This is a genomic window from Mycetocola saprophilus (assembly GCF_000718085.1).
GTDB classification, from domain to species: Bacteria; Actinomycetota; Actinomycetes; order Actinomycetales; family Microbacteriaceae; genus Mycetocola; species Mycetocola saprophilus.
Genome location: NZ_JOEC01000005.1, coordinates 57,672 through 115,342, shown reverse-complemented (window position 1 = coordinate 115,342; position 57,671 = coordinate 57,672). Strand labels below are relative to the sequence as shown.

42 protein-coding genes, 3 tRNA genes and 1 pseudogene (2 of these 46 cut by a window edge) are annotated in these 57,671 nt (G+C 65.7%); 29 read left to right on the top strand and 17 right to left on the bottom strand.

Going from position 1 to position 57,671, the window contains the following annotated elements; all coding sequences use genetic code 11:
• The 18 genes from IE92_RS0115550 to IE92_RS0115465 all read left to right on the top strand — a co-directional run.
• Positions 1–497 carry the end of a phage minor capsid protein gene (locus IE92_RS0115550; protein WP_030149419.1) on the top strand. 994 nt of this gene lie to the left of the window's left edge, so only the last 497 of its 1,491 coding nucleotides appear in the window; its start codon lies beyond the left edge, outside the window; its stop codon occupies positions 495–497.
• 68 nt (positions 498–565) lie between these two features.
• A complete protein-coding gene (locus IE92_RS17550) occupies positions 566–1,252 on the top strand; it encodes a hypothetical protein (protein WP_030149418.1) in 687 nt (228 codons plus the stop codon).
• Between the two features lie 16 nt (positions 1,253–1,268).
• Positions 1,269–2,273 carry a major capsid protein gene (locus IE92_RS0115540; protein WP_030149417.1) on the top strand — a complete coding sequence of 335 codons (1,005 nt, stop codon included), beginning with the start codon at positions 1,269–1,271 and terminating at the stop codon, positions 2,271–2,273.
• Positions 2,274–2,330: 57 nt separating this feature from the next.
• Positions 2,331–2,672, top strand: coding sequence for a hypothetical protein (locus IE92_RS16940; protein ID WP_043322363.1), 342 nt, complete (start codon positions 2,331–2,333; stop codon positions 2,670–2,672).
• A 9-nt stretch (positions 2,673–2,681) separates the two neighbouring features.
• On the top strand, positions 2,682–2,876 hold the full coding sequence (locus tag IE92_RS0115530; RefSeq protein WP_030149416.1) for a hypothetical protein: 195 nt from the start codon (positions 2,682–2,684) through the stop codon (positions 2,874–2,876).
• Complete coding sequence (locus tag IE92_RS17545; RefSeq protein WP_051702043.1) at positions 2,863–3,270, top strand: hypothetical protein; 408 nt, start codon at positions 2,863–2,865, stop codon at positions 3,268–3,270. Before IE92_RS0115530 ends, IE92_RS17545 begins: the two co-directional genes overlap by 14 nt.
• Positions 3,267–3,575: a hypothetical protein gene (locus IE92_RS0115520; protein ID WP_030149864.1), complete on the top strand. Its 309-nt coding sequence runs from the start codon at positions 3,267–3,269 to the stop codon at positions 3,573–3,575. Before IE92_RS17545 ends, IE92_RS0115520 begins: the two co-directional genes overlap by 4 nt.
• Before the next feature lie 10 nt (positions 3,576–3,585).
• Positions 3,586–3,930 carry an HK97 gp10 family phage protein gene (locus IE92_RS0115515; protein WP_030149414.1) on the top strand — a complete coding sequence of 115 codons (345 nt, stop codon included), beginning with the start codon at positions 3,586–3,588 and terminating at the stop codon, positions 3,928–3,930.
• Positions 3,927–4,358, top strand: a complete 432-nt coding sequence (locus IE92_RS17540; protein ID WP_051702042.1) for a minor capsid protein — start codon at positions 3,927–3,929, stop codon at positions 4,356–4,358. The genes IE92_RS0115515 and IE92_RS17540 overlap by 4 nt, the downstream gene beginning before the upstream one ends.
• The gene (locus tag IE92_RS17535; protein ID WP_051702041.1) at positions 4,355–4,861 is read left to right on the top strand and encodes a phage tail tube protein; all 507 of its coding nucleotides are present in this window, start codon (positions 4,355–4,357) and stop codon (positions 4,859–4,861) included. The genes IE92_RS17540 and IE92_RS17535 overlap by 4 nt, the downstream gene beginning before the upstream one ends.
• Before the next feature lie 90 nt (positions 4,862–4,951).
• A complete protein-coding gene (locus IE92_RS0115505; RefSeq protein ID WP_030149413.1) occupies positions 4,952–5,392 on the top strand; it encodes a hypothetical protein in 441 nt (146 codons plus the stop codon).
• 95 nt (positions 5,393–5,487) lie between these two features.
• The gene (locus IE92_RS0115500) at positions 5,488–5,688 is read left to right on the top strand and encodes a hypothetical protein (protein ID WP_030149412.1); all 201 of its coding nucleotides are present in this window, start codon (positions 5,488–5,490) and stop codon (positions 5,686–5,688) included.
• Positions 5,688–9,278, top strand: a complete 3,591-nt coding sequence (locus IE92_RS0115495) for a tape measure protein (RefSeq protein ID WP_030149411.1) — start codon at positions 5,688–5,690, stop codon at positions 9,276–9,278. The genes IE92_RS0115500 and IE92_RS0115495 overlap by 1 nt, the downstream gene beginning before the upstream one ends.
• A gap of 832 nt (positions 9,279–10,110) precedes the next feature.
• Complete coding sequence (locus IE92_RS0115485; RefSeq protein WP_030149409.1) at positions 10,111–11,217, top strand: hypothetical protein; 1,107 nt, start codon at positions 10,111–10,113, stop codon at positions 11,215–11,217.
• A 910-nt stretch (positions 11,218–12,127) separates the two neighbouring features.
• Complete coding sequence (locus IE92_RS0115480) at positions 12,128–12,775, top strand: hypothetical protein (protein WP_030149408.1); 648 nt, start codon at positions 12,128–12,130, stop codon at positions 12,773–12,775.
• Positions 12,775–13,407, top strand: coding sequence for a M23 family metallopeptidase (locus tag IE92_RS17530; RefSeq protein WP_051702040.1), 633 nt, complete (start codon positions 12,775–12,777; stop codon positions 13,405–13,407). The genes IE92_RS0115480 and IE92_RS17530 overlap by 1 nt, the downstream gene beginning before the upstream one ends.
• Positions 13,408–13,671 (top strand): hypothetical protein, encoded by a 264-nt coding sequence (locus IE92_RS0115470; RefSeq protein ID WP_030149406.1) that lies wholly within the window; start codon positions 13,408–13,410, stop codon positions 13,669–13,671.
• Positions 13,671–13,979: a hypothetical protein gene (locus IE92_RS0115465; protein WP_030149405.1), complete on the top strand. Its 309-nt coding sequence runs from the start codon at positions 13,671–13,673 to the stop codon at positions 13,977–13,979. Before IE92_RS0115470 ends, IE92_RS0115465 begins: the two co-directional genes overlap by 1 nt.
• A 53-nt stretch (positions 13,980–14,032) precedes the next feature.
• Here the strand turns inward: IE92_RS0115465 and IE92_RS0115460 are convergent, their stop codons facing one another.
• From IE92_RS0115460 to serS, 9 genes are all read right to left on the bottom strand, one after another.
• The gene (locus tag IE92_RS0115460) at positions 14,033–14,449 is read right to left on the bottom strand and encodes a hypothetical protein (RefSeq protein WP_156027625.1); all 417 of its coding nucleotides are present in this window, start codon (positions 14,447–14,449) and stop codon (positions 14,033–14,035) included.
• Positions 14,450–14,515: 66 nt separating this feature from the next.
• Positions 14,516–15,637: a tyrosine-type recombinase/integrase gene (locus IE92_RS16920; RefSeq protein WP_162178521.1), complete on the bottom strand. Its 1,122-nt coding sequence runs from the start codon at positions 15,635–15,637 to the stop codon at positions 14,516–14,518.
• A 75-nt stretch (positions 15,638–15,712) separates the two neighbouring features.
• Positions 15,713–15,802, bottom strand: a tRNA-Ser gene (locus tag IE92_RS0115450).
• 107 nt (positions 15,803–15,909) lie between these two features.
• A complete protein-coding gene (locus IE92_RS0115445; RefSeq protein ID WP_030149402.1) occupies positions 15,910–17,235 on the bottom strand; it encodes an LCP family protein in 1,326 nt (441 codons plus the stop codon).
• A 225-nt stretch (positions 17,236–17,460) separates the two neighbouring features.
• On the bottom strand, positions 17,461–24,915 hold the full coding sequence (locus IE92_RS0115440; protein WP_030149401.1) for a DUF5979 domain-containing protein: 7,455 nt from the start codon (positions 24,913–24,915) through the stop codon (positions 17,461–17,463).
• Positions 24,916–25,239: 324 nt separating this feature from the next.
• Positions 25,240–25,327 (bottom strand) — tRNA-Ser (locus tag IE92_RS0115435).
• 1,133 nt (positions 25,328–26,460) lie between these two features.
• A tRNA-Ser gene (locus IE92_RS0115430) sits at positions 26,461–26,548 on the bottom strand.
• A 70-nt stretch (positions 26,549–26,618) separates the two neighbouring features.
• The gene (locus IE92_RS0115425) at positions 26,619–27,476 is read right to left on the bottom strand and encodes an HAD family hydrolase (protein ID WP_245601323.1); all 858 of its coding nucleotides are present in this window, start codon (positions 27,474–27,476) and stop codon (positions 26,619–26,621) included.
• 60 nt (positions 27,477–27,536) lie between these two features.
• On the bottom strand, positions 27,537–28,796 hold the full coding sequence (serS, locus tag IE92_RS0115420; protein ID WP_030149399.1) for a serine--tRNA ligase: 1,260 nt from the start codon (positions 28,794–28,796) through the stop codon (positions 27,537–27,539).
• Between the two features lie 68 nt (positions 28,797–28,864).
• Here serS and IE92_RS0115415 point away from each other — a divergent pair, with 68 nt between their 5' ends.
• Complete coding sequence (locus IE92_RS0115415) at positions 28,865–29,872, top strand: diacylglycerol/lipid kinase family protein (protein ID WP_030149398.1); 1,008 nt, start codon at positions 28,865–28,867, stop codon at positions 29,870–29,872.
• On the opposite strand, the gene IE92_RS18465 is transcribed toward IE92_RS0115415, so the two are convergent.
• Positions 29,869–30,024, bottom strand: coding sequence for a hypothetical protein (locus IE92_RS18465; protein WP_156027623.1), 156 nt, complete (start codon positions 30,022–30,024; stop codon positions 29,869–29,871). The genes IE92_RS0115415 and IE92_RS18465 overlap by 4 nt on opposite strands.
• A gap of 25 nt (positions 30,025–30,049) precedes the next feature.
• Complete coding sequence (locus IE92_RS0115405) at positions 30,050–31,447, bottom strand: SIR2 family protein (protein WP_051702038.1); 1,398 nt, start codon at positions 31,445–31,447, stop codon at positions 30,050–30,052.
• 394 nt (positions 31,448–31,841) lie between these two features.
• Between IE92_RS0115405 and IE92_RS0115400 the strand changes: the two genes are divergently transcribed.
• Both IE92_RS0115400 and IE92_RS0115395 read left to right on the top strand, forming a co-directional pair.
• Complete coding sequence (locus tag IE92_RS0115400) at positions 31,842–32,639, top strand: cohesin domain-containing protein (RefSeq protein WP_051702037.1); 798 nt, start codon at positions 31,842–31,844, stop codon at positions 32,637–32,639.
• Complete coding sequence (locus tag IE92_RS0115395) at positions 32,636–34,516, top strand: amidase family protein (protein WP_245601322.1); 1,881 nt, start codon at positions 32,636–32,638, stop codon at positions 34,514–34,516. Before IE92_RS0115400 ends, IE92_RS0115395 begins: the two co-directional genes overlap by 4 nt.
• A gap of 63 nt (positions 34,517–34,579) precedes the next feature.
• Here the strand turns inward: IE92_RS0115395 and IE92_RS0115390 are convergent, their stop codons facing one another.
• The 3 genes from IE92_RS0115390 to pheA all read right to left on the bottom strand — a co-directional run bounded on the left by IE92_RS0115390 (position 34,580) and on the right by pheA (position 38,696).
• Entirely contained in the window at positions 34,580–35,923 is a 1,344-nt protein-coding gene (locus tag IE92_RS0115390) for a Fic family protein (RefSeq protein WP_030149394.1), read from the bottom strand.
• A gap of 139 nt (positions 35,924–36,062) precedes the next feature.
• Positions 36,063–37,412 carry an NADP-specific glutamate dehydrogenase gene (gdhA, locus tag IE92_RS0115385; protein ID WP_030149393.1) on the bottom strand — a complete coding sequence of 450 codons (1,350 nt, stop codon included), beginning with the start codon at positions 37,410–37,412 and terminating at the stop codon, positions 36,063–36,065.
• A 327-nt stretch (positions 37,413–37,739) separates the two neighbouring features.
• Complete coding sequence (gene pheA, locus IE92_RS0115380) at positions 37,740–38,696, bottom strand: prephenate dehydratase (RefSeq protein ID WP_030149392.1); 957 nt, start codon at positions 38,694–38,696, stop codon at positions 37,740–37,742.
• Between the two features lie 77 nt (positions 38,697–38,773).
• Between pheA and pgm the strand changes: the two genes are divergently transcribed.
• From pgm to IE92_RS19075, 3 genes are all read left to right on the top strand, one after another.
• Entirely contained in the window at positions 38,774–40,420 is a 1,647-nt protein-coding gene (gene pgm, locus IE92_RS0115375; RefSeq protein WP_030149391.1) for a phosphoglucomutase (alpha-D-glucose-1,6-bisphosphate-dependent), read from the top strand.
• Between the two features lie 475 nt (positions 40,421–40,895).
• Positions 40,896–42,197, top strand: a complete 1,302-nt coding sequence (locus IE92_RS0115370) for a sigma-70 family RNA polymerase sigma factor (protein ID WP_162178520.1) — start codon at positions 40,896–40,898, stop codon at positions 42,195–42,197.
• A gap of 92 nt (positions 42,198–42,289) precedes the next feature.
• Positions 42,290–44,233 carry an RCC1 domain-containing protein gene (locus IE92_RS19075; RefSeq protein WP_030149389.1) on the top strand — a complete coding sequence of 648 codons (1,944 nt, stop codon included), beginning with the start codon at positions 42,290–42,292 and terminating at the stop codon, positions 44,231–44,233.
• 133 nt (positions 44,234–44,366) lie between these two features.
• On the opposite strand, the gene IE92_RS17525 is transcribed toward IE92_RS19075, so the two are convergent.
• Entirely contained in the window at positions 44,367–50,303 is a 5,937-nt protein-coding gene (locus IE92_RS17525) for a GH92 family glycosyl hydrolase (RefSeq protein ID WP_051702036.1), read from the bottom strand.
• A 280-nt stretch (positions 50,304–50,583) separates the two neighbouring features.
• On the opposite strand from IE92_RS17525, the gene IE92_RS0115355 reads away from it, so the two are divergent.
• A complete protein-coding gene (locus tag IE92_RS0115355; protein WP_030149387.1) occupies positions 50,584–51,603 on the top strand; it encodes a LacI family DNA-binding transcriptional regulator in 1,020 nt (339 codons plus the stop codon).
• A 152-nt stretch (positions 51,604–51,755) separates the two neighbouring features.
• Here the strand turns inward: IE92_RS0115355 and thrC are convergent, their stop codons facing one another.
• Together thrC and IE92_RS0115345 are read right to left on the bottom strand one after the other, a co-directional pair.
• Positions 51,756–53,174: a threonine synthase gene (thrC, locus tag IE92_RS0115350; protein WP_030149386.1), complete on the bottom strand. Its 1,419-nt coding sequence runs from the start codon at positions 53,172–53,174 to the stop codon at positions 51,756–51,758.
• Positions 53,175–53,296: 122 nt separating this feature from the next.
• Positions 53,297–54,571 carry an MFS transporter gene (locus IE92_RS0115345; protein WP_051702035.1) on the bottom strand — a complete coding sequence of 425 codons (1,275 nt, stop codon included), beginning with the start codon at positions 54,569–54,571 and terminating at the stop codon, positions 53,297–53,299.
• Between the two features lie 155 nt (positions 54,572–54,726).
• On the opposite strand from IE92_RS0115345, the gene IE92_RS0115340 reads away from it, so the two are divergent.
• The 4 genes and pseudogenes from IE92_RS0115340 to IE92_RS0115325 all read left to right on the top strand — a co-directional run.
• Entirely contained in the window at positions 54,727–55,371 is a 645-nt protein-coding gene (locus IE92_RS0115340) for a TetR/AcrR family transcriptional regulator (protein ID WP_245601321.1), read from the top strand.
• Positions 55,368–56,399 (top strand): LLM class flavin-dependent oxidoreductase, encoded by a 1,032-nt coding sequence (locus IE92_RS0115335; RefSeq protein ID WP_030149383.1) that lies wholly within the window; start codon positions 55,368–55,370, stop codon positions 56,397–56,399. Before IE92_RS0115340 ends, IE92_RS0115335 begins: the two co-directional genes overlap by 4 nt.
• A gap of 7 nt (positions 56,400–56,406) precedes the next feature.
• Positions 56,407–57,108 (top strand): annotated as a pseudogene (locus tag IE92_RS0115330) (dihydrolipoamide acetyltransferase family protein); the annotation flags it as partial.
• A 261-nt stretch (positions 57,109–57,369) separates the two neighbouring features.
• Positions 57,370–57,671, top strand: the beginning of a protein-coding gene (locus IE92_RS0115325; protein ID WP_030149381.1) for a SpaA isopeptide-forming pilin-related protein. It continues 1,486 nt past the right edge of the window; only the first 302 of its 1,788 coding nucleotides appear in the window; the start codon lies at positions 57,370–57,372; the stop codon falls past the right edge of the window.

Genomic DNA, 57,671 nt, shown 5'->3' with positions numbered 1-57,671 from the left:
ACGTCGCCGACGCGAAACAGGACCTCAAAGACGCCCAGGCCGCGCTCCGGGAGCACACGAAAGCCACCGGGGTACGGCGCAAGTCGTACCGGGAGCAGCTGTGGTTCGCCGACGGCCCGCCGAACCCTCCGAAACGCGGTGTCATCGCCGAGGGTAAGGGCTACCTGCTGGACCTCCACAACCCCTACACGCGCCTCGCAGACGCCGGGCTAGACATCACCCCACTCGACGGCTACAACGCCCGCATATCCGGTGCCCGCTGGACCACTAGACGCGCCAAGGGCGACGGCCGCGACCTCACCACGCTACTCGGCGACGCCGGCCGCAACTCAAACCGTGCCGTCATCGACATCAGCGCCTCCACACTTCCGACCGGGCAGGCCCTGGAACGGATCACCGAATACGCCGAACAGTCCGGCCTCACCGAGGTCATGCTGATCACCCCGAAACGGGTCGCGCGATTCGACCTTCAACGCGGCTGGCTCCCAGTCGCCTAAGCCTCCACACACGTGGGGGCTTTTTTCGTACCCATCGAGCCCGCCGGGAGCGGGACGAAAGGAACATCATGCTGCACATCATCGCTCGCCCGTACCTCGCCCCCATGGATCGTCTGTCGCTGCGCGGCATCCGGTTTATCGAGGGCGGTGGAGAAGGCGCGGCCGGTACCACTCCGGACCCCGCTGCTGCACCCACCCCGGGGCAGGCCCCCGCAGGTGACAGCGCACCCACCGAGCCCGGCAACCTCGACGTCGAAACGGCGAACAAGGAAACAGCAAAGGCTCGCGCCGAGGCCGCCAAGTACCGCACCGCGAAGACCGCGGCGGAAGCCGAAGCCGCGAAGGCCGCAAAGGCCCTGGCCGACATCACCAAGCTGCTCGGCGGAGGCGACGAAGCTCCCACCCTCGAACAGCTAACCCAGACCGTGCAGGAGCGCGACAGTGCCATCGCCACCGCCACCGAGGCCCAGGCGGCCCTGGCTCGCGAGAACGCCGTGCTGCGCGCCGCCCCCGGCCTGAACGCCAACGGCGACAGCCTGCTCGACTCCCGCGCCTTCACAACCACGCTCGCCGGCATCGACCCGGCCGACGCGGACGCGGTAAAGGCCGCGATCACCGCAGCACTGACCGCAAACCCCGCCCACGCACTCACCCAGGTCGCCGGATCCTCCGGCCCCGGCGCGGGCGGCGGCCAGCAGACCACCAAGACCAAGCCCACCCTCCAGAGCGCCGTAGCCGCGGTTCTGGGCGGATAACCGAAAGGAGCACACTGTGCCCGTTTCCCTGCTCGAAGCAAAGAACAACACCTCCGACGACATCAACCACCTCGTCATCGACGAGTTCCGCAAGTCGAACGCGATCCTCGACTCGATCGAGTTCGACGACATCGTGAACCCCAACGGTGGCGGCGGCACCCTCACCACCGGATACCGTCGTCTCAAGACCCAGGCCACCGCGAACACTCGTGAGATCAACACCGAGTACACCCCGCAGAACGTCGAAACGTCGATGCACTACGTTTCGCTCGCGGTGCTCGGTGGCACCTTCCAGGTAGACCGCGTCGTCGCCAAGCTCGGTGCCGCCGCGTCCGGTGCGGTCGCGCTGAACCTGGCGCAGAAGGCGAAGTCCACCGCCGCACTGTTCAGCGACCTCGTCATCAACGGCGACACCGCGACCAACGCCGCCGCGTTCGACGGTCTGGACAAGGCCCTCGTGGGCTCGTCCACCGAGTTCCGTCCGGGACAGGTGACCAACTGGTCCGACTTTGACAGCGACAGCCGTGCCGAGCACAAGGCCCTGGACGCGATCGACGAGTTCCTTTCCACCCTCGACGGCACCCCGACCGTCATCGTGGGCAACGCCGCGTCCCTCGCGCGGGTGCGCGCTGCGGCACGTCGCGCCAACATGTACACCAAGAGCCCCGTTGAGGGCCTGGCCGGTCCCGACGGCCGACCGATCGAGCGTGAGACCTACGGCGGCCTGATCCTCGTCGACGCGGGCGCTAAGTCCGGGTCGAATGACCTGATCATCCCCGTCGAGGAGCGCACCATCGGCGGCAACACCGTGACCGGCCTGACCGACCTGTACGCATACCGCGCAGGCCTCGACGGATTCCACGGTGTCTCCACCACCGGCGGCAGCCTCATCGACTACTACCTCCCCGACTTCACCAACGTGAAGGCGGTACAGGAGGGCGGTGTCGAGCTCGGCCCCGTCGCCGTCGCACTCAAGGCCACCAAGGCCGCCGCGGTCTTCCGCAACATCAAGGTTCGGTAACACCCCGGGCGGGCGTACACACGTGCGCCCGCCCGGCCTCACAGAAAGGGCCCCCATATGCCCAAGATCACCACCCCCGTAACGGGATTCACCGGTGAGGTTGCCGGAGTGCGCTTCACCGACGGCGAAGGCGAGACCACTAACCCGGCCGCGATCGCCTACTTCCACCGTCAGGGCTACAAGGTAATCCTGACCGCCGCTGAGACCAAGGCCGCCGCGAAGGCCGCCGAGGAGGCCGAACAGGCCCGCGTTGCAGCCGAGGCAGCGGGCAAGCCCGGCGTCGTTGACGCCGTGACCAAGGATGAGCTCGTCGCCGCGGTCCTGGAAGCTCTCCCGAAGGCCGAGGTCGCCCCGCTCGATCCCCCCACCGAGCCCGAACCGGCCCCCAAGGCCAAGTAGGAGGAGACGATGACCGTAACGATCAAGCTCCCCGGGGATCACCCGGGCGAGGAACTGCACGCGGGCATCATCTTCACCGACGGCAAGGTCCGCGTAGACGAGGTGTCGCCCAACGCGGAACGGTACCTGGTGTGGAACGGCGCGAAGGTGTCCAGCACCAAGCCGCGCCCGGCCCCCGAGGTGGCCCCAGATGGGGAAGCCTAAGCCGTACGCGACGCCGGAAGACTACGCCACATGGACCGGCGAGACCATCCAAGTCTCGCCGGTCCTGTTGCGTCGCGCGGAGATTCGCGTGCGCAGCATGCTCACCGGCGTCGTCTACCCCGTGGACGCTGACGGCAACGCGACCGACCCGGAGCATATCCAGGCCCTCATGGAAGCGACCTGTGCGCAGGCCGCGTTCTTCGAGGACACCGGCGACATTTCCGGGTCGCTCGCGGTGCTCGGCGGCGCATCCATCGGCACGGTGAAGCTCGGCACACCCACCACCGCGGCGGGCGGCAAGGGCTCGGCGGTCGATCTGCGCTACAGCAGCGAAGTCGCCGACATCCTCGCTGCCGCCGGCCTCGACAAGCGAACGGTGGTGTTCAGGACGTGAAGATCCCGAAACGGCTGATGCGCCACCAGGTCACCATTCGACGGGTCGTCGGGGAAGGGTCCACCGGGCCTATCCTCGGCGACCCCGAGACGGTCCGCGCCCACGTCGAGGACGGCGTCACCCGGGTCATCACCGGGGTGGACGGGCAGCAGGAAACCTCCACCGGTCTCGTCATCCTCGATCCCGGTCTACCGCCGGGCCCGCGGTCCACGATCATCACCCCCACCAGGGAGGCGATCGTGCTCGCGGTCGAGGTGAAAGACCATCCCGACGCCCCGTCGCACCTCGTGGTGCGCATCCAGTAAGGAGGCCCAATTGGCCGATTTCAAGTGGAACGGGCCCGACGTTATCGCCGCGATCCAGGCGGCCTCAGTCGTCGGGTTGAACCGGGCCGGGGAACGCCTCAAAGCCGTCGCGGTATCCAACGCCCCGATCGAAGACGGGCCGCTGCGGCAGTCCGGGGCCGTCACCCCGGCATCCGACGGCGATCTCGAGGTCACGGTGTCGTTCAACACCCCGTATGCGGTGAGGCAGCACGAGGAACTGGGCTGGTCCCACCCTCGCGGCGGCCGCGCCAAGTACCTCGAGGGGCCGTTGAAGGAAAACGAGGCCGAACTGGTCGCGATCATGCAGAAACCGATCCGTCAGGCCCTCAAATGAGCGCCCCGACGGCGCTGCTGACCGGCATAGCACGGCGCATCGCCGCCGAAGGCACCCTCACCTACCGGCCCGCCGGCCAGGCGTTCCAGCCGGGCGAGAACCCGATCACGTTCGGCAGTCAACACCCGACCGCGCCGATCACCGCATGCCTCACCGACTACACCCCCGCCGACAGCCTCACCCGCGCCCGCGAGGCCCGCATCCAGGTGCGCATCCGCCACCCCGACTATCTCGCCGGCGGCGACCTCGGCGAAACCCTCCGCGGGCTACTCCACGACGCCCGGTATCTCGACTTCGACGGGATCCCGGTGTCACACATCACACGCCTCTCCACGGCACCGCTCGGGCTCGACTCCAAGGGCCGGCACGAGTGGACCCACAACTACCGGGTGCTTTACGCCCAACCGACCTCCAAGGAGACCCCATGACCAAGTACGAAGACGTGAAGCCCACCGAGGGTTCCATCGCCAACACCTTCGAGTACATCTTCGACATCAACACCGGCACCTTCGATGCGCCGGTGTGGACGAACGTGCCCGACATCACCGCGCTGAACCCGCAGTTCACCCCGAAGCTCAAGGACATCGCCACCTACGCCCACAAGGGCAGCTCGGCCCAGGCCAAGACCGGCAACGACTTCGTTCTCGACTTCAACATCATGAAGATCCGGGACAACACCGGCGAGTTCCAGGCCGAGTGGCTCAAGCTCAAGGCCGCCTCGGACGCTCTCGGCGCGGCCAACAACATCGGCTTCCGCTTCTACGACGCTCTAGGCGCATCCGACGCCTACCAGGGCGTCGCGGCCGTGTCCCGCGGCAACCGCCCCGACACCAGCAACGACGGCGTCGCCTACGACCAGTTCGTCCTCACCGGCAACGGTCAGGTCAAGCCGATCGCCAACCCCGTCAAGGCTCCCGGTAGCGGCGACTAGCCCACCGGCATCAACCCCGGGGCGCGGATTCGTGGATGGTCCGCGCCCCGGCTTCACATCCACTCACCCACCACAATCTTTAGGAGCATCATGCGCACCGACATCACCGCAGAGCAGCGCGGCCGCCACCTGTACATCACCGTTGCCGCCGGCAGCGAGGACGCGATCGAGTACAAGGTCGCCCCGGTCAAAGGCATCGACGCCGGCGCGGCCCTGCTCGGACAGGCGCTGACGATCTACACCGGAAACGCCGACGACGTCCAGGCTGCCTCGGAAGCTCTCGCAACGGCCGGTCTCGGCGCGGAAGTGCACGCCAAAGCATCCGGCGAACTCCGCCCCGATGAGTTCGAGGCCGTGGCATTCGCCGGAGTCCTCTGGAACGCCCACGGCGGCGGGTTCAAGCTCGTGGAGACCCTTTTCCAGGACGGCCTCCCAAAAGCACTGACCGATCTATTCGAAAGCGCTGGGGCGCAGATGGTCCTAGCACCGACGACATCGCCGAGTACGGAATCGGAGAACCCGACCCCGTAACCGGTCGGTACCCCCGCTACGAGTACCCCAAATGGCTCCGAGACGAGATCCAGGGACTCGGAAGGCCCACCCAGCAGGCGCAACCCAGCGCCGGGGTGGGCCTTCGCGATTTCTGGGGCCACGTCTTCGAGGTCTTGTGGACCGACGTCGCGTGCGATTTCCAACAGGTCTACGGCATCGACCTCGATGACGTAGCCGACCGCTCCTGGCACTGGATCCACGCACGAATCATGGGCCTGCTCTCGACCGAATCCCGGCTATCCGCATGGGTCGCCGCCCAATCTAAGGAGGCCTGATGGAAGTAGGCACGCTTACCGCCCGCCTCACCCTCGACGGCAAACGCGAATTCGATTCCGGGGTCGCTGACTCCGGTCGAAAGATGAGCGAAACCGCCCGTGAGGCGAGCTCGGCTGGGGCGACGATAGCCAACGCGTTCAAGGCCGCCGCCGGCACTGCGGTCATGCTCACCGCCGGCGTCGCCGCGACCGGCGTGGCCGTGTTCAAAACCGGCGCCGCATACAACTCCATGCAGCAGAACGCCCGCCAGGGCCTCTCCACCGTCATGGGCTCCGCAAAGGCCGCGGCCGAGCAGATGGACCGCCTGGACGCTTTCGCGAAAAACTCGCCATTCTCCAAGGCCGTGTTCATCAACGCGCAGCAGCAGCTCCTCGGCTTCGGTGTGGAGGCGAAAAAGGTCATCCCGACCCTGGACGCCGTTCAGAACGCGGTCGCCGGTATCGGCGGCTCGAACCAGGAAATCAGCGAGGTCGTCTCGATCCTCGCGAAGATCCGATCTGGCGCGAGCTTCGGCCAAGAGGACATGAACCAGCTGGCCGACCGCGGTATCAACGCAGCCGACCTCATGGCCAAGGCCTTCGGGAAGTCCGAAATGGAATTCCGCGATTCGATCTTCGGCAACCCGCTCAAGGGGAAGGACGCACTCAAGGCGTTCGACGCCCTGGTCGAGGGTATGGGCACGAAGTTCGCCGGAACCACCGACAAAATCAAGGAACAGTGGACCGGTGCGGCAGACCGCATCAAGGCCGCCACCCGAGACATCGGCTCCGCTATGGCTGAGCCGTTCATCTCGAAGTCCGGCGGCGGGCTCGCGGTCCGCTGGGGCAACGACTTCGCCGACGTACTGCGCGGCGTAGAGCGGCAAACGAAGTCCCTCGTGCCTGTGATGATGAGCGGGCTCGCCCCGGCCGTAACCGCGGTCGATGGGGCGTTCATGCGCGCCAAGATCGCCGTCAACAACTTCACCGTTGACGACATCACCCGGAGCGTGCGCGAGCTCACCCAGTACACGCCGGGTATTGCCGCGGTAGGTGGCGCGGTGGCCGCGATGGGGCTGCAGAACATCCCTATCTTGGGGAAGTTCCTGCCCGCGATCAACCCGATTGCCGCTGCGCTCCTCGCGGTTGCCGCGACCTCGCCCCCGATCCGACAGGCCGGTGCCGAACTCATGGGGGCGCTCAAGCCGCTCGCCCCGGTGGGCATCGAGGTGGCCAAGGCGTTCTCGAATACCCTTGCCGCAGCTCTCCCGATCGTGGCGGGCGCGATCATCGCGGTCACCCGCGTCGCCGAACCTCTGGTTGGGGTCGTCTCGGCGATCCCCGCTCCGGTGCTCGCGGCCACCATCGCCGCCATTGGGCTCAGCAAGGGGCTCAGCGACGTGGTGAAGCCCACCGCAGCGTTCGGACAGGTGCTGCAGCGCCTCGGTGAGCAAATGGCTGTGCAGAGCGCACTCGGCGCGATGGAAGGCAACACCAGCAAGCTCGCCGGCACATTCGGCGTAGCAGGCAGAGCCGCGACCGGGCTGGGTCTATCGCTCAAGGCTGCGTTTATCTCGAACCCTGTCGGCCTGGCAATCACTGCCGTAGCGATCGCCGCGGGCGCGCTCGTCGCGGGCTTGTCTGCTGCCGGTGAGGCGGCCGCCAACGCCACCCGGAAGGTCGAGGACTACCGGCAGACCCTCTCTGAGACCGGGAACACGACCGCGCGCACGGCCGAGCTCATAAAGAAGAACCTCGATGAGGCGTTCTCATCCTCGGATGCGTGGACTGGTGCCGAAGACATCTCCGAAAAGATCGAGGGTGTCGGCGTCAGCTCTGCGTGGGCCGCGGACGCGATCAAGAGCGGCGGGCCTGCCTATGATGCGCTGATCGCTCAGCTTGAGCAGACGTCCAAGCAGACCGAGCGCACCACCGATATCCATGGGCGTGCATCCGAGCAGATGACCGAGAATGCGCGCATCGCCCTCCGAGTCAAGGAAGCGGTTGAGGCAGAGCGCGGGGCCGTCGAGAAGTCCACCGAGGACTATAAGAAGGCTCTCGAGCAGTACAAGCAGAACTACATCGCGATGAGCGATGCAGAGCGCAAGTCTCACGATCTCGCGATCGCTTTCGAGGCCGCGGGCAACGAGAGCAACAGTGCAGCCGACCGGATCCGGGCAATGCGCACCGCGCTGGACCTGCTCAACGGCGGGGTGAAGTCCGCCGCGGACCTCACCCAGGATCTCAACAAGGTCGGGCGCGATCTGGTCACGGTGTTCTCCGAAACGGACGAGAGCGGGAAAAACCTCGCGAAGTCCCTGATCATCACCGGCGGCGAGTTCGACACCACCTCGGCAGCCGGGGCCAAACTCCGAGACGCGATGAAGGCTGTCCAGGGCGAATCGGACGAGGCGCTGCGGTCGGCGACGGACCTGTCGCTCAAGAACAAGGGTGTAGGTCTCTCGGCGAAAGAAGCTGCCGAGGTGATGATCCCGTACGCGCAGAAGATCCGCGAAGCAGGCGCTGCCGCTGGCCTGTCGGAACAGGATATTCAGTCGCTGATCGATACGTGGACGGGCGACCCTGTCACTCGTGCATTCATCCTGACCGGCTCGGAGAAGATCCCCGAGATGCGAGTGCGAGTCGCTGAGCTTGCGAAGGAACTGGGGACAGTTCCGGAGGAGGTCGAGTTCCTCGTCTCCGACGACGGCACTATCACCGCGATGAACCGGAGCATCATCGAGCTCTCCAAGTCATCGGGGGAGATCCCCAGGCACGTCGCCTTTGCGATCACGGATAACGGCACCCTCGATGCGACCCGGCTTGCCGCAATCAAGCTGGCCGACCAGATCACCGCCACACCTGACAAGCACATTGAGATCGACAGCCCGGCCGATGCGATCACCGAATCGCTAAAGGTCCTCGGGTTCACCGTGACCAGCCTGCCGGATGGGCGGGTCAGGCTCACGGCACCGGACATCCCGCTCATCGATCGACAGCTCGATGATCTGACCAAGAAGCGCCGCGATGCCACGATCAACGCGGTGCAGGGCCGGGACGAGGCTTCGAACTGGCTGACTCAGCTGACTCAGGCGCGCACTGTGAAGATCGGGGTCACCTATGACCAGGCCAAGGGCCCGGTGCCGATTCCGAACGCTAACGGTGGCATGTACAGCTACGGCGGCGGGAACGTGCAGGCGTTTGCAAACGGCGGGTTCCCCAGCGGGATCTACGCCGGCATGGGCGCGGGGATCCACAAGTTCGCGGAGAAGGAAACGATCTGGGAAGCCTACGTGTCCGGGAAACCCGGGCAGGAAAAGCGGAACCAGGCGATCCTCTCGGAGGCCGCGCGCCGCCTCGGCGGGGTCGCAGCATTCGCGAACGGCGCGATCGCCAACTCCCGGGTGACGACCTCGGGTGCTGGCACCCCACCGACCCCCGTCGGACCGCTGGCAACGCAGGTCGTCGTCCACCCCGAAGTGTCCCTCGCGGGCGCGGTCCTGTCAGCAACCATTGACGGCCGCCCCATCGAAGTGATGATTCATGACCAGATCGTCCAGGCCGACGCCGCAGCGTCATCTCAGATCCGACGAGGAAGGGCACGGTTCTAATGCCATACGCACCAACAATCACCCCCTACCTGGACAAAAACCCGTGCCCGCGCGTGGAAGTGCTTTTCCGCACCTTCGCGCCGGGCACGGCCACTGTCACGGTATGGCGCACCGCAGGCCGCGACCGGCGAGAGCTACGCGGCGCAGTCCGCGCACCCGTTGCTGGGGCACTCGCCCGAATCGACTTCGAAGTCCCATTCGGTATCGATGTCACCTACCGTGCAGAGCAATTCGATTCACGCGGAGTTTCACTGGGCTGGACCGACACGGCCTCGGTCCAGCTCGATATCGCCGAAACATGGCTCCACAACCCTCTGGACCCACGCGGAGCAGTCCTTGTGGAGTTCCGCCCCGACGCTGCCAACAGTATTTCCCGCCCTGCAATGGGCTCACTGGTTCGAGTCCAGGGCCGAACCGCTGGCGTCTGGATGGGAAGTGGACGATCCGGGGTCACAGAAGTCCGACTCGACGTCATGACCCGAACGCTCGAAGACGCAGACAAGATCGCGGCAATGCTCGGGGACCAGAACACTCCCCTCACCCCGGTCCTGTGCTTTCGCATCGGAACGCGTGACCGTATCCGACTCCCGAAACCGTTTTACGCCGCGGTGCCCGACATCCAAGAGCAATACATCGACCCCGAAGTTGCTGGCGCCCATATTGCCCACCTCATGACGGGGTCGGAAGCGGACCCGCCAGTCCCCGGGCTGTTTGTGCCGCTACTGACCAGAGCGGATCTCGATCGGGCATACCCCACTCGCGCAGCAATGGACGCAGACAACGCCACCCGAATTGGGCTGGACCGTCGATACGAATTCGCAGGAGGTGGACGATGAGACAGACTTCCCCGGCGCTGGCCGACGCGCTGCTTGCCTCGATCTCTCACCGGCTTGTCGCCGATGTCTACCACGGTGCTGACCGTGTGATGCAAGACCTAGACCTCACCGAGTGGGATTATCAGTGGGATCTCAGTGCCGACATCAAATCCGGCGGGTCTGCGGTGGTGGTTTATCAGCCGCCTGCCGGCGCGAGTTTTGCCCCCCAAGGCATGCGCGGGGCCCTATCGCCCTACCGCGGGGCACGGATACAAGCATCGCTCCTCGTGCAAGTGGGCGCGCTCGAGGAGCGGGTTGTGCTCGGGTGGGGACGAATCATGCAGGTACCCGAAGCAAAAGATGAATATGCGATGGTGGGCGGCGTGGAACGATGCGTGTCGTCCCGCGTGAAGATCGTTTGGGACGGCCTCGATACCGATATTCAGTCGCGTGGCTTCCGGTACCCCACCGAAGCGCGCGGGCGGTCGTGCTGGTCTGAGCTGCGAGCAATCACCGGGTTCCCTGTCATCGAAAACGTCGCCGACGCGAATCTCCCCGCGGGGACGGTTTGGGAAGCAAAGCAAGGCGGCCGGCTCGAGGCGGTGCAAGCAATCGGGTCCGCCCTCGGCGGGCGCATCGTCGTGACCCCGGCAGGGGAGCTTTCACTGGCCCCGAATACCCTCGGACCAGTCGTTGCTACATTGCGCACGGGCGCTCTCGGAACGATTACCGATATCACCTCTCCGATCAGCCTGGACGGCGTTTACACAGCCGTGGTCGGCGTGTACGAGACCGAGGACCGTGCGCCGATCTACTCGGTCGCCGAAGTTCCTGCTGGAACATTCCCTGGGCTGCCTGAGCGAACTCGATACCACGCGTCAGACCTCGTCAAACATCAAGAAGCTGCAGACAAGGCCACGAAGTCCGTGCTCATGCAGTCCCTCGGGTCGTTGACTTACCGGGTGGCTGTGCAATGCCTGGTGGACCCACGCATAGAAATCAACGATCATGTCCGTGTCGAGGCCCCTGGACGTACTGTGCAAGGCCGGGTAGTCGCGGTGAAGCTCGGGGCTTCCGAGCTCATGAACCTCGCTCTCGATGTTCCGATGGAGGTGCCTCTGTGACCCTTCAGGCCGAAGCAATCGCTGAAATCGCTGCTCGTATTCCCACGGTCCGTCGAATGACGGGGAGATTCGTGCGCATGGACGGGTTGCTCGCAGTAGTTGAAGTAGGGCCCGGGGTGTATGCCCGGGCCCGCTGTGTCGGGTGGTCAACCTTTATCCCCGGGATGGTGCTGCAGCTGCAGCATGATGCCGGGCAGTTGATCGCTACTGGACCCGCGAAACCACTAAACCCGATCGGGACAGTCAAGGTCGCAGGCACCCCGATCTCAACAGTGACCGTCGATGGGGTCGATTACCCTATGTCGCGTTTGGCCACCTACACTCCTCGCCCCGGCGATGTCGTGGTTTTGGACTGGTCCTCAGCCACGATAAACGGTCTGCGCACGACCTCACCTGAACCGCCCCCGCCAGTGCCCCCCGAAGGCGGCGGGGCGGAACCCTTAGATCTCACAGTTCAGGCCGCCAGCTCGGGAAATTACTGGCGCGGCGGTGGGATCTGGAACAGCACTGACCCCCGAGCCTCCACGAACAACACCGGCGCATGGTTCTACGGTTCCAAGATATCCGACTCGCTCGTTGGTGCTGCGCTCTCAGGGGCCTCGGTCTTTCTTCCGGCTGCCCGGCAGCCAGGGACCGTGCTGTTGGGTCTCCACCCGCATCTCACCCAGCCCGGGGGGCAGCCCACTGTTTCCTCCGCGACCGCGATCCCTTCCGCGACAGGCTGGGTGCCCCTTCCTAGCGGGTTTGCCGCGGCTCTTCAGTCCGGAGCTGCCCGTGGGCTCACCGTCCAGTCCAGCAACGGCGACAACCTTTGGCGCGGAGTCCCCGCTGACCCACTCTCAGGAGCAATCCGCTTCACCGGAACGCGATAAACCTTGCCCCGTATGGGGCTTTACTTTTTGGAGGCCTAATGGCTGTAGATAGATACAACTCCGTCACCGGGGCGGAAGAATTCTTAGACCAGGGAGCCCCCGCGGGAGCATCCGATCTGAGCGCTTTGGGCGCATCAATCGCCAGGAAGGGCACCCGCATTTACGGCCCCACCCTGGGCGATGACGGCCGTGAAGCATTCCGGTTCCATCGGAACGGAATCCTCTGGTACGACACCACAGAAGGACGACTTTACGAAAGCTGGGGAGGTGCATGGCGGCCGTACTTTGCAGTTGAGGAATTCACCAACAACGTTGCAGGTATCCCTGACAGGCAAGTTTTCAACTTCGGCGCGATGGTCCGTGATGCTGCCGCGTCCACTGCAAGCCTCGCTGATATCAACGGCGGCGGAGAGGTGAAAATCCTACGGGCGGGGCTTTACTCCATCAGCTACTACGGCGCATTCAGCGTGCCGGTCACGGGGCGCACATACTTCGAGATCAAAACCGCAGGTGCGGCTCGTGCCCGCAACAGTGTTCAGGCCGAAGACAACACGGCAAGCGTCTCGGTGCCCTCAGTTAGGCTCGCCGCGGGAGCTATTATCCGTGGTGAGTTTTTCAAGACTAGCGGGTCGGCTTCTGCGAATCTCAACGGGCGAATTACTATCGCGCGGCTCGGGGACATCTGATGCCATTTCTTCGACTCACCTCCCAGCCGCTCACCTCCCCGTACGGGTGGCGGGTCTTGCCCAGCGCCGGCCGCACTTTCCACAAGGGTGCCGACTTCGGTTTCTCCTACCGCATGCCGATCTCCGTGTGTGGCGACGGGGTCGTGACTGAGGCGGGCGTGCACCGCGAGTACGGCAAGTACGTGCGCGTGGACCACGGTGCCGGTGTCACGACCTCTTACCATTCCGCCGATGAGCTGTGTGTGAAGGTCGGCGACCGCGTCCGCCTGGGCGACACCATCGCCCTGGCGGGCCGTTCCGCGATGGGCGCGACCGGACCTCACCTCCACCTCGGCCTGTGGCTCGACGGCCAACACACGGATCCCCTGCAGTACCTCACCCCGGGCGAGACCCGCCCCATCCGCGAACCCGAGGCCGCCACTGCCTCCATCACGAAAGCAGACATCATGAACAAGATTATCCGCATCCAGTCAACGAACCGCGGTATCGCGCTACTTGGCCCCTGGGGCTACCGTCATCTGAAAACCGATCGCGAGGTCGCCGCATCGAACGCAATCATCGACCTGCACCTGAACGGCAGCGATGCCGAGTTCGATGCTTGGAAGTCACTCGTTTCGGGGTGGCAGAAGTAGGTGCCGGAGGTAGAAGTCCCCGCCTGGCTCGCGCCCATCGTGATCGCCGCGATCGCGGCATCCGGGGCGTGGGCCGGGGCTTGGCTCAACTCCCGCGGCGGCCGCCGCAACACCGACCACACCCGCATCACCACGCTCGAGGCCCGCGTTGACGCGCTGTCGCGCCGCAACACGATCCTGTGGAACTACAACCGAGCGCTGATCGACCACATCTACCGCGGCTCCCCGCCGCCCCCGCCCCCTATCCCAGAAGGAGCCTTGTAATGGCCCGTCACGCAGTAGAAACCCCGTCCGGGGAAATCTGGTTCAAGAACCAGCGAGCACTCCGCACCGCCCTTGCGGTCGGTATCCCGGCCCTGATCGGCCTGGTCGCGATCCTGCCCGAGATCATCCAGGCGGTCCTCGCCGAGGCCGGCGAGAGCTTGCCGGCAGGGCTGCGGTTGTGGCTCGCGGGCGTGGCCGCGCTCATCACCACGGTAGCCGCGACCATTTCCCGGGTCATGGCCATTCCCGCGGTAGACGAGTGGCTGCGCCGCTGGACCCCGTTCGGGTCCACCCCGCGCGGCGAATAACAAAGGTGGGGCGGCTCTCGAAAGAGTCGCCCCACCTTTTCTGCGTTTAACGCCTACTTACGACCAAGCTCAACGGCCAGGTCGTGGAGGTCTTCGTTCGCTGCCACGAGCCCCGGAGTAATCTCGCCTTCGGTTGGCAGGTCCAGAACGTCCATGGAAATGCGCATGCCGCGAATACGAACATCAGACATCTCGGCCGTGGTCAGCTTGTTCTCCAAGTCCTTCCGTGCCCAATCGACTAGCGTCATGGCGCGCACTGAAACGTCGGAGCGCGACGAAGCATCTTTGAGCTCGAGGCTGGTCGCCCAGGTGACAGCGTCTTCCAGGCTGGCGACATCGGTAGAGGCTGAAATCTCACGCACGGTCTCGGTTGGCGAAGGGGCTGCCTGTTCAGGCGATTCGCCGCTTGCGCAGCCGGTGAGCGCGAGCGCGCCGACGATCGCCAGCACGGGAAGAATCTTCGAAGTCATGCCCACAGTGTAGCGGCGGCCGGCGACCATTAAAACCCCTCGTCTGGGCACCGGGCTCGAGAGCCCCTAGCTAGCGTCCCCTCGCATGAGCGAATTGGTGACGGTCGCAGCCTCTTGGAAGGCGGCCGGCATGATGTGCCCGTACACTGACGTGGTTATCCCGATATCGGCATGCCCCAGTCGCCTGGAAACAACATAGATTGAGACGCCGGCGTTGAGTAGCCAAGATGCGTGAGTGTGCCGGAGGTCATGGGGGCGGGGCTTCTTTGTGAGGCCGGCCTTTCCTGCGTCACGGACTGCGTGTTGCCAGCCGTGTTGATGGAATGTCGAAGTGCGCAGCTGATGTCCGCTCTGGTTGGGGAAAACGAGAGCGTGCGGGCGCGGGGCTTTTGCGAGCTTCTCCACGAGGTCCAGCGGTAGGGATACTTCTCGGTCGCTGGGCGAGCTCTTGGTTGACCCGAGGAAGAACCCGCGACGCTCGTCGCGCTTCCATGCCTTGTCCACTCGGACGAGCGGGACTCGTCCGGTGAGGTCCAGGTCTTCCCAAGTTAGCGCGGTCGCCTCGCTGAATCGGAGGCCAGTGGACACCAGGAACTCGGCTAGCAGCCTGTGTCTTTCCGGAAGGTGTTCGGCCAGCAGGGTGTATTCATCGCGAGTAAGGAAAGTCGCCCGGCGGCCACCGCGCTGCTCATTCGGGAGCGAAACCAGCTCGCACGGGTTGTCGCCGCGCCAGTTCTTGCGTACGGCCATTTTGAAGGCACTGGACAGCAAACCGATCGCATTCGCGATGGTCTTACGAGACATGCCAGCAGCTACCTCGGCTTTGATCCACGACGCGAGATGTTCTTCGTTGACCACGTCAACGGGAAGTGCCCCGAGGGAGTCTTTCAGGTGGTGCTCGATAATAGACCGGTATCCAGCGATCGTCCCAGCGCTTGGCTTCGTGAGGAGCTGCAGGTGCTTGTCGAGCATGTCTATGACGAGCGGGGTTTTTCGCGCGTTGCTTTCGAGGATGCGTTCAGCGGCGGAAAAACTCTGCCCATTTGCGTCCAGGAGGCGTTTTAGCGTCTCGGCGGCGTCCATTGTGGCTACGGTGACGCTGGTTTGCTTACCCGTCTCGGGGTCACGCCACAGGACCGCCAGGGATACCGCGCCGTTCTTTTGGACGCGCTTTCGAATGCTTGCCATGCCAAAAGAATAGCCGCCCATGTCAACGGATTTTGACTCCGTGTCAACATGTGGGCGGCTATTCCTTGTGTTTACTGGCGGAGACGGCGGGATTTGAACCCGCGGTCCCCTTAGGGGGACTCCACCTTAGCAGGGTGGTGCACTAGGCCACTATGCGACGTCTCCTTACCTCGCGAGCGAGGTACGTTGCAAGCATATCGGAACCTTGCCGCCGCGCCGAATCCACGCGCGAAAAAGGCGGGGAAAATTTCCGATTGCCCCTCGGGAAGGGACTACTTGCGCTTATTTCCGGCCGAGCAGGTCTGCTCGCCGGCGCTCTGACCGGTCACCGTAGACGGCAGTTCCACCACGGCGGGCGGGGCCGACGGATCGGTCGGGGTTGTGGAGGAACCACCGGCGGGCGGGGCTGCCGGGGTCTGAGATCCACCGGCCGGGGGCGCGGCCGGAGTCTGGGATCCACCGGCAGGCGGGGCCGCCGGGGTTTCCGTTCCGCCCGCGGGAGGCTCGGTCACCGATCCCAGGCCGGTTCCACCGGTCAGGCTGATGTGCTGGTCGGCCTTGATCGCGTCGAACAGGGTCTTGGCCGGACCCGGCAGCGGCTCAACACCGTTATGGCCGGGCTTGTCAACGATCGCGTTGGGGTACTGCACAAACACGATCTGGTCCAGCGGAATGTTCTTCAGCGCCAGGGCGATCTGCACCATCGTGTTGACGTCGTTCAGGCTGGTGGAGAGCGTCATATTGCTCACCGCGGCCTTGGCGATCGAGAACAGCTTGGTGGGGTCGGAAAGCGTGTTGCTGGACTGCAGGGTGCGCACCAGCGAGGACAGGAACACCTGCTGATTGCTGATCCGGCCGAGGTCGGACCCATCACCCACGCCGTGTCGGGTGCGCAGGAACTGCAGCGCCGCCAGACCCTGCAGGGTGTGGTTGCCCGCATCCAGGAAGGTGCCGGTATAGGGATCGGAAATGCCCTTGGCCACACACACTTCCACGCCACCCACGGCGTTCGAGAGCTCGATCACACCGCTGAACTGCACCTCGGCCGCGTAGGGAATGTCGAGTCCGGTCAGGGCCTCCACGGTCTTGACCGTGCACGCCAGGCCGCCATAGCCCAGGGTCGTGTTGATCTTCTGCGAGGACATCGCCGGGTAGGTGCCACCCTCGGGCTTGGGGCACGAGGGAATCGGCACAAACATGTCCCGGGGGAAGCTCACCACGGTCGCGGCGCTGTGGTCCTCGGAAATATGCAGCAGCATGGTCACATCGTTGAGCACGCCGGTTTCCTTGGTGGGGTCACCAAAGAGCGCGGGATCCTGCCCCTGACGCGAATCGCTTCCCACCAACAGGAGGTTGACACCGCCCTCGATCGAATCGATCGACTTGGGTGGGGGTGACTCCTTACCGAGGTCCACCGAGGGCTTGATCGAGGACACCACGTCCCACACCGCGTAGGCTCCCACGCTCGCCCCGCTCACCAACACCACGGCGAGCGCGCCGGCCACGATCTTGGCCGCGGAAATCCACGGGGTTGATCGACGCAACTGACCGTGCCTGACCGCGGGCACGCGGGAGGGGCGTTGACGGGAGCTACTCAAAGCGGGCCTTTCGGGAGGACTGGGTGACGGAACGTGTGTGAGGATTCCGGATGCCGGGCGACCGGGGCCCGCGCGCGACGTATCCGCATCGAGAACCCACGACACTGCGGCACGTAAGAATCACATCATGCTGCCAGGCTTCTTTGTACATTTACTGGGAGAAAACCCCCGAAAGACCGCACGGACGGATGGGGAAACCCCGTCCGCCCGTGCGTCGTTGCCTGGCTAGGCCGCGTTCGAGTTGCGTTCGCGACGTGCCAACCAGATTACCGCGGCGCCGGCCAACAGCAGCAGCAACGTGCCGCCCAGGATCCCTCGAAGATCGGATCCGGTGTCCGGCAGCCCCGGAATCACGGTGTTACCGCCGCTCGGCGGGGTGTTCGGGTTCCCCGGAACCACGGTCACACTCACGCAGGACTCGTTCTTGTCCGTACCGGGGTTGTGTACGATCGTGTCCGCCCAGGGCCCGGTCGGGGTGACCAGGCTGGCACAGTTCTCGAACGTTCCGGGCTGGGCAAACGCGACGGTCACGCTCAGGCTCACGCTCGCCCCCGACGCCAGCTTCTCCAGGCTCCAGCGCACCTCACCGTTGGCGAAGGTGCCCTGCGGGGCCCGCAGGAAGGTGGCCCCGGCGGGCAGCACGTCGGTAACCGGAACGTCGGTGGCCTCGATCTCGCCGGTGTTGGTGACATCGATCGTGTAGGTCACCTCACCGTTGGTTACCGCCAGCGGCGCCTGCACGCTCTTGCGAATCTCCAGGGACCCGGTGGTGAACGTGTTGGTGATAACCACCCGCGCGGTGTCCTGCTCGGAATCGGGATCGGTAATGGTCACCGTTCCATCCTCGGGCGCGTAGGCCACGGCGGTTGCCAGGCCCGCGTCGGTTTCGGTCACGGTGCAGTGGGCACCGATCAGGATCCCGGTGAGCTCGGCCCGGTAGTTGTTGTCCGGACCCAGGGTCACGATGCCACCGTCCGCCAGCGGGGCGGTGAGGGTGTCACCGTCGCGCTGCCAGGTGCAGACCACCGCCGCGGTGTAGGTCCCCTGGCCGAAGGCGTCCACGCCGCTGCCGGTGCGCTCCTTCACGATCTCCAGGGATCCCACGTCGAAGTGGTTGGTGATGTCCGCGGTGACCGCGTTACCCGTGATGATGACCGACCCGGCCTCGGGGTTGTCCGTGTGGGTCGCCCCACCGGTGTTCACCTCGGTGATCTCGCACGCGGTTCCCAGCGGGAAGTCACGCTCGATCTCGGTGGCCTCGCCCGCGGTGATCGCAACCGTCTCCTCGAACAGGGTCTGCACCGGGTTGGTTCCGTAGGTGCAGGTGACCGCGGCGGTGAGGTGGGTTCCCTCGGCCTGGCCGTAGGTGTCCTTTCCGGCACCGGCCAGGGCCTTGAAGATCGAGAGCCTTCCGGTGTCGAAGCGGTTGGTTACCTCGATGTTGTTGGCAACCTCGAGCTCGTTCTGCGAATCCGCCGCCGCCGCGGTGAACACCGCGCGCGGGGTGGCGACGGGCTCGGTCGGTGCCGCGGCATCGGTCTCGGAGATCGTTCGCCCGTTCTGCGTGATGGTGGTGTGCTGGGCACCTCGAGGATCGGTCTCGGTCAGCTCACACTTGGCGCCCACCGGGATTCCGGTGACCTCATGGGAGAGCTCGGTGTGCTCGGCATCCCCCGGAGTGAGGGAGAACCTGACGGTCTCCTCTCCATTCCAGGTCACCGGGATCTTGCTCACGGCCGCGGTGCAGCTGAGGGCAAAGTCGAACGAGAAGTTGGTGAAGATCGCCGGATCGGCCAGGGTGTCAATCTTCTTGGTGACCTTCAGGCTGGTCATGTCGTAGCGGTTTTCCAGGGCCACGGTGGGCCGGACCGAGGCCGCACCGGCGAGGATCTGAATGTCCTTCACCCCACCCGAGCGATCGGTCTCTCCGAAGAGACCCCGGTCACCGGATTCGCTCACGTCACACAGGGCACCCAGCGGCAGCCCGGTGAACACGGTGGCGAAACGGTTGGTGTTGGTGAAGAGCACCTTGCCGGTATCGGCCAGCTTCAGCGACATCATCTGGGCGCGACCGGCGGCGTCGGTGCGTCCGCTGGGTACCCGGCAGGACACGTCCGCCGAGGCCAGACCGGGCGCATACTTCGCCGCATCACCGGTGAAGTTCTTGGCCAGCGGCAGCACGCCGGTGGCGATTCGAACTCCCACCGACTTGGACGCCCGCGACTGGGTCTGACCACCCGCGAAGACACCCTGGGCGGCCGGCTGGTTGATCGCCACGTCGGCCACACGGCTCGCGGTACTCAGGTCCACGTGGGCACCACCGACGTGGTCGGCGGAGTCGGGCACGTTGATGGTCTGGAAGTTCACGCCGGCCTCCTTACCGGGGGCAAGCCCGCCGGTCACCCGGGAGAAGTCCAGGGTCACCCGGATCGCCGACACCGCGGTGGCCTCGGCGTCGGTGAGGACGGTACCCGGAGCAATCACCCGCCAGGTGGCCGACTTACAGGTGGGATCATCCTTCCACCCGGTTCCATCGCCCACACACACCCGCGCACGCGGATCGGTGGTGATCTCCCAGCGCATGGTGGTGCCCGCGGGGGCACCCTCACGCAGCTTCACACCGAAGGCTCCATCAAACATCGGGCGGTAGGTCGAGCCACGGCTGTCGCCGGCGACGAGGTTCTTGTCCCCGGCGAACGGCAGGATGTCCAGGATCGTCGCCGTGGTCAGCGAGGTGTCACCGGTGTTGATCATCCGCAGCTTCCAGCCGTCGGTGGCACCCACCACGGTGTTGGCCACGCAGTCGGCACCGTAGTAGCCCTCGGCATCCGGGGTGCACACGCGGTCGGCGGACACCCGGTTGGTTGCCCCGGAGGTCAGCTTCTTCTCGGGGTCGGCCAGCTCGCCCTTGACGCTCTTGCTGATCTGGAACAGCGCACCCGCCTGCTGCTTGACGAAGTTGGTGGTACCGCACTGGTTGGGTGCCAGCCCATCAACGGCGCCCTGGTTGGCACCGCGCGAGCAGGAATCCAGGTCCTGAACGGTGGTGACCACGAGCGCGTTGGTGGCCTGGCCTCCCTGCGGAAGTCCCGCCTGCAGGGCGAGGTTCAGCGTGATCGTGAACTTCTCCCCCGGGGCCATCCGGTTCTTATCGCTCGGCCAGGTGAAGGTGATCTTACGGGTCTCGGGATCAAACGCGGTCTTGACCTGGGTCGAGAGCAGCCCGTTGGCCGAGGTCGCGAAGGTCGGGTTCTCCTCGTCCCACTTGAGGAATTCGGGCAGCCGATCCTCGACCTGGGTGATGTTGAGGAACGACTCATTCGAGTTGGTGAAGCTCAGCGTCCACAGGTTCGCGTCGTCCACCCGCACAATCTGCTGGGCCGGGGTCTTGCTCAGGCTCAGCGAGCGGCGACCGGGTCCGGTCTCGATCGGGGCCTGGGCCTTGTCCGTGGCCGGGTTGTACACCACGGGAGTCCCCGGGGCGTAGTTGTAGCTGGACTCGACGCTCGCCGTATTGGTGATGGTGTTCTTCTTGGCGAAGTCGATTGTCTGACCATCCAGCGTCTGCGTGCGCAGGCCGAGGTTCAGCACCGCACTCGCGCTCCAGATGGCCGGAGGCGCGGTGGTCGAGAAGGACCGTCCAGCGGAGTTGGTGAACGTAAATCGGATCCCCGATGCCGTCTGCGGATCGCTCACATCGGCGGGCAGCGTGGCGGCCGCGGCCGGGGTGCCCAGGTGCCAGACGGCGTCCGCACCCAGACCGGTTCGGATATCCACCTGCACGCGGTCGGCCCCGTTGGGCTTGACGATCTGGTTCGGGACCAGGCGCTGCAGCGCATAGGCGTTCCAGAACGCGTCCGTGGTGTCCTCAATCACAACCTTGCGGCTGGACACGGTCGACTCGACGCCTGCCTTGTCCTTCGAGGCGGCACCCAGGGTCAGGGTCACCGGGTCGCCCTTTTTCACCTCGGTCAGCGCGGCCGGGGCGATCCTCTTGGTGGCGCTCACCCGAAGCTCACCATCCAGCAGCTTGACCTCGGCCGAGGCCGCGTCGGTTCCGGCTCGGCTCGGGTAGAGCACCGGATCGTAGCTCTGCGCGGTGCTGGTGTTGGCCACCACCGAACGCTCCACCGACGCCGGGGTCACCAGCGCACCGGTGCTGCGATCGTGGGCCCGAACCTGGGTCTCCACGCTCATCAGCATCACGTTCTTGGACCCGGGAATGTTCTTGGGGTCCAGGGTTCCGGTGAGCAGCGACCCACCATCCTGCTTGGGGTTGGTCCCCTGGTAGAGCACGCTCACACCCACCACGTCGGCCAGGGCGGCGGCGCTCAGCGCACCCGCCTGGGCCACACTCACGGTGTCGATGCTCAGCGTGCCGGCGGCATCCCGCTTCCACAGCTGCACGGTCGAGGCGTTGGGGTCCGCCTGCCCGACGGGCAGCGTGAAGGTGAGCTTACGCAGGTTCATCAGCTCAAACGGGTTGGTCGCCGGATCGTAGTCCGACGCCTTCGTGCCAAACATCACCGAGTCCGGTCGCTGGGAATCGGTAATGCAGTTGTCCAGCGTACACATCGTGGGGTCGGTGACCCGGATGAAGGATGCGGCGGCGGTGGAGTTGTTGATCGCCGCGACCCGGTAGGTCACCACGGGGAACTTGCCCTCGGGCACCTCGGCCAGGTTCGGCAGCACCACGTTGGCGGCGCTGGCGTCCTTGAAGACCTTGACTCCCGGCGGCTGGTTCGCGAGCGAGATATCGGCGAAGGCCGAGCCGGAGATGTTCTGGCCGTCATACACGCCGGTCACGCCGAGGGTGTTCCGGATCGATCCGGTCGCGGGCAGGTTGAACGGGGCCCGCTGATCCACCCAGCGCTTGTCCGGGTTGTCGGCGGGAATCACCCGCAGCACGTTGCGCAGCTTCCACTCCACCGGAATGATCCGGCTCGCGGTGACGCCACCCGAGGTCGTGATGCCGCTGTTCACCGGCGGGGCCAACGGATCCGTGCTCTTGGTCCGGGCATCGACATCCGGCACCACGGTGATCCGCAGACCGGTGGTGCCGGCGCGCTCGGCATCGGTCAGCTGATAGCCGATGAATCCGGCAGCGTTCATCCAGCTGCCACCGGCCGGCTTCACCTCGGTCCAGGCGGTGCCGTCGAACAGCTCAACCTTGCTCACGCGGTCCCAGCGCAAGGCCGGGTCGGTGGCACGCGAGACGGCTCCGATCCCCACCAGGTCAAACGCCTGGAAAACCGTGGACTCCGGGGTGTTTTCCCCGCCATTGGGCTCGTTCAGGGCGACCGAGCTAAATCCGGTGCGGGTCACACCCCAGCCCAGCTTGGTCAGCACGTGGTCTGAGGACTGTGCGTTCAGGATTCCAACCTTGTTGTTGGTCTTGGTGATGTCGAACCACCCCTTGCTCACCAGCGGTCCGGGGATACCCGAGCCGTCATCGGTCCGAATCTGAATCTGGGCGGTCGCCTGCGACTTCTTGGTATCGCTGGTGATCGTCGGCAGCCCGGGACGCTCGGCGGTGGCCTGCGTGGTCGCGGTGTTGGTATAGGTCGTGGGCTTGGGGTTTTGGGCCGGGACCGCGGTGGGGGTGTTTTCGGTGCCGCGCAGGGTCTGGCGCGCCTCAAACGTGGTGTACGGCTTCAGGATGACACCCTGGGCGAACCCGTCGGGGTTGGTGAAGGTGTAGCGAACACCCACGGCATCCCGGGGCAGATCGGCACTGAAGTTGTTAGCCGAGGGCACGGCCGCGGTCGGGGTTCCGGTCAGGGTCCTCCACACACCCGAGGCATCCTTATACTCCACGGTGAGCGACGTGTTCGCCGGGATCAGCGTCGGAGCCACCCGCACCGGGTTGTGTGCCTCCCAGAAGTTGGTGGTCTTGTCCCCCGTGGTCCACTCGTCGGTGATGACGATCTTGGTGGACGGAACCAGCTCGGTGCCGGTTCGGGTGGTGGCCTCTAGCGCGGTGGTCACCAGCGCGCCCGGTTCAACCGGATAGCCCGGGGTGACGGTCTTCTTCAGGTCAAGATCGACCTTGGGGAAGTGAATGTCCAGCGGTGCCGAGGCGTTCTGGCTGGCCTCCCCGGCGGCGTTCTTTCCGGTGACCTTCAGGTTGTTCTTGGTCGAGACCTTGCCGGTCTCGGCGTTGACAAAGTCCACGGCCGGCTTGATCAGGTAATCGGCGGCAGTCTGCGCGTCCTTGGCGATGGTACCGGTGAAGGTGAGGATAAAGCCGGTCACAACCTTGCCCGCGGGGACGGCCGGGCTCGCACCCGAGGCAAAGGGAACCACCTCGGTGGACCTGTCGTCATAGACCCAGGTCACGGTTCCGGCCGTCGCACCCTGCGGATAGGTAATACCCTCGCTAAAGCCGCCAAAGGCCAGGCTCTGCGAGAAGTAGTCGAGGTCGCTCAGCACCAGGGTGCTCAGCGGACCGTTGGAGGTGTTTGCGCCGGTCACGTGCGCACGCGCGGTGCCGCCCGCGGGAATCTTGCTCGGGTCGATGGTTTTCCCGGCACCCACGCTGACGTTGAGGCCGCCGATTTCAAACGGCGCGGTCGCGGTGGTGGTGACCGGGTCCAGGTCCGGATAGGTCACGGTTCCCGAGGCCTTATTGGTGAGCTTGGCACCACCCACCAGGCTGGTGGGGGTTGCCGTGCGCGTGGTCTCGCGCTGGGCAACCTGGAGCGCGATCGATCCGGCGGACCCACCCGCGACGATCGATCCGTCGGCACCGATCTGGCGGATCCGAATTCCGCCCACATCCGCGGCGCTTACCCCCGTGGGCAGCGCGATGGCCGATGCCGGACCGGGGACACCGGTGACCCACTTCCAGCTTGTTCCGTCAAACACATAGGCGTCCACGGCGACCTGGGTGGCACCCTGCGCGAGGGTGACCGGGCCAAAGCCCTGGAAGTCCACGATCGAGAACGGGTTGTCCGCGGCCAGCGCCGGGGCACCGTCCACGGCACCGCTCGGGTCCTGCAGGCTCAGCTGGTTCGCCCCGACGTTGCCGGTGTTGCCCGCGCCCAGGGTGACCGTCGAGGTGTCTCCGGGCTTGAACTGCTGGTTCGCCGGTGCCCACGTCTTGGTGGTGGCGATCCCGGTCTTCTTCTCGATGCCCACGGTGATACTCGCGCTGCTGTTCACATCGCGCGCGGTGGTCGAGGTGGCACGCGCGGTGTTCTGAATCGCGGTGCCGTTGAATGCCCAGTCCGGGCTGAGGTTTGCGGGAACCCGGAGCTTGAGCGAGATGATCACGCTGCCCTGATCGGGCAGACCCGTGCCGCCCGAAGGGATCGGGAAGCCAAAGGTTCCGGTGAGGGTCTCGGCCGTACCGAGAACCTGGCCCGGCTTCACGCCGGTCAGCGACACCTTCGCATCGGTCGCGCCCACCTCGAGCACCTCAAAACCGGCGAGGCCCGCCGGGAGGTTGTCGGTGAGGACTGCATCGGTGCAGTCACCCTCATCACAGGTCACCCGAATCTGGTAGGTGAACTCATCTCCGGGCTTCAGGGTGACCGATTTCTGGTCACCGGCACCGGCACTGACGCTCTTTTCCACACCCAGATACTGGGGCTTCTGATCGCCCGCGGCGAGGGCCGGGAGGGTACCGAGCGAACCGGCTACCAGCAGTGCGCTGACTCCGGTGGCCACGATAGCCATGGTGCGAGACCAGGGGGTAAAGCCTCGCGATTGAACGGTTTTGTGGCGCGCCAAATAGCGGCGTTTTCTGCCGAGCATGAAATTATTCTCCGTACTGAGTTCGGGTCACAGTGTGAGGCCGCCGCGGTGTTCCGTTGGGTATGGCGCTGGGTGGGCGCACGCGGAACGATGCAACGTGTTGTCTGCGGCAGGGTAACCGACAGGCAACGTTCCCACGCTACCCGGTGACACGCCCCGTGTCTCGGGCGACTCGAATAATCACCCCCATACTGGGGGTCATTCGGGGGCAACAAAAAACTCCCCCGAGTAATCTCGGGGGAGTCATGGCGGAGAGTGTGGGATTCGAACCCACGAGACATTTCTGCCCACTGGTTTTCAAGACCAGCTCCATCGGCCGCTCGGACAACCCTCCAGCTCGCGGGATTCCCACGAACGTTCCCAGTCTGTAGATAGGTGGAGATGTACCGTTGGCAGTCCACCTCGATGGCCCCGTCATAGCTGCCATCGCCTTCTCTGCTCGGGGCACCTGGATCCGACTGGTGCGGAGCATTCGCCTCTACATGAGATTCGGTAGCTTGTACCAGGCTAAAGGCTTCTGCTTACATCCTGGTGACTAATGTCTCACTCTGCCCTACAGCAACTTCCGAATACTACATTCGGGCATTAAAAACGAATGAGGTCCGCCCTTCTCCCCATTACTTCAATTTGGCTCAGCTGCGTGGCGGCTTCTTCGCCCGACGCGTCTCGACGCCCTTGTATTTTCCACTGGACTTCTTGGAACGCAAGTAGTTGCCATCACCGTCAAAGAGATCGAAAAGTTTTGTAAGTAGATTTCTCTGTTGATATCGGTTTTTTTGCTGCCCGACTCGATGACCCCTGCCAGTGTTCTTCGCCATTGCTTGCCCTTCCTAATGTCAGATCGAACGATTCTACGCATCACTCAATTGCCCGGGTAGCCCCAAAAATGGCTTCATACAACTGGTGCATTGGCTTCTGAATACCAATCCACCCACCCCGACTCACCCACGGGCAATTGCCCTGTCAGAGCGGACGGCTATACAAAATCAAGAACGCAATTCGCCTCAATTGAAACTGCCCATTGACGATAATCACGCAACGCCAGCATGTAAAAGCGCTATACATAAAGCGCTCTACAGTTCAGAGCTGAGCCGAAGGGCTCTCCTGCGCCAAACCGTCGTCAAACGGCTACGGAACTCCTAGTCCACCAGCACGTAAAGCTGTAGATGTTCGACTGAAACGGATTGAAAACCCCTAACAACGATTAGGCACACAGTGTTCACATAATTTTTCGGCGAGCGAAAAACCGAGGTAGGAATGCTGCTCACGAAGCTACATCTCACCGGGAGGTTCGATGTTATCGACTGACAAACCGAGCCGAGCCGTTAACTTTTAACTTTGTTGAAAAGTGATTGGCGGTGAAAACCAGCGCACAATCGGCTAGCAAATTGGCCATTGCGAAGGCAAAAGGCAAAGACGAAACTCCCGGTAAGCGCACGCTTACCGGGAGTTCAACTGCCCAAATATTGGCGGAGAGTGTGGGATTCGAACCCACGAGACATTTCTGCCCACTGGTTTTCAAGACCAGCTCCATCGGCCGCTCGGACAACCCTCCATTTCGCGGGTTTCCCCACGAACGTTCCCAGTCTAGCGGACGCTCAGCGCCCCGCTAGGACCGGGGAAACCTACGGCAGCGTATCGAGAACCCGGACCAGACCGTCCTCGGCCACACCCGCGGTAATCTCACCCGCAGCCGCCAGCACGGCCTCGGGTGCCTGGCCCATAGCGACCGCGCGACCGTGCTCGCGCGCCCACTCAAACATCTCCACATCGTTGCGGCCATCGCCGGCAACCAGGATCCGCTCGGGCGGCGCGTTCAGGTGTTCGCGTACGATTTCCAGCGCGGTGGACTTGTTCACCCCGAGCGGGGCGATGTCCATCCACGCCGTCCAGCCGATCGCATACGCCACCTGGTGCAGCCCCATCTCGGACACCACCTGGCTGAACTCGGCCTCATCATGCTCGGGAGAAACCACCACCACTCGGATGACCGGGGTGCCCAGCAGCTCCTCAAACTCCACCTGCTCGGCGTTGTTGAGGTCCCACTCGTACATGCCCTCGGTGTAGCGACGGAAGCCGCCCGGATACTCGATCAGGTAGCGGCCGTCGCTGAGGTGCGGACGGATCGTCTTCAGCACATCGTCGGGGAGGAAGGTTTCCACGTGATCGATGACGTAGCCCTGCGGATCCGCCTCCGGGGAGGACGGATCGTGGCGCATGATCATCGCACCGTTGGCGCACACCACGTACTTCGGCGTGATCCCCAGCTCGGACATGATGGTGTGCGTGGCACCCCAGCTGCGACCGGTCGCCAGCATCACCTCGTGCCCGCGCGCAACGGCGGCTCGCACGGCATCACGCACGTCGGGAGAAATCCTGCCGCTTTCGTGCGCGACGGTCCCGTCGATGTCGAGGGCAACCAGCCAGGGCTCGGTGTGTTCCACCGGGAATCCCGCGGCCATCTCGGCAACCTGTTCGCTCACACCACTCCTCGTACTACAGCCGTCTTGTCTTGCTACCGTCACACCGTGCCGGGCAATCGGTTAGGCGGTGATCACTTCCAGGCCACCCAGGTAGGGACGCAGCGCCTCGGGCACCACAACCGAACCGTCGGCCTGCTGGTGGGTCTCCAGGATGGCGACGATCCAGCGGGTGGTGGCCAGGGTGCCGTTCAGGGTTGCGACCGGGGCAGTCTTGCCCGAACCATCGCGGTAGCGGGTGCCCAGGCGGCGAGCCTGATAGGTGGTGCAGTTGGAGGTGGAGGTCAGCTCGCGGTAGGCATCCTGGGTGGGAACCCACGCCTCAACGTCGTACTTACGGGCGGCGCTGGAACCCAGGTCGCCGGCCGCGGTATCGATCACACGGTAGCTGAGACCGAGGTCCTGCAGCATTCCCTCCTGCATGGCCAGCAGACGCAGGTGCTCCGCCTCGGCCTCCTCGGGGGTGGTGTAAACAAACATTTCCAGCTTGTTGAACTGGTGCACACGGATGATGCCTCGGGTGTCCTTCCCGTGCGAACCGGCCTCACGGCGGTAGCAGGTGGACCAGCCGGCGTAGCGCATGGCGCCCGCTTCGAGGTCGAGGATCTCATCCGAGTGGTATCCGGCCAGGGCGACCTCGCTGGTACCGGTGAGGTACAGGTCGTCGGCGGGCAGGTGGTAGATCTCGTCGGCGTGGGCACCGAGGAAGCCGGTGCCGGCCATGATCTCGGGCTTCACCAGGGTCGGGGTGATCAGCGGCACAAAACCGGCCTCGAGGGCGCGGTCCAGGGCCAGGTTCATCAGGGCGATCTCCAGGCGCGCACCGATGCCACGCAGGAAGTAGAAACGAGCCCCGCTAACCTTGGCACCGCGGGACATGTCGATTGCGCCGAGGATCTCGCCCAGGGCCAGGTGGTCGCGCGGTTCGAAGTCGAAGGTGGGCTTTTCGCCAACCTCGCGCAGGGTCACGAAGTCCTTTTCGCCGCCCTCGGGCACACCGTCGATCACGATGTTCTCGATCGCGCGCACCGCGGCCTGGTAGGTCTCCTCGGCCTGACCGGCAACCTGCTGCGCGTTCTTCACGGCGGCGGCAAGCTCCTGAGCCTGGGCAACCAGGGCGGCCTTGTCCTCCTTGGCCGCGCGGGCCACGGTCTTTCCGAAGGCGTTCTGCTCGGCGCGGAGCTCCTCGAATGCGGTGATCGTCGAGCGACGCGCCGCATCGGCCTCAAGAGCACTGTCTACTAGCTCTACCGAGGACCCTCGGGCAGCCTGGGAGGCACGGACACGGTCGGGGTTTTCACGCAGAAGTACGGGATCAATCACCCACCCAGTCTAGGCCGTGTCGCGGCCAAACGTGCCGTATCCGAGCAAAACCGCGCTATCGTCGGAACATGAATCCGCTTCGCCCCGATCACTCCCGGCCGCGCGCAGCCGTGGTATACAACCCGGTGAAGGTCAAACTGTCCGAGCTCAAGGCCGCGATCAACACCGCCGCCGAGAATGAGGGATGGGCGCGGACCCTCTGGTACGAGACCAGCGAGGCCGACCCGGGCGGGGGAATCACCCGCACCGCACTCGCCGATGGGGCCAGCCTGATTTTCGCCGCCGGCGGCGACGGGACGGTCCGGGCGGTCGCCGATGCGCTGCGCGGTGCCGAGGTTCCGCTCGCCCTGATCCCCAGCGGCACCGGCAACCTGCTGGCACGCAACCTCTCCCTCCCGCTGAGCGATCTGGACACCGCCGCGCACATCGGCTTCGCCGGCCGCTCGCGCCCCATCGACATGGGCATCATGAACGTGGTTGATGAGAAGGGCCGGGGGTCGGAACACTCCTTTCTGGTGATGGCCGGGATCGGGCTGGATGCCACGGTCATGGCCAACACCAATCCCGCGCTGAAGAAGGCCGTGGGCTGGCTCGCCTACGTGGACGCGGGCATGCGCGCCCTGCCCAACGCTCACCCCTTCCGACTGCGCTATCAGCTGGCCGGACGCTCCGAGCACAGCGTGAGTGTCTCCACGATCCTGTTTGGCAACTGTGGCAGCCTGCCCGGGGGCCTCGAACTGATGCCGGATGCGGCGATCGATGACGGCCAGCTGGACCTCGCCGTGCTCCAGCCCGCGGGCCTGTTTGGCTGGCTCAAGGTGTGGCGCAAGCTGCGCTGGGAGAATGGCTCGCTGCGCAAGAGCCGCATCGGTCAGCGCATCATCACCGTGACCCGAGGTCGCAAGGGCACCAAGACCATCAGCTACCTGCGCACCGCCGAGGTCAACGTCCGTCTGGACGAACCGCAGTCCTTCGAGATCGATGGCGACGAACTGGGACGCATCGTCAGCGCCCGCGTGGGCACCGAGCCGAGCACACTGCTGGTACGCGTGCCGCTGGCGGAGCTGGCAGCCTAAGCCTCCGCGTCGGCTTCCGCCATCGCCGCCCACGCGCTCTGTAGCTCGGCCTCATCATCGATGTAACGCCCGGTCTTGGGATCGATGAGCATCCCCAGCACACGGGAATACCCGTCGCCGAGGTCCTCGAAATATGCCCTGGAACTGGTCATGATTTTCTCCTTTGTTTTTCACAGGCTAAGTCGATGCATTCTGTATGACGTGAGAGAGCCGAGACGCCCAGTCGTTCTCGATGGCACGAAGCCGCGGTTCCAGCCGGGGGAAATCGCGCCGCACCCGTTCCACTGATCCCGAAAACCCGATCAGGTACACGGCCGTTGTAGCCGGTGGAAATCCCAGGACTTTAGTCCTGATCGGGATGGCGACTGCCCCACCCCACGGGCTCTCATCGAATTCACCGTAGTCTTTCCACACTGGTTCCTCACCGGCTAGCGCGCGGCCAACCAATACGGGGCTATCGTGCCCGGTGCGTGCACGGAGCAGCGTCTTTGCCGACCGGTATGTTCGGTCGTTGGCAGCCCAGGAAATGACGAAACCGTTGCCATCCGCAAGCCACAGACTGGTACCGAGGCGATCCATGTGAAGTACCCCACCGAGGTCATCCACATCCGCATCGAGTTGCTGCGAGTAGATATTTTGATACCTGTCGAAGTGTGAAACATGCTCATCCCAGATAAGTTTCGTGCGCTCCTGCGGAGATAAATAGTTGGGCTGATGAACGTGTGCAAGTTCCTGGACGATCTGCACGGCATCGGAGAAATCAACTGCAAGTACAGGGTCCATACCGACCGACCTCCATTGGTGGGTAAGGGCCTCCCGAATGCCCTCAAACTCCTCTTGGTTCAGTCGAAACGCTTGGCGGACGAGGAGGACAAGTGCCGAGTGTTTGCCTCGATTATTCTGCAACACGTGGTGAAACCACTTCCGAACGTCCGGATCCCGATACGTCGTACCGACGATCAGGACGGCTCCCTGCCTCAGCGAGTGTCGCAGTAGCGCCTGCTGCCAAGATAGTCCGGCACTGAGGATCTCGTTATAGTCGGTAAGCGTGAGAACAAGGTCTCGAACATGTACGGAACCGACCACTCCGTGCAGGTGGTGAACGGAGGCCTCGAAGCATTCTCCGGCAAGGGGGCCCAGGAGGCGGCTCTCACGCAGGGAGACTACTCGTAGAGCCTGTTCGAGAAGTGTGTCAAAGTTCAGGGTAATGAGCGTGGTATTTGAGTGCGCCCCCTCCAACATGTGCTGAGCAACCGCAAAATGCAGGGTGGAGGGAGACGGAGATTCCGGCGCGCTGTAGAGCGCCTGCCGCACGCTCGCCTCCCACTCGCTGCCCAGGCTCTGTTTGGCGGCCTCGGCCACCAGTAGGGGGTCCTGTTCGCGGACGAGGAGTTCGGCGAGGCGGCGGTCGCGCACCGCACCGCTGCGCAGCAGCAGGCGCACGGCGAGTTCGTTCCAGTCGGGTAGTCCCGAGGCAACGGATGCGCCCGCGCCGAGGAGGAGCGTCAGGTGCTTGTCCGCACCGGACGCCGCAAACTGGGCCATGATGGCCGAGGTAAGGTCTGGAGCGCTCATGTACGAAGCGTGTCATGGGCGGTGTTCGGGGGCACCTGAGATGCGGGATCTGTGGAAAGGCGGGGGAAATACGAGCCTGTGGAGGAAGCCGAGTGCGCGGGTTCACGCGAGGGTGACGCCCGGGGTGACGCCCGGATGACGCCCGGGGGACGCCGGGGCGGCGATCCCCTGCCATACATGTAACACGGTGGAAACGCGGATGCAATCGGATCCGAACACGGCGTCCCTACTGTGGGGACAACCGCTTCGGCGGCACCCCCGCACCACGGGAGTCCCCAACACCACCGTCTCATCGTCATTCCCCTTCGTCGCACCCGGCCACCACCACCGATGGCACCGGGGTTCGCGGCGGGCGCTAGGTCCGGTGTACCCACAGCAGTAAGGACCCTGCACCATGCCCATTCCCGTACCCAAAACACGGCCGCAGCCCGACCTTGCGGCCACCGGCACCGCATCCGGTTCGCCCCGGATTCGCCGCATTCGGGCATCACTCCTGATCGGCGCCCTCACCCTCGCCGGCGCACTCGGCCTGGCCGGCCCCGCGGTCGCAGCACCCGCGAGCCCCACGGTCACCATCACCGCGCCGGAGAGCGTCACGGCCGGCGACACGGCAACCGTGACCCTGCACCTCACCGGCGTCAGCGACACCTTCGCCCTCCAGGCGACCCTCGCGGCCGACCCCACCCTCCTGCGCTACACCGAGTCCAGCGTGAGCGGTCCCGAGGGTGGATTCACCTCGGCAACGCCGTCGGCCACCGGCATCGACATCGTGCACACCCGCCTCGGCGGATCCCCGGCCCTGAACGGTGAAATCACCCTGAGCCTGACCCTCACCGCAACCGGATCGGGCAGCACGACGCTCGCGCTGACAGCGCTCACCCTGGTGGACGGAGCAGGCGCATCCACCGCCGGCACCAGCCTGCCGCAGACCACGATCCGCGTGATCGCCGCCGAACCGACCGCGAGCCCCAGCCCCGGCACGTCCGCCGATCCCGGGCCCGGATCCTCTCCCACCCCGAGTACCTCCGCTTCCACCGTGCCCTCCTCCACGGTGTCCCCGACCGCCGGCGCCGGGAGCGCCGGCGGCCTGCCCGGCACCGGCGCCACCATCGGGCTCTCCCTCCTGGGAGCCCTGGCCGCGCTTGGTGCCGGGTTGGTCCTGCTGCGGATCCGAAAGGCGGCCCGTCGATGAGCACCACACCCACCCGTTTTGGAAAGGCCTTCCCGATGACCTCCCCCAGCCCGCGCACCCTGCGCACGGCCGCCGCGATCGGCACCGCCCTGATCATCACCGGCACGGTCGCGATCGTCGCCCCGGCGGCGAGCGCCGAACCCGCCCCGGTCCCCGGGGGCCCGCTGCTCGCGCCGTACTACACCGAGCTTGATCTGACCGGCGATCACCAGGTCACCACCGCGGATCTGACCCTGCTCACCACCCACCTGGGTGCCCGCACCGGCGACGCCGACTGGGCCACGGTGGCCAAGGCGGACACCGATCAGGACGGCGTCATTACGGTGCACGATGTGGCCGCGCTGTCCCAGCGGATGGTCTACAACGACGGTCCGTTCTCCCTGGTTGAGGCCTCGGTGCTCGACATGCAGGCGGCGATGAACGCCGGGGTCACCTCCTCGGTCAAGATCACCCAGGAATACCTCGACCGAATCGCCGCCTACGACCGTACCCAGATCGACCAGGGCGCGGGTGGGCGTCCGCTCAACTCGGTCATCAACACCAATAAGACCGCCCTCGCCGCGGCGGCCACCGCCGATGCCGACCGCAAGGCACACGGGATGACCGGGCCCCTGCTCGGCGTACCGATCGTGGTCAAGGACAACTACGACACCAGGGACATGCCCACCACCGGCGGCTGCGGCTGCTGGGACAACAACCAAACCAGCACCGATGCGGCGATGGTCACCGGGATGCGCAAGGCCGGGGCGATCATCCTCGCCAAGGCCAGCCTGGACGAGTTCGCGTTCGGGTTTGTCTCCGAGTTCTCGGCCGGTCAGCCCGCCGGATCCTCGCTCCTGGTGGCCAGCCCGTACAACACCACCCAGTCGGCCGGTGGATCCAGCGGCGGTACCGGAGCTGCGGTCTCGGCAAACCTCGCCGGACTCGGTTTCGGCACCGACACCGGTGGATCCATCCGCATCCCCTCGACCTACAACCAGCTGGTTGGCATCCGTCCCACCGTGGGCCTGGCCAGCCGCGATGGCATCATCCCGCTGGCCCTCAGCCAGGACACCGGCGGTCCGATCGCCCGCAGCGTGACCGATGCGGCCATCGCCCTGGACACCGTCCCGGGGATCGACCCGGCCGACCCGGTCACCCAGAGCCAGGCCGGCAAGGTGCCCACCTCCTACACCGCATCGCTGAACAGGGATGCGCTGAAGGGTAAGCGGATCGGCGTGGTCACCTCGATGATCGGCACCAACGCGACCACCGTACGCCTGTTTGCCCAGGCTCGGGCCACCCTCGAAGCCCAGGGCGCAACCGTGGTGGACATTGCCCCAACCGCCGACTTCAACCGGGTGCTTGCCGAGGGCAGCGGCAGCACCAACGAGCTCAACCACGACCTCAACAACTACGCGGCCGCGCACCTCGCCCCCGAGGTGACCGCGCGTTCGCTGGCGCAGATCGTGGACTCGGGCAAGTTTGTGCCCTCACGCCGCAGCACCTACGTGCAGCGCGGCGCGATCACCGAGGACACCTACCAGGCGTGGGCGGGACCCCAGGGTTCGCACACGCTGCAGCTCGCCGCCGGGAAGACCCTGGTCACCGGGATGATGAACGACCAGAACCTCGACGCCCTGGTCTACCCCTCGGGCAACCCGTATGCGAGCCTGGGCACCAACATGCGCCTGAGCCCGAACACCGGAATGCCGGCGATCACGGTGCCGATGGGTCAGTCCATCGCCGCCGATGGCGGACCGGTCGGGGCCGGGGTCAACCTGGAGTTCCTCGGCCGCGACTTCGCCGAGGGTCCGCTGATCGGGCTCGCCTACTCGTTTGAGCAGGCGACCCACTACCGCACCACCCCGGCGCTGTACCCGGCGCTGGGCAAGTAGCTAGGTCGCGCACGGTCCGGCTCGGTGACGTCCTAGACAAATACCGAGCCGGGCCACCGCTCCCTACGAGCCAAGCCCCTCCAAACGAGCCTTCAAATCGGGGGCAGGGATCCACTGTTTTGGTCTCCGCCCGGCACCAAGCATCAGTATCCCTCGATCCGTCAGTGCTCCAAGATCCGTTCGGGCCGTCTGAGTGGTCACACCGTACTTGGTGGCGATCTCACTGGCGCTCACGGTTGAGATGGTGTCACGAACAAGCCACTCAACTATCTGAGTCTGCCGGAAGTTGAAGTGGGCACCCGCCGCTTTCAGCGCACTGTCCACCTGGGCCGTTTCTGTCTGCCGATCATCGAGATATTGATCGAGCTCGTCCAACGCACGAATGACAACTTTGAGCTGGTGCAACACAAAGTACGTCAGGTCGCCCTCATCGTCCTCGGTGAACTCGTAGCTCTCCCCGTACTTACCCTGTGCCCGACGCAGTATTCGAGAGATGGCTATGTATTCGGTGAGCCAATATCCGCTGCGCAGCATCGACCAATAGAAGACCGTGCGCGCGGTTCGACCGTTGCCATCGGCAAAGTAGTGGTCGTACCCAAACATAAAGTGGGAGATTATCGCCCGGATCACCGGAGGAATATACGGGCTACTCGATGACTCCGCATTCGCGAAGGCACAGAGCTGAGCAAGCCGTTTGGGGAGCTCGGCCGCGGGCGGGGGGACATGGACAGACGTGTCCTGAGCCCACACCTGGACTCGATGATCCTCGGGGGTCTCGATCCGGCCCTCATCAGCGGGGTTATCCAGGGTGCCCTCGGTGAGGATCCGGTGCAGATCACAGACCATGTCCTGATCCAGCGGCGAATCCTTGCGCTCGCGTGCGAACCGCATGGCACGGTAGTTATTGCGGATCATCCGCTCGGAAACGTCCCGCGGCTCACGACCGGTTCGCAAGAGCTCCACGGCGACTCGCCGGCTGGTTGACGCCCCCTCAAGCTGACTGGACGTGATCGCCTCCTCCGCGAGCGACCGCGCAATGTACCGCTCACGTGAACGGGCGCTGGGCACGCCGCCCGCTTCGGTTCCCAGCCGACCTCCGCTGCGAGACGCAACCTCTTCACTCAGCCTCAGTACCTCATCGGTCAGCGAGATCGTAAACGGTGCACCACTGATCTGATAGAGCGGAACCGGGCGACGCTGTCCATGACGAGCCAGCTTGAGCCGCACCCACCATTCCTCATGAGTCATGCCCTCCGGCACCGGGCGATAATAGATCTCCGACCAGTGTTGGTAGCGCGTATCATCCGGCGCGGGGGTGGTCATCAGCTCCACCAGCTTGACCGAGGACCCACCGCTGACCTGTTGAATCAGGGCGGGGAGATCTGGAGCGGGCTGTCGGAGCGGCATGCGGCAAGGCTAACTCAGATCCCGGCAAAACAAAACCAAAAACAAATTTTGTTTTGTTTTGTTTGCGAACCGAGGGAACACAACACCGCGGCCCGGAACCCACGAGGGGTTCCGGGCCGCGGTGTGATAACGGCAGAGACTAGATGACGCCCTGGGCGAGCATCGCGTCGGCCACGCGCACGAAACCGGCGGCGTTGGCACCCAGCACGTAGTTGCCCGGCTGGCCGTAACGCTCGGCGGCCTCATGGGCGGCCTTGTGCACCCCGGACATGATCGAGTGCAGGCGCAGCTCCGAGTCGGCGAAGCTCCAGTGCTGACGGGCGGCGTTCTGGCTCATCTCCAGTGCGGAGGTGGCCACACCACCGGCGTTGGCGGCCTTACCCGGTCCAAACAGCACGCCAGCGGCCTGGAATGCCTCGACGGCCTCGGGGACACAGGGCATGTTTGCACCCTCGGCAACCGCCTGGACACCGTTCTTGATCAGGGTGGCCGCGGCCTCGGCGCTCAGCTCGTTCTGGGTCGCGCAGGGCAGGGCGATCTGGCCGGGAACATCCCAGACGCTGCCGCCGGAAACGAAGCGGGCCGAGGGACGACGCTCGGCGTAGACCGAGATGCGCAGGCGCTCAACCTCCTTGATCTGCTTGAGCAGATCCAGGTCGATGCCGGCCTCGTCCACGACGTAGCCCGAGGAGTCCGAGGCGGTGATGGCCTTGCCACCCAGCTGCGAGATCTTCTGGATCGCGTAGATCGCGACGTTGCCCGAACCGGACACGATCGCGGTCTTGCCCTCGATCTCCTCGCCACGGGTGGCGAGCATCTCCTGGGTGAAGAACACGGCGCCGTAACCGGTGGCCTCGGTGCGCACCTGCGCGCCGCCCCAGCCCAGGCCCTTGCCGGTGAGCACACCGGACTCGTGGCGGTTAGTCAGGCGACGGTACTGGCCGAAGAGGTACCCGATCTCGCGGCCACCCACACCGATGTCACCGGCGGGAACGTCGGTGTACTCGCCGATGTGACGGTGCAGCTCGGTCATGAAGGACTGGCAGAAGCGCATCACCTCACCCTCGGACTTGCCGTGCGGGTCGAAGTCGGATCCACCCTTACCGCCGCCGATGCCCTGACCGGTCAGGGCGTTCTTGAAGATCTGCTCGAAACCGAGGAACTTAATGATCGAGGCGTTGACCGAGGAGTGGAAACGCAGTCCACCCTTATACGGGCCCAGGGCCGAGTTGAACTGGATGCGGTAACCGCGGTTGACCCGCACGGCACCGGAGTCATCCACCCACGGCACACGGAAGAAGATCTGACGCTCGGGCTCAACCAGACGCTCCAGGATGCCGGCCTCGACATACTCGGGGTGCTCGGCGAGCACCGGTGCCAGCGATTCCAGCACCTCGTGCAGGGCCTGGTGGAATTCGGGCTCTCCGGCGTTGCGAGCAACGGCGGCTTCAAAAACAGGGCGAACGGTGTCGGATGTTGCAAAGGGGATAGACACGAAGGATACTCTCTCGGAACAGGGGGAACGCTGCGGTCTTCAGGGCCGACAGCGTGCGCCGACCACTCCTAGTGGAGAACGCAACGTTGCGGTTCGCGGCCCTTATGAGGCCAAGAGTTAGTTTCACGTGTCCGGCGGCATCCCGTCAATCCGAGATTCGTCCCAGACAACCTTTTTTCCGTTCTAGGGAACCCTCACGCACCTGAAATCCGACGGAATTCCGCGGAAACTCGCGGTAAATACGACCGTGGGCAATTTTGAGCAATTTCTTGCACATCCGCCGCCCAAACCACGCGAATCGGACCCCGCGGAGCGCGGATCCTAGCCGCGAGAATCGGCTCCCAGGATGTCCCGCAGCCACTCGCGAGCCTCCAGGAAAACCGAATCGGAGAAGCGGGAATCCACCGTGATGGCCGAGCGATCGGCGGCCGGATAGGACCCCAGGAAGGTCAGCCGGGCGAGGCTTCGACGCAGACCCAGCAGGGCCTCGGCCATCCGCTCATCCAGGATGTGACCCTCGGCGTCGATGATGAAGCGGTAACGGCCCATCTCGTCCCCGACCGGGCGCGACTCGATCATCGACATGTTGACCCCGCGAGTGGAGAACTGCTCCAGCATGGTCAGCAGGGCACCGGACTCATTGCCCGGGAGCTCGGCGATCAGGCTGGTTTTATCGGCACCGGTACGCGGCGGAATCGCCTGTGTGGTGCTCACCAGGAGGAAGCGGGTCACCGCGTTTTTATTGCTGCCGATATCGGTCAGCAGGACCTCGAGGTCGTAGTGGTCGGTGATGCCCGGCGGGGCCACGGCCGCGTCGGCATGCGGGGTGTCCAGCAGATCGGCGGCGGCGGCCACGTTGCTCGCGGCGGGAATGTGGCCGTGCCCCGGCAGGCGTGCATCCAGCAGCTCGCGGCTCTGCGCGTAGGCGACCGGATGCGCGTTGACGATCCGAATATCCTCCAGCCTGGTGCCGCGGCGGGCGACCAGGTCGAAGCTCACCGGCACCAGGTATTCGCCGATCACGCGCAGGCCCGGCACCGTGGCCAGGGCGTCCTGGGCGACAGAGACTCCGCCGTCGATCGAGTTCTCAATCGCGATCATCGCCGCATCGCTGCGCCCGGTGATCACATCGTCCAGCGCCTCACCCAGGTTCTGCACCGGACGCCAGGTCTGCCCCTGTGCCTCGGGCACCTGCGCCAGGGCCCGCTCGGTAAACGTGCCCCGCGGACCCAGGTAGCTGTAGGTACGGGTTGGCGCGGATACGGGCGAGTCAGACATGGTACGAGCATAGTGCCCGTCCCGGCGGAAGCGCGGGCTTCCGCGGTATTCGATGGGGAACCTGGCAGAATGGGAATATGAGCGACCGCGCCGGCACCCGTGCCATCGAATCCGATCTGATCAACGTTGATGACTTGATCGCCGCCTACTACGAGCTGACCCCGGATGTTTCCATCCCCGAACAGCGCGTCGTCTTTGGAACCAGCGGGCACCGTGGCTCCTCGCTGCGCACCGGATTCAACGAAACCCACATCCTGGCGATCACCCAGGCGATCGTGGAGTACCGCGCCCAGCACGGCCTGACCGGCCCACTGTTTCTCGGCGCCGATACCCACGCGCTGAGCGCCCCGGCCCTCGCCACCGCGCTGCGGGTGCTGGTGGCCGCGGGCATCCGCGTGCTGATCGACACCCACGATGAGGCGGTCCCGACCCCCGCCCTGAGCCTGGCGATCATCGACTACAACCGCACCCGTACCGGGGCCGAGCGCGCCGACGGCATCATCGTCACCCCGAGCCACAACCCGCCCGCCGACGGCGGATTCAAGTACAACCCCGAGCACGGTGGTCCCGCCGACAGCGACGCCACCAACTGGATCGCCGACCGCGCGAATGAGCTCATCGCCGCGGGCCTGGAGGGGGTGCAGAGCGTCGCCGAGATCAACCCGGCCGAGCCGCCCGCACTGGTCGAGCGCTATGACTTCCGCGGGGCCTACGTCGAGGCGCTGGCCGAGATCATCAACTTTGATGCGATCCGCGATGCGGGCATCCGCATCGGTGCCGACCCGCTCGGCGGTGCCAGCGTGACCTACTGGCAGGCCATCGCCGACCGCTACCGGATCGACCTGACCGTGGTGAACCCCGAGGTCGACCCGCGCTGGGCGTTTATGACCCTGGACTGGGACGGCAAGATCCGCATGGATCCCTCGAGCGCCAACGCGATGGCCTCGGTCCTGGAACACCGCGCCGACTACGACATCCTCACCGGCAACGACGCCGATTCGGACCGGCACGGCATCGTGACCCCGGATGCGGGTCTGATGAACCCCAACCACTTCCTGGCCGTCTCGATCGACTACCTCTTTAGCACCCGCACCAACTGGCGCGCGGATGCAAGAGTGGGCAAGACCCTGGTGTCGAGCTCGATGATCGACCGGGTCACCGCCCGCATCGGCCGCGAACTGTGGGAGGTCCCGGTGGGCTTCAAGTGGTTTGTGCCCGGGCTGATCGACGGATCCGTGGGCTTCGGCGGCGAGGAGAGCGCCGGCGCCTCCTTCCTGCGCTTTGACGGTTCGGTGTGGACCACCGATAAGGACGGCATCCTGCTGGCGCTGCTCGCCAGCGAGATCCGCGCGGTCACCGGCAAGAGCCCCTCCGAGCTGTACCGCGCCCTGACCGAGGAGTTCGGCGACCCCGCCTATGAGCGCGTGGATGCCCCGGCCACCCCGGCGCAGAAGGCCGCCCTGGGCAAGCTGGATCCGGCCGCGGTCACCGCAACCGAGCTGGCCGGCGAGACCATCATCGCCGCGCTCAGCCACGCCCCCGGCAACGACGCGGCCCTCGGCGGCCTCAAGGTTGTGACCCAGAACGCCTGGTTTGCCGCGCGTCCCAGCGGCACCGAGGACGTCTACAAGATCTATGCCGAGTCCTTCCTCGGAGCCGAGCACCTGGCTCGGGTGCAGGAAGAGGCCCGCGCGATCGTGGCCGCCGCCCTCGACAACGCCTAGGCACCGACACCTCGCACCTCACCCCGCCCGAATCCTGGATTCGGGCGGGGTTTTGTGTTGCGGCCCGGGTGAAAGACGCATTTCTCTGGGCGTTGCGGACCGCCTGGGCGCGGCCGCGACAGATTTTGAACGGTGCCTCGTCTTTATTGGTGCGGGCGTGCAAACGCCCGTTCGGCGGTCGGAAATCCCCTCCCGCATCGCCGAGGCCCGATGATTCCCATCCGATCAGCGGGTTCGGTGGGGGCGCAGCGTGGGGTACGCGGCGCTCCCACCACTCTCCACCTGGAGCGGATGGGCATCACGGGTCTTGGATGGGCCTCGCGGTGGTCAACACGCCCAAACTCGGCGCGCGTTGGCGGGGTACGTTAGATATCTCACATGGCATAGAGGGGTGAAGTTGGAGGGCGATCGCTCACTTATAGAACGCGCCGCAACCGGTGATCGGGACGCGGCCGGCCGCTATTTTTCGGAGAACTTGGGTCTCCTGGGCGGACTGGCTCGCAGGATTGCCGGCGGGGTGCTCGACCCCGAGGATCTGCTCTCGGAGGCCATGGTGACGGTGCTGGGGCACTGGTCCACGGGTACTGGACCGGCCACCAACGCTACCGCGTATATCGCGGTGCTGATGCGGAACCGGGTCAAGGATGAGCTGAAATCCCCGCGGTCGAGGGTGGACGGGTTCGAGGACTGGGATGAGCTCCCGGCCCTCGGCACGCCCGCCCCCGCCCGGGTCGATGTACACAACGAGGTTCGGGTCCTGCGCGAAGCCCTCGACTCGCTGCCCGCCGACCAGCGCAGTGTTCTCATCGAGATGACGGCATTCGGGACCAAGCCGCGCGAACTCGAAGGCACGCTGCACCGGCCGGCGCCGGCGATCTCCTCCCTCCATCGCCGCGCAAAGATTGCGCTTCGTCGCGCGGTTTTTCGCGTGGTGTTGGAGGAGGGGGCACCGGAATCCTGTCGCCGGGCGATCCGGGCGATCCCCGAGAAATTCGGAGATCTGCCCGCACGTGGCGCCATCCGAGGTGAGGACCACTTCGATGACTGCGAGCGCTGCACGCGGGCCTGGCGGAGGTTCGCCGGGCTCACCAGCGCGTTTGGGCTGCTGCCGCTACTGGTGGTGTCCCTGCGCACGTTCGAGGCACCCGCCGCGGCGGTTGCGGCCGAGGGTACGGTCGCGGCCGAGGGTGCGGGAGACAATTCGGCGGGGACCTCGACAGGAGCCGCGCTTGGGACCGGAGTCGCGACCGCGACCGCGTCGGTGGCGGCCCCCGCAATCCCGGCTTCGGCCGCGGCGAGCGCCCGGCGTCTCCCGCGAGTCCGCTGGTCCGCCCGCAGCATCATCGGGTTGATGCTGATGGGCGGGGCCGGGATCCTGCTGGGCGCCCTGGCGCTGAGCGCGGGCACCGGGAGCCTCTGGTTCGCCCCCGAGCCCCGGGCCTCGTTCACCGCCACGGCCACGGCAAACGCCACGGAGATCCGCTACGCCGTTCGCTTCGGCGTCGAGGACCAGTCCTGGTCGAACTCCGAGCTGCACCTGCGCGTGGACTCCCCGGTACGTGGGGTCCAGGCCCCCGCGGGCTGGATCTGCGCCGTCACCGAAACCGCCGTGAACTGCGCCACCACCGCCACCGACGCCCCCGGGGGAGACTTCATCATTCACACTGACTCGGCCGGCCAACCCGTGCGCGCAACGCTCGATTTCACCGCCGACCTCACGCTCGGTCGGCAGGCCAGCGGAACCGCCAGCCTGCTCACCCATCGGGGATTGCCCTAGGTCGTGCATCGCGCACCACCCCGACATTCACCCCTTCCGCGTGGCCACTCCCATCGCCGCGCCCATTTTCAGATTCACGAAAGACACAACCGATGAAAACCATGCGCACACTCACCGGGGGCCTCGGTCTCGCGGTGGGCACCGTACTGCTCGCCGGGCTCGCCCTGCCGCTGAGCGCCACCGCCGCCGCGACCCCCGAGGTCCTTCCCGCCCGCGGTCCCGAAACCGGCGGGACCGTCGTCAGTGTGGGACGGCTCCCGCAGGCACAAACCTTCAGCATGATCGGCGGATCCCAGGATGCCTTCACCGGCCTCGGTACCGACGGAAACCTCTACAGCTGGGGCATGAATAATAACGGCCAGCTCGGCGCGGGCAACATGGCCTTCCAGGTCAACCCGATCCCGGTGGATCAGTCGGGGGCGCTCAGGGGACAAACGATCACCGGCATCACCTCCAGCCACGCGGCCGCCACGTTCGTGACCACCCGGTCCGGCGCGATCTTTGCCTGGGGACAGAACATCTCCGGCAGCCTGGGAACCGGCGTCTCGGGGAGCACCCGGGTGCCCGCCCCGTTGGACATGAGCGGCGTCCTCGCCGGCGAGCGGGTGACGCAGCTGGCGATCGCCCAGCTCAATGGCTACGCGCTCACCGCCTCGGGCAAGGTGGCAGCCTGGGGCAGTTCGCAGTCCTACGCGCTGGGTAATGGCACGACCCCCGGGGTTCCCGCCCTCTCCCCCGTGCTGGTGGACCTCGGCCCGCTGGGCGGAGATAAGCCGGTTCAGGTGGCCACCGTGAATGCGGCGGCGTTCATCCTCACAGAGTCCGGCAAGGTCTACGGGTGGGGATCCAATGATGGCGACGGTGTGCTTGGCATGGACCCCGCGATCAATCACTCCGAGCTGCCGGTCCGCGTAGACCCGGACGGGATTCTGGGCCGCTCGCGGGTGGTCCAGATTGCCGGGAACGGACGTCACATGTTTGCGCTGCTTGATACGGGCGAACTCGTGAGCTGGGGCGATGGCCGTCTCGGCCAGCTGGGCAACGGCCAGAACACCTCGAGCGCCACCGCGGTCCCCGTGGACCAGACCGGGGTACTTGCCGGCGAGCGCATCGTCGAGATTGCGGCCAGCGGATTCAGCACCTACGTCCACACGGCCTCGGGAAAGATCGCCGCCTGGGGATCCAACATGTCCGGTGCGATCGGCGACGGCACCCGGGATGATCAGCCCAGTCCGGTACTGATCAGCAATAACGGCGCGCTTCGCGGGGCGAAGATCGCCCGGATCATCGGCACCCGCGATAACGTCTATACCCTCACCGAGGGTGGCGAGGTAATTACCTGGGGAAAAAACAACTTCGGCCAGCTGGGTCAGAGTGTCACCTCCGGAAACACCCCCGTCGCGCTGCCCACGGTTTCGGCGCGAATCCGCCCGGCATCCGTGGCCTTTGATGGGACCGTGGGGACGGCGTTTGAGCTCACTGCCCCCGACACCGCCTCGGTCACCTCTCCGGCCCACGCGCCGGGCACCGTCGATCTGAGCCTGCCCTTTACCTATGCCAACGGGGCCGCGGTTCCCGCGGCTCTCAACGTGCTGATCCCCGGCGGCTTCACCTTCGAGACGGTGGCGGTTCCGGGGGATCCCACCCCGACCGCGACCCCGGAGCCCACCGAGACCCCCGACCCGACGCCCACCCCCACGGCAACCCCGAGCCCGACACCGACCGACCCCGCTCCCACCCCGAGTCCGACGCCGAGCCAGGGGGCCGGGGATCCCACGCCGAGCCCCTCCCCGACCGGTTCCGCCCCGGTGGATCCCCGTCCGACGCCCTCCCCCGGTGCCTCCACCCCGGCCACCCCCGCTCAGACACCGACCCCCTCGGTTGCCGATCCGCGGGATGCCAACCAGAGCCACCTGGCGATGACCGGGGCCAACATGCAGACCCCGATCCTGCTGGGTGTGGCCGGGATCCTCGGTCTGATTGTGGGTGCGGGCCTCCTCCTGCCCAACACCCGCATGGCGCGCACACGCAAATGACGCGAGAACACACGCGCGACACAGCACCTCGCGATCAGCCCAACACCCACATGGGACTCACACACAAATGACGCGAAAACACACGGCGGCCCCTCCCGAATCCTGGATTCGGGAGGGGCCGCTGTGTTGAACGCTAGTCCTGCGTGACCCGGCGACGACGCAGCAGGAAGACTCCCGCTCCGGCGATCAGGGTGAGCAGTCCGAGGCCCGCGATCAGGGCGCTCGACTCGGGGGCACCGGTGGTGGCGATGCCGCCGCCCGGCTTGGTGATCGGCTTCCCGGTTACCGGGTCCACCGATCCGGGGCCACCGTTGCCGGTTCCCCCGTCTCCCGGGACCTGGGCGGGCAGGATCTCAAACGCCATCCGTGCATCCACGGCCGAGGTTGCACCGGTCACCACAATCTCGTGCTGGCCCACCTCCGCACCCTTCGGCACGGTGAAGGAGAACACCAGTCCGCCGCGCGGGTCCGCGGTGGCGGTGCCCAGCGTGATCGGGTCGGAGTGCAGCACCACGGTGATCTTCTCCCCCGGAGCGAAGCCCTCACCGGTGATCTCCACCAGGTCACCCACGCGGGCGTTCTGGGCGTTGGAGCGCACCTGCGGGGTGTAGACCGGCGTGGTGGTGTTTTCCAGCACGGTCAGGGTTCCGCTGGCCGGGACAACCGAGGTCTCCCCCACCGCGGTGACTCCGAGCGCGCCCGCGGGCGTGTTCTTCGGCACGGTCACGGTGAGCGAAATCTCGCCCTCCGCGTTTGCGGTGGTCTCCTGGATGATGGCGGGATCGGCGGCCACGCTCACGCTGACCTTCTCATTCGGCGCGAAGCCCGCACCGGTGATGGTCGCCTCGGCACCGGCGCGAACGCCGCCGGCCGGGGCCACCGCGATGGTCGGCGAGTACGGCACCTTAACCGGTGTCACCTCGGCGCTCAGGCGCAGCTGCTGCGTACCCGAGGCACCAAACACGGTGACCACAACCGGGTAGGTGCCCGGCTCGGTGAACGTGTGCTCGGCGGCGATGGTCGCGCTGCCGTCGGTGAAGGCACCCAGTTCCACATCCTGGATGTCCGATCCATCACCCCACTGAACGCGGGCCTTGGGCGCGATGGCCCCGGCGGCCTGGGTCACCGTGGCGAGGTCGGCGGAAACCTTCTCTCCGGCAACCACGGCGATGTCCTTGCCCACGGTCGCGGTGAAGGCGGTGTCCGCGGCGATGCCGTTGCCGGCGATCGCGAACACGTGCACCCGACCCTCAACACCCGGCTGACCGGGCTGGACCGGCAGGGTGATGGTCTGCACGGTCTTTCCCTCGGGGATCGAATACGGCACCGTGGAGAAGAAGAACGAGGGCACGTTGGACGGGTTGGGCCCGGCCAGACGATAGCTCGACTTCACCACCTCGATGTTGCCGTACAGCGGGGTCGCCTGCGAGTTTCCACCCTTGGTCCAGTCCGAGAGCTGCAGCGGAATGGTCTCGGTGGATCCGTCGGTGAAGGTGACCAGGGCCGTGGTGTCCTGGTTCTTCTCGGTGGCGGCACCGATGAAGGACAGCTTGGTCGCGCCCTCGCCCAGGTTCGGGCGAATGACCTGACCGGCACCCGTAGCGTTATCCGGGGCACCCGCGGCGATCACCGGGATAGTGAAGCGCAGGTCGGTGCCCGGGACGCCGTGTTCCACCCCCTGGGTCAGGCCACCATCGGCGAGACCCTTGCGCGGGAACGAGATGCCCTTGGCATCACAGTTGGCGCCCACACCGTCATCGGCGATGCACTGGCTGTCGAAGGCCGCGCGCAGGCTGCCCGGCTCCAGGTAGTCCACCGTAATCGGAAGACTCGTGGTGGCCGTGGATGTGCCGTCGGTGACGGTCACGGTGACCCGGTACTCACCGGGCTGGGCGTAGGTGTGCGAGCCGGAAACCGGGTACACCCCGAGGGTCGGCGATCCCAGGGTGGCGGTGCCGGCGGCACTGCCATCGCCCCAGTTCACGCTGACCGCGTAGCCCTTCGCCTCGCCACCGCTGACGCCACCGAGGTTCAGCGTCTCGGCCACGCCCGAGCGCGCACCCAGTGCCTGTGCCGGCGATACCGTGAGCTTCGATCCCGATGCATCCGAGGCGTGAGCGAGCAGTTCCAGCTCGGCCAGGGCCACGCTGTCACCACCCGAGGTCACGTTCAGACGGAACTGTGCAAAGCTGCCCGGCTGGGCAATCTTGAACGGTCGGGTCTGCAGCGCGGAGTCGAATTTCTGGTTCTGGCGGGTATCCACCACGCTCCAGGTTTTGCCGTCGTTGCTGCCCTCCAGGGTCCACCCGGTCGGGGCGGTGGCCGCGGAGGTGCCCGAGGTCAGCGTGTAGAAGCTCGGCGACTGAGCCGGCCCCTGGTAGGCCACGGTGATCTGCGGGGTTTTCGAGGCGAAGGACACCTGGCTGGCGGCGTTGTTGTCCACCAGGTTGGCGGTGTTCTCCCCGTCGCGGCTGGTGACGCGGGCGATCTTGGGATCGGCCGAGTCCAGCAGCGGCGAAGCCGGGTGTTCCCCGGTGCTCAGCGAGGGCGGAGCGTCCGCCTCGGCGGTGCCCCAGGCCGAGGGCTTGGAACCCATCACGAAGTCCAGCGTGCCGCCCTGGGCGAGCAGGTTGGAGTCGATCGAGGTGCTCGAGTACGCCTTCCCGTTTACCTTGAGCGACTGAACGTAGGTGTTCTGATCGGAGTTGTTCGGCGCGTTGATGACCAGGGTCTTGTCGCCGAGCTTGACGGTCGCCTTGGTGTAGAGCGGCGAGCCGATGGTCAGCTCGCTCGATCCGACCTGCAGCGGGTAGAGGCCCAGGGCGCTGAAGAGGTACCAGGTCGACATTTCGCCGTTGTCCTCATCGCCGGGGTAACCCTGACCGATTTCCGAACCGGCAAAGCTGCGCTTGATCGCCTCGCGGGTGATCGCCTGAGCCTTGGCCGGCGCACCCACCGCGTTGTAGAGGAACGGAATGTGGTGCGACACCTGGTTGGAGATTCCCCACTGACCGAAGCGGGCATCGCGTGCCTCGATCTCCTCGTGGATCGGTCCGGCCGAGGTCTCGGGGATCGAGAAGAAGTCATCCAGCTTCTTTTCCAGTCCCGCCCGGCCACCGTAGAGGGCGGCAAGGCCCGCCGGGTCCTGCGGCGCGTGGAACGCGAAGTTCCAGCCGTTGGTCTCGGTGTAGGGGCCCCACCAGGTGGTGGGGTCGTAGTTCTCCGGTGCCACCTGGAAGGTGCCATCGGCGTTGCGGGCCTGGAAGAAGTCCACCGCCGGGTCAAACATGTTGACGTAGGTGGTGGCGCGGTCGGTGAAGTACTCGGCCTCCTCGCGCAGCTGGGCGCGACGCTCCTCGGGGGTCGCGGGATCCTCGGCCAGGGCGGCGGCCATGTTGCCGATGCCGTAGTCGTTGATCATGCCCTCAAGACCCCACGAAACGCTCTCACCCTGGCTGGCCGGGGTGTAGCCGAGGAAGGTCGAGGTACCCACCGACTTGCGGCCGGTCGAGCTCGAACCCGACACCACGGTCGCGTTCTTGACCGCCGCGTCGTAGGTGCCCAGCGGATCATCCAGCTTGACCCCGCGCAGGTAGGCGTCGGCAAACGCGACATCCGAGCTGGTGCCGGTCATGATGTCCGCGTATCCGGGCGAGGACCAGCGGGCAACCCAGCCGCCGGCACGGTACTGCTCCACGAATCCGTCCACGAGGTCCGCGGCCACATCCGGGTAGAGCATCGCGTAGGCGGGCCATACGGTCCGGTAGGTGTCCCAGAAACCATTGTTCACATACATCTTGCCGTCGCGGATCTGCGCGTCGGTTTTGGTGTCGGTGGCGGTTCCGCTCTTGTTGTTGACCGGGCTCGCGTACTTGTACACGGGCTGCTCGGCGGTGCCGGTGTTCTCATGCTGCACGTTGGGGTACACGTTCAGGCGGTAAAGGTTCGAGTACAGCGAAACCAGTTCGGTCTCCGAGGCACCCTCCACGGTGATCGCGCTCAGGCGGTCGTTCCAGATCTTCTGAGCCGAGGTCCGCACCTGGTCGAAGGACCGGTTGCCGATCTCCAGGCCGAGGTTCTTGGTGGCCTGATCGAGGCTGATCAGCGAGGTAGCCATGCGCAGGGTCACGGTCTTAGCCTGGGAGGTGTCGAAGGCCGCAAACATCGTGGATCCCTGGGCACCCGGCGGGGTTCCCAGGCTGCGCGGGGTCTGGTCGAACTTGCCCGAGATGAACATGCGGGACTGGCCGACCCGGAAGCCCGAGCCGTTATCCACCCAGCCGGAAACGGTGCCATCGGCGGCGATAGTGAACTTCTGCTCGGCCTTGGGCGAGTCAAACACCACGTTGCCGTCGTTGCCGTCGAAGGTGAAGCGCATGACCATGCCGTGATCGGACGGGGTCATCTCGGCGGAAACCTTATTGTCGAGTTTCACGCCGTAGTAGTCGGGCTGAGCGGTTTCGTTCTCGTGCTTGAGAGTGGTCGAGCGCTGGCCCGGGTTGCCGTTGGGGGCACCCGCACCGGGCACCGGCATGACCGAGAACTGGTTGCGGTCGCCCATCCACGGGCTCGGCTGGTGCGAGATCGCCAGGCCCTGGAACGGGGTGCGGTTCTGCGCGTCGTTGCCCTGCTGGTACTGGTAGGTGCGCGAGGTTGCCCGCGCGTTGGTCACCGGAACCAGGAAGTTGAAGCCGTTGGGCACCGAGGTGATGGCCTCGTTGGATCCACGCGAGAAGCTGCCCGAGGAGTTGGTACCCCGGCGGGTGTCCACGTAGTGGGTGAGGCTGCTGCCGTCGATGGTGGCCGGGGTGGCCTCGATCTTCAGGTCATCCAGCCAGCCCGAGAACGCGGTGCTCGCGGTGGCTCCGGGGTTGTCATAGGAGAGCAGGAAGCGGTCGATGGTTTTGCCCTGGGCCACCCGGCCGAGGTCCACCCGGACCGAGTTCCACTGCTTGGGGTAGAGAATGTTGCCGGTGCCCTGGCCCTGCGCGGTGGCCGCATATCCGTACTGGTCCTTGGCGGACAGGTCGGACAGGTAGGTGCCGTCGGTGAAGTGCAGGTCGACCGCGGTGTGGGTCGAGGGGTACTGCAGGTCGCCACCGGTGAGTTCGGGGAAGAGCAGGTAGCTCAGTCGGCTGGTGTCGGTGACCGGGATCGAGACATCCTTATAGATCACGTTGGACGCATAGCCGCGGCCCTCGGCCGTGTGGGCACCCGAGTACTTGAGGGCGCGCACGCCGGTGAAGCCGACGCGGGCCTTGATGTTGAAGCCGTCCGAGGGGCCCGAGCCCACCTCGGTGTTAATCGGGGTCGCGACCGGGTTTTCAGGGATCGCCCCGGCCAGCAGGAAGTCGGCCAGCTGGATCAGCCCGCCGCTCTGGTTCGAGGCGATGTCGAGGCGGTACTTGCTGAAGGCCCCGGTGGTCTTGAGGGTGAACTCCTTGGCGACGCCGCGCTCGGAGGACTTCCAGGACTGGTCGGTCTGGGAATCCAGCTCGGTCCAGTCGGTGCCGTTATTGGAACCGAGGATGCGCCAGGTGCGCGGATCGCGCTCGGGGGCATCGTTGCCGGAGACCAGCTTGTAGGTGACCGCGGTCTGCGCGGTGGTGAAGGTGTAGTCCAGGGTTGCGGCGGTGGTGAAGGTCAGCCACTTGGTGCCCGCGTCGCCGTCGGCGGCGAATCGGGCGGCCTCGTTAGGGGCGTTTTCGGCGCTCGCGGAAACCGAGCCCAGGGCCTTCATCAGGTCGGGGAGGCCGACACCCTGCACGTTCTTCTGCCAGGGCTTGCCGTCGCGCTGCTCGACGGTGCTGGAGAGCGCTGCCGGATCGGTGGCCTCAAACGAGCTGGCGAAGTTGGCTTCGGCGGGGGCCGCGCTGGCGGGGGCCGCGAAGAGCACCGGCGAGAATCCGCCCAGTACCAGCGCGGTGCCTACCCCCAGCGCGCCGAGGCGGCGCAGGGGGCGGGGGCGTGCGGATCGTTCCGCACCGAGGGGGTGACTAACATGACCTCGATCGGGCGCGGGGGTGCGCCCGTGCGCCGGAGGCGCGAGGGGATGGGACTGCTCCGACATGCTTGCCTTTCGTCATTGAAGGACCGGTTGGGAGGAACCCGCATCATGCGCACTGCATCGTTGCGTGGCACGGGTTGCGCCGAATCTATCGCGTCGGCCCAAAAAATGTCAACGTTGTCTTTTGGGGGACTCGGGCAAAATCCCCGCGATTACGGGGTAGAGATTCACAAGTTCGGGTATTAATCTCGCAATAACACCGGAATTTGCCGGACTGTGTTGCTAGGATCTGACATCGTTGACACAGCGTCGCGGATTCCGCGACCGACCCCCGAGGACATCCATGACCCCGCTCCCCCGCAGCACCCGCCCCACCATGAACGACGTGGCCAAACTGGCGGATGTGAGCCTGAAAACCGTGTCCCGCGTGGTCAACGGAACCGAGAGCGTGAGCGCGGCCAAGGCGGTGCGGGTCGAGGCGGCCATCCGCGAGCTCGGGTTCCGTCGAAACGAGCAGGCGCGGCAGCTGCGCCAGGGCACCACGGCCACGATCGGGCTGATCATCGAGGACCTTGCGGACCCGTTCTACTCCACACTTGCCCGGGCCGTCGAGGAGGTGGCCCACGCGCACCATCACGCGCTGCTGGTGTCCTCCTCCGCCGAGGACCCGCGCCGGGCCGAGGCGCTGGTGCGCTCGCTCAGCGGACGCGGGATCGACGGGCTGATCATCACCCCCGCCGAGGGCATGGATCCGCGTGTGCTCGCGGCCGAGGGCGAGGCCGGCTGCTCGCTGGTGTTTGTGGACCGGCCGAGCGTGGATGTAGATGCCGATACGGTCCTGGTGGACAACCGCGGCGGGACCGCCGCCGGGGTCCGTCACCTGCTCGCCGCAGGTCACCGGCGGATCGCGTTTGTCGGCGACACCGCGAGTCTCTACACCGCCCAGGAGCGCCGCATCGGGTACCTGGAAGCGTTGGAAACCGCGGGAATCGAGCGCGATGACAACCTGGTGCTGATGGCCAACCCCGCGGCCCCCGAGTCCGGCGAGGCGTTTTTGGCACTGCTGGATCGGGACAATCCGCCCACCGCGATCCTCTCCGGGAACAACCGGTGGAGCGTGCGCGTGGTGCGCCTGCTGCGCCAGCGCGGCGCCTCGATCGCCCTGGTCGGATTCGACGACTTCGAGCTCGCCGACGCCCTGGAACCGCCGGTCAGCGTGGTCGCGCAGGACCCGGCGGCGGTGGGTCGACTGGCAGCCGAGCTGCTCTTTAGCCGGCTCGCCGGGGACACCGGACCGCGTCAGCACATTCAGCTCGGTGCCACCCTGATCCCGCGCGGCAGCGGGGAGCGCGCCCCGCGCTAGGTGCGTCGCACCCGAAACCGCGGCACCCACCGGCGTTCTCCGGACCCGGTGATGCACCCTCGGCCGATGCGCTCACGGGCACGCACCGCAGGCACGCACGCAGAATGGCCGAGCCCCGAAGGGCCCGGCCATCATGCGTGTGCGAACGTAATCTAGATGCGCTCGGCGATGTAGGTGCGCAGGAAGTCGGCGTCGAAGGGGATTTCCTCGACCCGCTGCGGGGCCTCCATCAGCGCCTTCGTCTCGGCCGACTGCTCGGGGGCGGAGCCCAGCGCCTCGGCCACGATCTCGGGGAACTTGCGCGGCTTGGCGGTCTCCAGCACAAGCATCGGGATGCCCTCCTCCACGTGCGGCAGCGCAACCTTCGCGCCGTCGGCGGTGTGCGGGTCCAGGGTGATGCCCGAAGACTGTGCAAACGAGCGGATGGTGTCGATCCGGTCGGCATGGGTCGAGGTGCCACTCACGAACCCGTACTCGGCCTCGAAGCGGGCCTGCTCGCCGCTGAGGTCGAAGAAGCCGTTGGCGGCGAGGTCCTTCCACGCGCCGGCGGTGCGCTCGGGGTCGCGACCGAAGAAGTCGAAGATGAAGCGCTCCAGGTTGGAGGCCTTGGAGACGTCCATCGAGGGGCTCGAGGTGGCCAGGGTTTCGGCCGAGGTGCGCGGGCGGTAGACGCCGGTGCGGAAGAAGTCGTCCAACACGTTGTTCTCGTTCGAGGCGAGCACCAGCTTGCGGATCGGCACACCGAGCAGCTTGGCGTAGTAGCCCGAGAGGATGTTGCCAAAGTTCCCCGAGGGCACCGCTACCGACACCTCGAAGCCCGCCCGCGTCTCGGCATCCACGGCGTCGGTGGCGCGCAGCCAGGCCCACACGTAGTAGACGATCTGGGCGGAAATCCGACCAAAGTTGATCGAGTTGACCGCGCCCAGGTGGTGGGTGCGCTTGAAGTCGAGGTCCTCGGAGAGGGTCTTGACCAGGTGCTGGCAGTCGTCAAAGACGCCGGCCACGGCGAGGTTGTGCACGTTGGCGTCCTGCAGCGAGTACATCTGGGCCCGCTGGAAGGCGCTCATCCGGCCCAGCGGGGAGAGCATGAAGATCGAGATGCGCTCGCGCCCGCGGAACGCGTATTCGGCGGCGGATCCGGTATCGCCCGAGGTGGCGCCGAGGATGTTCAGGCTGCTGCCGGTCTTGGCCAGCACATACTCCATGGCTTCGCCGAGGAACTGCATCGCCATGTCCTTGAAGGCCAGCGTCGGCCCCTCGGACAGGCCCACCAGCGTCATGCCGCGGCCCAGGTCGGTCAGCGGGACGATCTCGGCGGCCTCAAACTTATCGGCGGCATAGGCCGCGTGGGTCAGCCGGGACAGGTCTTCGCGGGGGATGTCGGTCGCGAACAGCCCGATCACCTCGGTGGCCAGGTCGGCATAGCCGAGGCCGCGCCAGCTCTCCAGCGTCTCGGGAGAAACGGTGGGCACGGTTTCGGGGACGGCGAGGCCGCCATCCGGGGCCAGGCCCTCAACCAGAACGTCGGAATACTGGCCAATGACGTGGCCGCGCGTCGAGATGTACTGCAATTCCGCGCCTTTCTCCTCGGGGATCATGAGAAATCCAGCCTACCGGGCGCGCCGGTGAGAAAAACACAGCATCCCGTGCACATTGGTGCGCACGGGATGCCGGTAGCGCGCATCTGCGGAGGTTAGATTCCTGCGCGGGGCGACACGTGCCTCACCCCGCCACCGGTGCGACGCAGATGCGCGCGGTGCAGCGCAACAACAACCAGGGTGAGCACAATATTGGTCGCGATCATCACCAAGAGGATGATCCTAAACGCTGCCGCATAGGCGGCGCCCTGCCCGGGAATGCCCGCCGAGGTTGCATCGGCGAGAGCATGGTCGCCCAGGTTGGCAAAAATCAGCGTCGTGACGATTGCCGCAAACGCGGCGATCACGACGGCTTCACTGCCAACCCTGACAAAGTTGAGGACACCGGCGGCCGCCCCCGATCGGTGCGGGGGCACCTGGGCGAGGGCTTCGCCGTCCACGAGTCCGATGGTCATACCGAATGCAGCCCCGATCAGGAACATGCCGGGAACTGCCCACCAGATTGCCACCTCGGGCGAGATCACCAGCAGCGCCGCATCGCCCACAAGCATCGCGATCAGGGCCACATAGATGATCCCCATCGGGGTGACCGCCGCGAAACGGTGGATGAGGCGAGATACCGCCAGCGGCGCCACCACGATGGGCACCATCATAAACAGCATGAACAGACCGGCCGAGGGTGCCGAGAGATCATAGATCGCCCCGAAAGCCACGGGCAGGTAGGTGCCGAGGGTAATCGCGCCAATCGCCGTCGCCACCGGAACGAGCGCGAGCGCCAGGAAGTGCGGGTTACGCAGCACGTCGAAGTCGATGATTTTTCGGCTGGGTTCGGGGGCATGGGAGATCCGCGGCAGGGCGCGACTGAATACGATCGCCAGCACCGTCACGATCCCGAACACGATAAAGACCCCGCGCCAGCCGAGCCAGCCGGTGAGAACCCCGGCGATCACCGGGCCTATTGCCGAACCGATGCCGATGACCGTGCCAAAGATCGCAAAGTTGCGCGCGCGGGCGGGCCCCTCCCAGGCATTCGACATCAGCGACGCCGACCCGGTGAACACGGCGGCACCACCGATGCCCGAGAGGATCCGGCCGATATCAAGAACCACGAGGTCCGGGGCCAGCGTGCTCACCAGGGAGCCCAGGGTGAAAAAGGCCAGGCCGATGATGACGGTGGCGCGATATCCCAGCCGATCCGAGAGCACACCCCACACCAGGGTGAAGATCGCGAAGGAGGCGTTGAAGCCGTTCACCACCGATTGCAGCAGGAACGGGGAGGCCCCGAGATCACGGGCGATGGTGGGCAGCAGCACCCCCATGCCCGAGATGGCCAGCGGGACCACAAAGACCGCGAGCACGATCACCGGCATGGCCATTTTGGAGGGGGGTGTGTGGATGCTTCCTGTCACAGGAGGTCCTTTCATTGGGGAGGGTGGACACGGTGTGGACAGCCGACTCGGCGAGGTTCGAATCGTCGGGTGGATGAATTCTGTAATGCCCGCTATTGTTATAGCAGATTAATATAGTGACCACTACAGATTGGATTAGCATGACTCGTGGACGCACCCGTGCCTTTGACCTCGAGCAGGCCCTCGACCGCGCGGTCGACGTGTTCTGGCGACGCGGATACGAGGCAACCTCAATCGCCGAGCTCACCGAGGCCATGGGCATTAATCCCCCGAGCCTGTATGCGGCATTCGGAAATAAGCGCGCGCTCTTCGACCGAGTGGTGGAACGATACATGCGCTTCTCGGCCGCCAATCTCCAGGCCGCGGCGGCCCAGCCCACGGGACGGGCGGCGGCTCGGCAGATGCTGACAAGCGTGGTCTTCAGCGCCACCGACGAAGACCAGCCCACCGGATGCCTGCTGGTCCAGGGCGCGTTGACCGGCTCCGCCGACAGTATCGACGTGCAGGACGAACTGGCACGCCGTCGTGAGGAAGTCCGCCACGGAATGCAGCTTCGATTTGAGCAGGCACTCGACGATGGCGACTTCCCTCCGGGCACCGATCCGGCCAAACTCGCCCGCTACTACCTCACCGTGGCGACGGGGCTGACGGTCCAGGCCGCCAGCGGCATTGCCCGTGACGACCTGCTCGAGACCGTGGAGTTCGCGATGGCGGCCTTCCCCGACGCCACCACTACCGCGCCGGCCGAGGTGACCAGATGAGCGCGCGCCGGCTCGGATTTCTCTCGTTTGGTCACCACCAGAATGCCCGGGGTGCCTCCGCTCGGACGGCGGGTGAGGCGCTGACCCAGGGCATCGAGATCGCCGAGGGTGCGGAGGCACTCGGGCTCGACGGCGCCTGGAGCCGGGTGCACCACCTGCAGCGTCAGTTCTCCAGTCCGTGGAGCCTGCTCGCGGCCATCGCCGCACGCACGTCCCGGATCGAAATCGGCACCGCCGTCATCGACATGCGCTACGAAAACCCGCTGCTGATGGCCGAGCTGGCGGCCTCCGCGGATCTGATCGGGGGAGCCCGCCTCCAGCTCGGCCTCAGCCGCGGGTCACAGGAACCGGCGCTGCGTGGATACGAGCGCTTCGGTTTCCACCCGCGGGCGGGCCAGAGCGCCGCCGACATGGCTCGGGAGCACACGGAGACGTTCCGCGCAGCCATCGCCGGGGACCCCGTGGCCCACACCGACCCAGCCGAGACCGGCCGAAGCGCGCCGCTCTCGATCGAGCCGCACTCGCCCACGCTGGGTGAGCGAATCTGGTGGGGTTCGGCTACCCGGCAGAGTGCACAGTGGACCGGGGAACAGAACCTCAATCTCCTCAGCAGCACCCTGCTCTCCGAGGACACCGGGATTCCCTTCACCGAGCTTCAGGCCGAGCAGATCCGTACCTTCCACGCGGCGCGGATCGCCGCCGGTCACCCGGGAGCCCGGCGGGTAGCCGTGGTGCGCAGCATCCTCCCGATCCTCTCGCAGCGCGATGCCGACCTCTACGGGGGTGCCGCGGATTCATCCCGAGAGCAGGTCGGGGTTCTCGGCGGCGCGGTATCGCGTTTCGGGAAGAGCTATATCGGGGAACCGGATCGGATCATCGATGAACTCCTGCGAGATGAGGCCGTAATGAGCGCCGATACCCTGCTGGTGGCAATCCCCAACATCCTCGGCCCCGAGCACAATCTGCGCCTGCTCGAGGGTGTTCGTGACCATATCGCCCCGGCGATTGGTTGGACCCCGAGTGTCTGAGCGCACGGCAGCCACCGAGAGCATCCCGGTCAGGGGTGTGCGCAAGGCCACGGCCCAGGCGATGACCACGTCCGCGTTCACCATTCCGCAGGTGTCGGTCTGGACCGAGGTGGATGCCACCCGCACGATGGAATACGTCGCGCGGCTCCGGGCCGCACCCGACTATGCCGAGGTCCGAGTCACCCCGCTGCTCGTGATCGCCCGGGCGGTGCTCTGGGCGCTACAGCGCACGCCGCTGATCAACGCGGCCTGGCGAGAGGGCCCCGATGGCGCAACGATCGAGGTCCCCGCGGGTGTCAACCTCGGTATCGCTGCGGCCACCCCCCGGGGGTTACTCGTTCCCAATATCAAGGACGCTCAGAACCTGTCCCTGCACGGACTGGCCGAAGCACTGGGCACGCTCACCACGGTTGCACGCTCGGGGCGGACAACGCCGGCCGACCAGCGTGGCGGAACGATCACGATCACCAACATCGGCGTCTTCGGCGTGGACGGCGCGACCCCGATGATCAATCCCGGCGAAACCGGGATCATCGCGGTGGGGACAATCCGGCAGAAACCGTGGGTGGTGGACGGAGAGATCACGCCCCGTTGGGTCACCACGATTGCCGGAACCTTTGATCACCGGGTGGTGGATGGCGACGCCATGAGCCGATTCCTGGCGGATATCGCCGCGGTGATCGAGGATCCCGCCGTGCTGCTGGCCTAGGCTCGCCGGCCGGCACACCCGTGCGGGAGGGGCCGGCCGCGAGGTCCCACCGCGGCCGGGTCCGTTTCCCGGCATGTGCGCTCGGTATTGCAGGTTAACCATTCGGTCGAAGTACAGTTGTTATTTATTGTCGGCGGAGAATCGGGGAACTTCTCGCCGCGCATCTCCTTCAATTTGGTCCAGATAAGCATCAATGGAGCCAGATTGGAGGAGATTTTTTTGTTTTCCCCCTGGTCTCCCTCACCGGAGAAAGGGCTTTTCATGAATCTCAAGAATCCCGCGACGCCATCGCGACGAGTATCGAGTGCGGCGCTCGCGATTCTGATCGCCATCGGCGGCATGCTGGGACTCGCCAGTCCGGCGACAGCGGCACCACTGGTCACCTATCCCGACGCAATCTCAAACATCCACCTGGCAAAAGCCGATGGGAGTACGGGTCCGCTGAACCAGTGGGAGACGGTGAAAATCACCGCCGACTGGAGTGTCCCCGACGGGGCGAAGCCGGGAGAAACATTCGGCATGACCCTGCCCGAGGAGTTCTCGCGGGCGGGAACCCCCACGTT

Excerpts from the sequence above, each read along its gene's own strand:
- IE92_RS17550 (WP_030149418.1), top strand. The coding sequence starts at position 566 with ATGCTGCACATCATCGCTCGCCCGTACCTCGCCCCCATGGATCGTCTG.
- IE92_RS16940 (WP_043322363.1), top strand. The coding sequence starts at position 2,331 with ATGCCCAAGATCACCACCCCCGTAACGGGATTCACCGGTGAGGTTGCC.
- IE92_RS0115530 (WP_030149416.1), top strand. The coding sequence starts at position 2,682 with ATGACCGTAACGATCAAGCTCCCCGGGGATCACCCGGGCGAGGAACTG.
- IE92_RS17545 (WP_051702043.1), top strand. The coding sequence starts at position 2,863 with ATGGGGAAGCCTAAGCCGTACGCGACGCCGGAAGACTACGCCACATGG.
- IE92_RS17540 (WP_051702042.1), top strand. The coding sequence starts at position 3,927 with ATGAGCGCCCCGACGGCGCTGCTGACCGGCATAGCACGGCGCATCGCC.
- IE92_RS17535 (WP_051702041.1), top strand. The coding sequence starts at position 4,355 with ATGACCAAGTACGAAGACGTGAAGCCCACCGAGGGTTCCATCGCCAAC.
- IE92_RS0115505 (WP_030149413.1), top strand. The coding sequence starts at position 4,952 with ATGCGCACCGACATCACCGCAGAGCAGCGCGGCCGCCACCTGTACATC.
- IE92_RS0115495 (WP_030149411.1), top strand. The coding sequence starts at position 5,688 with ATGGAAGTAGGCACGCTTACCGCCCGCCTCACCCTCGACGGCAAACGC.
- IE92_RS0115485 (WP_030149409.1), top strand. The coding sequence starts at position 10,111 with ATGAGACAGACTTCCCCGGCGCTGGCCGACGCGCTGCTTGCCTCGATC.
- IE92_RS0115480 (WP_030149408.1), top strand. The coding sequence starts at position 12,128 with ATGGCTGTAGATAGATACAACTCCGTCACCGGGGCGGAAGAATTCTTA.
- IE92_RS17530 (WP_051702040.1), top strand. The coding sequence starts at position 12,775 with ATGCCATTTCTTCGACTCACCTCCCAGCCGCTCACCTCCCCGTACGGG.
- IE92_RS0115465 (WP_030149405.1), top strand. The coding sequence starts at position 13,671 with ATGGCCCGTCACGCAGTAGAAACCCCGTCCGGGGAAATCTGGTTCAAG.
- IE92_RS0115460 (WP_156027625.1), bottom strand. The coding sequence starts at position 14,449 with ATGACTTCGAAGATTCTTCCCGTGCTGGCGATCGTCGGCGCGCTCGCG.
- IE92_RS16920 (WP_162178521.1), bottom strand. The coding sequence starts at position 15,637 with ATGGCAAGCATTCGAAAGCGCGTCCAAAAGAACGGCGCGGTATCCCTG.
- IE92_RS0115440 (WP_030149401.1), bottom strand. The coding sequence starts at position 24,915 with ATGGCTATCGTGGCCACCGGAGTCAGCGCACTGCTGGTAGCCGGTTCG.
- IE92_RS0115415 (WP_030149398.1), top strand. The coding sequence starts at position 28,865 with ATGAATCCGCTTCGCCCCGATCACTCCCGGCCGCGCGCAGCCGTGGTA.
- IE92_RS18465 (WP_156027623.1), bottom strand. The coding sequence starts at position 30,024 with ATGACCAGTTCCAGGGCATATTTCGAGGACCTCGGCGACGGGTATTCC.
- IE92_RS0115405 (WP_051702038.1), bottom strand. The coding sequence starts at position 31,447 with ATGAGCGCTCCAGACCTTACCTCGGCCATCATGGCCCAGTTTGCGGCG.
- IE92_RS0115400 (WP_051702037.1), top strand. The coding sequence starts at position 31,842 with ATGCCCATTCCCGTACCCAAAACACGGCCGCAGCCCGACCTTGCGGCC.
- IE92_RS0115395 (WP_245601322.1), top strand. The coding sequence starts at position 32,636 with ATGAGCACCACACCCACCCGTTTTGGAAAGGCCTTCCCGATGACCTCC.
- IE92_RS0115390 (WP_030149394.1), bottom strand. The coding sequence starts at position 35,923 with ATGCCGCTCCGACAGCCCGCTCCAGATCTCCCCGCCCTGATTCAACAG.
- pheA (WP_030149392.1), bottom strand. The coding sequence starts at position 38,696 with ATGTCTGACTCGCCCGTATCCGCGCCAACCCGTACCTACAGCTACCTG.
- pgm (WP_030149391.1), top strand. The coding sequence starts at position 38,774 with ATGAGCGACCGCGCCGGCACCCGTGCCATCGAATCCGATCTGATCAAC.
- IE92_RS19075 (WP_030149389.1), top strand. The coding sequence starts at position 42,290 with ATGAAAACCATGCGCACACTCACCGGGGGCCTCGGTCTCGCGGTGGGC.
- IE92_RS17525 (WP_051702036.1), bottom strand. The coding sequence starts at position 50,303 with ATGTCGGAGCAGTCCCATCCCCTCGCGCCTCCGGCGCACGGGCGCACC.
- IE92_RS0115355 (WP_030149387.1), top strand. The coding sequence starts at position 50,584 with ATGACCCCGCTCCCCCGCAGCACCCGCCCCACCATGAACGACGTGGCC.
- IE92_RS0115345 (WP_051702035.1), bottom strand. The coding sequence starts at position 54,571 with ATGCCGGTGATCGTGCTCGCGGTCTTTGTGGTCCCGCTGGCCATCTCG.
- IE92_RS0115335 (WP_030149383.1), top strand. The coding sequence starts at position 55,368 with ATGAGCGCGCGCCGGCTCGGATTTCTCTCGTTTGGTCACCACCAGAAT.